This is a genomic window from Rubrobacter taiwanensis (assembly GCF_004337705.1).
GTDB lineage: Bacteria > Actinomycetota > Rubrobacteria > Rubrobacterales > Rubrobacteraceae > Rubrobacter_C > Rubrobacter_C taiwanensis.
Map to the genome: position 1 here is coordinate 1 of NZ_SKBU01000016.1, position 56,781 is coordinate 56,781.

51 protein-coding genes, 1 tRNA gene and 1 CRISPR repeat array (1 of these 53 only partly in view) are annotated in these 56,781 nt (G+C 68.0%); of the genes, 26 read left to right on the forward strand and 26 right to left on the reverse strand.

Annotated features, from left to right (window positions below; translation table 11 throughout):
- Positions 1-40: 40 nt before the first annotated feature.
- A CRISPR array of direct repeats spans positions 41-1,181; the repeat unit is 37 nt; unit sequence GTTGCAGACACCACTCCGCTACATAGGAGACTGAAAG.
- A gap of 41 nt (positions 1,182-1,222) precedes the next feature.
- Entirely contained in the window at positions 1,223-2,155 is a 933-nt protein-coding gene (locus tag E0L93_RS09700) for a hypothetical protein (RefSeq protein ID WP_132691377.1), read from the forward strand.
- Entirely contained in the window at positions 2,149-2,460 is a 312-nt protein-coding gene (locus E0L93_RS09705; RefSeq protein ID WP_132691379.1) for a hypothetical protein, read from the forward strand. The genes E0L93_RS09700 and E0L93_RS09705 overlap by 7 nt, the downstream gene beginning before the upstream one ends.
- Here E0L93_RS09705 and E0L93_RS09710 read toward each other — a convergent pair.
- Positions 2,457-2,639, reverse strand: coding sequence for a helix-turn-helix domain-containing protein (locus E0L93_RS09710; protein ID WP_132691381.1), 183 nt, complete (start codon positions 2,637-2,639; stop codon positions 2,457-2,459). The two genes, E0L93_RS09705 and E0L93_RS09710, sit on opposite strands and share 4 nt — an antisense overlap.
- A 26-nt stretch (positions 2,640-2,665) precedes the next feature.
- Positions 2,666-3,439, reverse strand: coding sequence for an inositol monophosphatase family protein (locus tag E0L93_RS09715; protein ID WP_132691383.1), 774 nt, complete (start codon positions 3,437-3,439; stop codon positions 2,666-2,668).
- Positions 3,440-3,638: 199 nt separating this feature from the next.
- Between E0L93_RS09715 and E0L93_RS09720 the strand changes: the two genes are divergently transcribed.
- Entirely contained in the window at positions 3,639-4,640 is a 1,002-nt protein-coding gene (locus tag E0L93_RS09720; protein WP_132691385.1) for a glucosyl-3-phosphoglycerate synthase, read from the forward strand.
- Positions 4,641-4,679: 39 nt separating this feature from the next.
- Here E0L93_RS09720 and fusA read toward each other — a convergent pair whose 3' ends face one another.
- The 5 genes from fusA to rdgB all read right to left on the reverse strand — a co-directional run bounded on the left by fusA (position 4,680) and on the right by rdgB (position 10,863).
- Entirely contained in the window at positions 4,680-6,761 is a 2,082-nt protein-coding gene (gene fusA, locus E0L93_RS09725) for an elongation factor G (RefSeq protein ID WP_132691387.1), read from the reverse strand.
- A gap of 142 nt (positions 6,762-6,903) precedes the next feature.
- Positions 6,904-8,175 carry a dihydrolipoamide acetyltransferase family protein gene (locus E0L93_RS09730; protein WP_207890414.1) on the reverse strand — a complete coding sequence of 424 codons (1,272 nt, stop codon included), beginning with the start codon at positions 8,173-8,175 and terminating at the stop codon, positions 6,904-6,906.
- Between the two features lie 2 nt (positions 8,176-8,177).
- Positions 8,178-9,161 (reverse strand): alpha-ketoacid dehydrogenase subunit beta, encoded by a 984-nt coding sequence (locus E0L93_RS09735; RefSeq protein WP_132691389.1) that lies wholly within the window; start codon positions 9,159-9,161, stop codon positions 8,178-8,180.
- A 3-nt stretch (positions 9,162-9,164) separates the two neighbouring features.
- Positions 9,165-10,196 (reverse strand): thiamine pyrophosphate-dependent dehydrogenase E1 component subunit alpha, encoded by a 1,032-nt coding sequence (locus tag E0L93_RS09740; protein ID WP_132691391.1) that lies wholly within the window; start codon positions 10,194-10,196, stop codon positions 9,165-9,167.
- Between the two features lie 115 nt (positions 10,197-10,311).
- The gene (gene rdgB / locus E0L93_RS09745; RefSeq protein ID WP_132691393.1) at positions 10,312-10,863 is read right to left on the reverse strand and encodes an RdgB/HAM1 family non-canonical purine NTP pyrophosphatase; all 552 of its coding nucleotides are present in this window, start codon (positions 10,861-10,863) and stop codon (positions 10,312-10,314) included.
- Positions 10,864-11,088: 225 nt separating this feature from the next.
- Here rdgB and E0L93_RS09750 point away from each other — a divergent pair, with 225 nt between their 5' ends.
- Positions 11,089-12,381, forward strand: a complete 1,293-nt coding sequence (locus tag E0L93_RS09750) for an aminotransferase-like domain-containing protein (protein ID WP_132691395.1) — start codon at positions 11,089-11,091, stop codon at positions 12,379-12,381.
- Positions 12,381-13,337, forward strand: coding sequence for a D-alanine--D-alanine ligase family protein (locus E0L93_RS09755; protein WP_132691397.1), 957 nt, complete (start codon positions 12,381-12,383; stop codon positions 13,335-13,337). The genes E0L93_RS09750 and E0L93_RS09755 overlap by 1 nt, the downstream gene beginning before the upstream one ends.
- 36 nt (positions 13,338-13,373) lie before the next feature.
- Here the strand turns inward: E0L93_RS09755 and trmFO are convergent, their stop codons facing one another.
- The 6 genes from trmFO to E0L93_RS09785 all read right to left on the reverse strand — a co-directional run bounded on the left by trmFO (position 13,374) and on the right by E0L93_RS09785 (position 19,518).
- Positions 13,374-14,702: a methylenetetrahydrofolate--tRNA-(uracil(54)-C(5))-methyltransferase (FADH(2)-oxidizing) TrmFO gene (gene trmFO / locus E0L93_RS09760; protein ID WP_132691399.1), complete on the reverse strand. Its 1,329-nt coding sequence runs from the start codon at positions 14,700-14,702 to the stop codon at positions 13,374-13,376.
- A gap of 93 nt (positions 14,703-14,795) precedes the next feature.
- The gene (locus E0L93_RS09765; protein ID WP_132691401.1) at positions 14,796-15,329 is read right to left on the reverse strand and encodes a cysteine dioxygenase; all 534 of its coding nucleotides are present in this window, start codon (positions 15,327-15,329) and stop codon (positions 14,796-14,798) included.
- 92 nt (positions 15,330-15,421) lie between these two features.
- Positions 15,422-15,790, reverse strand: a complete 369-nt coding sequence (locus E0L93_RS09770; RefSeq protein ID WP_132691403.1) for a nuclear transport factor 2 family protein — start codon at positions 15,788-15,790, stop codon at positions 15,422-15,424.
- A gap of 97 nt (positions 15,791-15,887) precedes the next feature.
- The gene (locus tag E0L93_RS09775) at positions 15,888-16,799 is read right to left on the reverse strand and encodes an ABC transporter permease (RefSeq protein WP_132691405.1); all 912 of its coding nucleotides are present in this window, start codon (positions 16,797-16,799) and stop codon (positions 15,888-15,890) included.
- A 1-nt stretch (position 16,800) separates the two neighbouring features.
- Positions 16,801-17,796, reverse strand: coding sequence for an ABC transporter permease (locus E0L93_RS09780; protein WP_132691407.1), 996 nt, complete (start codon positions 17,794-17,796; stop codon positions 16,801-16,803).
- A 30-nt stretch (positions 17,797-17,826) separates the two neighbouring features.
- Complete coding sequence (locus E0L93_RS09785) at positions 17,827-19,518, reverse strand: ABC transporter substrate-binding protein (RefSeq protein WP_243638182.1); 1,692 nt, start codon at positions 19,516-19,518, stop codon at positions 17,827-17,829.
- Between the two features lie 694 nt (positions 19,519-20,212).
- Between E0L93_RS09785 and ileS the strand changes: the two genes are divergently transcribed.
- Complete coding sequence (gene ileS, locus E0L93_RS09790) at positions 20,213-23,365, forward strand: isoleucine--tRNA ligase (RefSeq protein WP_132691411.1); 3,153 nt, start codon at positions 20,213-20,215, stop codon at positions 23,363-23,365.
- Between the two features lie 127 nt (positions 23,366-23,492).
- Entirely contained in the window at positions 23,493-23,903 is a 411-nt protein-coding gene (locus E0L93_RS09795) for a hypothetical protein (protein ID WP_132691413.1), read from the forward strand.
- Here the strand turns inward: E0L93_RS09795 and E0L93_RS09800 are convergent.
- Complete coding sequence (locus tag E0L93_RS09800; protein WP_132691415.1) at positions 23,882-24,292, reverse strand: hypothetical protein; 411 nt, start codon at positions 24,290-24,292, stop codon at positions 23,882-23,884. The genes E0L93_RS09795 and E0L93_RS09800 overlap by 22 nt on opposite strands.
- Before the next feature lie 37 nt (positions 24,293-24,329).
- On the opposite strand from E0L93_RS09800, the gene E0L93_RS09805 reads away from it, so the two are divergent.
- On the forward strand, positions 24,330-24,878 hold the full coding sequence (locus E0L93_RS09805; RefSeq protein ID WP_132691417.1) for an HlyD family secretion protein: 549 nt from the start codon (positions 24,330-24,332) through the stop codon (positions 24,876-24,878).
- A gap of 4 nt (positions 24,879-24,882) precedes the next feature.
- On the opposite strand, the gene E0L93_RS09810 is transcribed toward E0L93_RS09805, so the two are convergent.
- The 5 genes from E0L93_RS09810 to E0L93_RS09830 form a co-directional block, all read right to left on the reverse strand.
- Positions 24,883-26,406: a DUF2079 domain-containing protein gene (locus E0L93_RS09810; RefSeq protein WP_132691419.1), complete on the reverse strand. Its 1,524-nt coding sequence runs from the start codon at positions 26,404-26,406 to the stop codon at positions 24,883-24,885.
- Positions 26,396-27,625, reverse strand: a complete 1,230-nt coding sequence (locus tag E0L93_RS09815) for a hypothetical protein (RefSeq protein WP_132691421.1) — start codon at positions 27,623-27,625, stop codon at positions 26,396-26,398. Before E0L93_RS09815 ends, E0L93_RS09810 begins: the two co-directional genes overlap by 11 nt.
- Before the next feature lie 34 nt (positions 27,626-27,659).
- Entirely contained in the window at positions 27,660-28,481 is an 822-nt protein-coding gene (gene mutM, locus E0L93_RS09820) for a bifunctional DNA-formamidopyrimidine glycosylase/DNA-(apurinic or apyrimidinic site) lyase (RefSeq protein ID WP_132691423.1), read from the reverse strand.
- Positions 28,481-29,320 carry a Cof-type HAD-IIB family hydrolase gene (locus E0L93_RS09825; protein WP_165874286.1) on the reverse strand — a complete coding sequence of 280 codons (840 nt, stop codon included), beginning with the start codon at positions 29,318-29,320 and terminating at the stop codon, positions 28,481-28,483. The genes mutM and E0L93_RS09825 overlap by 1 nt, the downstream gene beginning before the upstream one ends.
- A gap of 72 nt (positions 29,321-29,392) precedes the next feature.
- On the reverse strand, positions 29,393-29,641 hold the full coding sequence (locus E0L93_RS09830) for a heavy-metal-associated domain-containing protein (RefSeq protein ID WP_132691427.1): 249 nt from the start codon (positions 29,639-29,641) through the stop codon (positions 29,393-29,395).
- 129 nt (positions 29,642-29,770) lie between these two features.
- Here E0L93_RS09830 and E0L93_RS09835 point away from each other — a divergent pair, with 129 nt between their 5' ends.
- On the forward strand, positions 29,771-30,196 hold the full coding sequence (locus E0L93_RS09835) for a hypothetical protein (protein WP_132691429.1): 426 nt from the start codon (positions 29,771-29,773) through the stop codon (positions 30,194-30,196).
- Positions 30,197-30,213: 17 nt separating this feature from the next.
- Here E0L93_RS09835 and E0L93_RS09840 read toward each other — a convergent pair whose 3' ends face one another.
- Positions 30,214-31,053: an SDR family oxidoreductase gene (locus E0L93_RS09840; protein ID WP_132691431.1), complete on the reverse strand. Its 840-nt coding sequence runs from the start codon at positions 31,051-31,053 to the stop codon at positions 30,214-30,216.
- Complete coding sequence (locus E0L93_RS09845; protein ID WP_132691433.1) at positions 31,050-31,733, reverse strand: hypothetical protein; 684 nt, start codon at positions 31,731-31,733, stop codon at positions 31,050-31,052. Before E0L93_RS09845 ends, E0L93_RS09840 begins: the two co-directional genes overlap by 4 nt.
- Before the next feature lie 591 nt (positions 31,734-32,324).
- Here E0L93_RS09845 and E0L93_RS09850 point away from each other — a divergent pair.
- From E0L93_RS09850 to E0L93_RS16320, 7 genes are all read left to right on the forward strand, one after another.
- A complete protein-coding gene (locus E0L93_RS09850; protein WP_132691435.1) occupies positions 32,325-33,092 on the forward strand; it encodes a glucose 1-dehydrogenase in 768 nt (255 codons plus the stop codon).
- 15 nt (positions 33,093-33,107) lie between these two features.
- Entirely contained in the window at positions 33,108-33,344 is a 237-nt protein-coding gene (locus tag E0L93_RS16625; protein WP_132691570.1) for a PLD nuclease N-terminal domain-containing protein, read from the forward strand.
- Between the two features lie 146 nt (positions 33,345-33,490).
- Positions 33,491-34,912 carry a glycosyltransferase gene (locus tag E0L93_RS09860; protein WP_132691437.1) on the forward strand — a complete coding sequence of 474 codons (1,422 nt, stop codon included), beginning with the start codon at positions 33,491-33,493 and terminating at the stop codon, positions 34,910-34,912.
- Positions 34,913-35,015: 103 nt separating this feature from the next.
- The gene (ppsA, locus tag E0L93_RS09865) at positions 35,016-37,427 is read left to right on the forward strand and encodes a phosphoenolpyruvate synthase (protein WP_132691572.1); all 2,412 of its coding nucleotides are present in this window, start codon (positions 35,016-35,018) and stop codon (positions 37,425-37,427) included.
- Positions 37,428-37,458: 31 nt separating this feature from the next.
- A complete protein-coding gene (locus E0L93_RS09870; RefSeq protein WP_132691439.1) occupies positions 37,459-37,926 on the forward strand; it encodes a universal stress protein in 468 nt (155 codons plus the stop codon).
- Positions 37,927-37,928: 2 nt separating this feature from the next.
- Positions 37,929-38,822 carry a universal stress protein gene (locus E0L93_RS16315; protein ID WP_243638184.1) on the forward strand — a complete coding sequence of 298 codons (894 nt, stop codon included), beginning with the start codon at positions 37,929-37,931 and terminating at the stop codon, positions 38,820-38,822.
- 43 nt (positions 38,823-38,865) lie between these two features.
- Positions 38,866-39,072, forward strand: coding sequence for a tyrosine-type recombinase/integrase (locus E0L93_RS16320; RefSeq protein WP_279387482.1), 207 nt, complete (start codon positions 38,866-38,868; stop codon positions 39,070-39,072).
- A 75-nt stretch (positions 39,073-39,147) separates the two neighbouring features.
- Here E0L93_RS16320 and E0L93_RS09885 read toward each other — a convergent pair.
- A tRNA-Ala gene (locus E0L93_RS09885) sits at positions 39,148-39,221 on the reverse strand.
- Positions 39,222-39,548: 327 nt separating this feature from the next.
- Between E0L93_RS09885 and E0L93_RS09890 the strand changes: the two genes are divergently transcribed.
- The 7 genes from E0L93_RS09890 to E0L93_RS09915 all read left to right on the forward strand — a co-directional run bounded on the left by E0L93_RS09890 (position 39,549) and on the right by E0L93_RS09915 (position 45,272).
- On the forward strand, positions 39,549-40,895 hold the full coding sequence (locus E0L93_RS09890) for a dihydrolipoyl dehydrogenase family protein (RefSeq protein ID WP_132691441.1): 1,347 nt from the start codon (positions 39,549-39,551) through the stop codon (positions 40,893-40,895).
- 194 nt (positions 40,896-41,089) lie between these two features.
- Positions 41,090-42,664, forward strand: coding sequence for a mercury(II) reductase (gene merA / locus E0L93_RS09895; RefSeq protein WP_243638185.1), 1,575 nt, complete (start codon positions 41,090-41,092; stop codon positions 42,662-42,664).
- A 15-nt stretch (positions 42,665-42,679) separates the two neighbouring features.
- Positions 42,680-43,057 (forward strand): ArsR/SmtB family transcription factor, encoded by a 378-nt coding sequence (locus tag E0L93_RS09900; RefSeq protein WP_132691445.1) that lies wholly within the window; start codon positions 42,680-42,682, stop codon positions 43,055-43,057.
- A gap of 61 nt (positions 43,058-43,118) precedes the next feature.
- Complete coding sequence (locus E0L93_RS09905) at positions 43,119-43,436, forward strand: hypothetical protein (RefSeq protein WP_132691447.1); 318 nt, start codon at positions 43,119-43,121, stop codon at positions 43,434-43,436.
- Positions 43,433-44,005, forward strand: a complete 573-nt coding sequence (locus tag E0L93_RS15835) for a peroxiredoxin family protein (RefSeq protein WP_165874287.1) — start codon at positions 43,433-43,435, stop codon at positions 44,003-44,005. Before E0L93_RS09905 ends, E0L93_RS15835 begins: the two co-directional genes overlap by 4 nt.
- Positions 44,002-44,763, forward strand: coding sequence for a cytochrome c biogenesis CcdA family protein (locus E0L93_RS09910; RefSeq protein ID WP_132691449.1), 762 nt, complete (start codon positions 44,002-44,004; stop codon positions 44,761-44,763). The genes E0L93_RS15835 and E0L93_RS09910 overlap by 4 nt, the downstream gene beginning before the upstream one ends.
- Before the next feature lie 53 nt (positions 44,764-44,816).
- Positions 44,817-45,272 carry a peroxiredoxin gene (locus tag E0L93_RS09915; RefSeq protein ID WP_165874290.1) on the forward strand — a complete coding sequence of 152 codons (456 nt, stop codon included), beginning with the start codon at positions 44,817-44,819 and terminating at the stop codon, positions 45,270-45,272.
- Here the strand turns inward: E0L93_RS09915 and E0L93_RS09920 are convergent.
- The 4 genes from E0L93_RS09920 to E0L93_RS09935 all read right to left on the reverse strand — a co-directional run bounded on the left by E0L93_RS09920 (position 45,194) and on the right by E0L93_RS09935 (position 52,565).
- Positions 45,194-45,718, reverse strand: coding sequence for a PIN domain-containing protein (locus tag E0L93_RS09920; RefSeq protein WP_132691453.1), 525 nt, complete (start codon positions 45,716-45,718; stop codon positions 45,194-45,196). The genes E0L93_RS09915 and E0L93_RS09920 overlap by 79 nt on opposite strands.
- On the reverse strand, positions 45,715-45,975 hold the full coding sequence (locus tag E0L93_RS09925; protein ID WP_132691455.1) for a ribbon-helix-helix protein, CopG family: 261 nt from the start codon (positions 45,973-45,975) through the stop codon (positions 45,715-45,717). The genes E0L93_RS09920 and E0L93_RS09925 overlap by 4 nt, the downstream gene beginning before the upstream one ends.
- 208 nt (positions 45,976-46,183) lie before the next feature.
- Positions 46,184-50,467, reverse strand: a complete 4,284-nt coding sequence (locus E0L93_RS09930; protein WP_132691457.1) for a bifunctional RecB family nuclease/DEAD/DEAH box helicase — start codon at positions 50,465-50,467, stop codon at positions 46,184-46,186.
- Positions 50,451-52,565 carry a DUF1156 domain-containing protein gene (locus tag E0L93_RS09935; RefSeq protein WP_132691459.1) on the reverse strand — a complete coding sequence of 705 codons (2,115 nt, stop codon included), beginning with the start codon at positions 52,563-52,565 and terminating at the stop codon, positions 50,451-50,453. Before E0L93_RS09935 ends, E0L93_RS09930 begins: the two co-directional genes overlap by 17 nt.
- 131 nt (positions 52,566-52,696) lie before the next feature.
- On the opposite strand from E0L93_RS09935, the gene E0L93_RS09940 reads away from it, so the two are divergent.
- The 3 genes from E0L93_RS09940 to E0L93_RS09950 all read left to right on the forward strand — a co-directional run.
- Positions 52,697-52,933, forward strand: coding sequence for an FmdB family zinc ribbon protein (locus tag E0L93_RS09940; RefSeq protein ID WP_132691461.1), 237 nt, complete (start codon positions 52,697-52,699; stop codon positions 52,931-52,933).
- A 52-nt stretch (positions 52,934-52,985) separates the two neighbouring features.
- The gene (locus E0L93_RS16330; protein WP_279387483.1) at positions 52,986-53,330 is read left to right on the forward strand and encodes a DUF309 domain-containing protein; all 345 of its coding nucleotides are present in this window, start codon (positions 52,986-52,988) and stop codon (positions 53,328-53,330) included.
- 170 nt (positions 53,331-53,500) lie between these two features.
- A protein-coding gene (locus E0L93_RS09950) for a PAS domain S-box protein (protein ID WP_132691465.1) crosses the window boundary here: on the forward strand, positions 53,501-56,781 show its 5' portion. 1,519 nt of this gene lie beyond the right edge of the window; the window shows 3,281 of its 4,800 coding nt (coding positions 1-3,281); it begins with the start codon at positions 53,501-53,503; the stop codon falls past the right edge of the window.

Sequence of the window (56,781 nt, forward strand, 5' to 3'; positions counted from 1 at the left end):
AAGGATGGCACAATTAGGACGAGGCAATATCCGCCTGGCAGTTGCAGACACCACTCCGCTACATAGGAGACTGAAAGGCGTGGGCCTGCTGGGACCTCATGCGTGCCGATTGGGTTGCAGACACCACTCCGCTACATAGGAGACTGAAAGTCCTCATAGCGGCAGCCGCCATAGCCGCCATAGCCGGTTGCAGACACCACTCCGCTACATAGGAGACTGAAAGGCGTAGAGCACGAACCTCTTTCCGTGCTGCTCAATGAGGGTTGCAGACACCACTCCGCTACATAGGAGACTGAAAGAGGCCGCATCGGCGACGCGCAGGTTGAGCCAGTCCATGTTGCAGACACCACTCCGCTACATAGGAGACTGAAAGAGGGTGACGATTTGGACTGGCCGGATAAGGAACAAGGTTGCAGACACCACTCCGCTACATAGGAGACTGAAAGCCAAGGTAGGGGGTGGGGTATCGGGGTGGGGCTATGCGTTGCAGACACCACTCCGCTACATAGGAGACTGAAAGAGTTTTCCTTCGCCACCATCCCCGCGGGCCGGGGAGGTTGCAGACACCACTCCGCTACATAGGAGACTGAAAGGGCGTGCCAGCGCGCCTTCTCCAGATCATTGAGTAGGTTGCAGACACCACTCCGCTACATAGGAGACTGAAAGATCTCCTCAAGTCGGCCCAGAACCTGAAGCTGGGAGATGTTGCAGACACCACTCCGCTACATAGGAGACTGAAAGCGGATGCGGGATCGGCTATGATGCCAGCTACGTGAGGTTGCAGACACCACTCCGCTACATAGGAGACTGAAAGTGGTCCACAACTGTGACCCGCCGTACCTGCTCGACTCGTTGCAGACACCACTCCGCTACATAGGAGACTGAAAGGCAGCGGCGGGTCGGGGATGCGCTCGATAGCAACCGGTTGCAGACACCACTCCGCTACATAGGAGACTGAAAGAATCCGGCTTCTCCTTGCCCTCGGCCTGCGCGCGGGGGTTGCAGACACCACTCCGCTACATAGGAGACTGAAAGACGATCGAGCGGATCCGGCTCGACCAGGCGATCCCAGTTGCAGACACCACTCCGCTACATAGGAGACTGAAAGGCGCATACCCCACTGCGAAAACGAGCGCCGAGAGGAGTTGCAGACACCACTCCGCTACATAGGAGACTGAAAGTCGACCTCCGCAGGCTCGGCATCGAAGCGTCCGAACGCGAGATGGCCGAGCGGGCCACCCGGGAGCTCATCTCACAGCTCGACCGGGAGGTCGGCTACAAGATCGACCCACTCCCGCGCAAGCTCTACCGGGCTATGGATCTTCTCAGGAGTAGCAGGTCCTTGAGACCGCTGGCCAGAAAGCTCGCTCGTTCTCTGGCCAAAGCCGCCTCAACCTACGCCGAGGTTCGCGGAGAGCTTGCGGCCAACGAGGAGCAGGGCACGGGATGGTGGGAGTGGGTAAACCGCGACGACGAGCGGGTGCGCCGCTCGCACCAGAACCACCCCATCGGAGTGGGCCGGACGGTGCGGCGGGTAGGTACGCTGTTTGCCAACGGCTGCCGGTATCCCAGAGATCCTTTGGGACCCGTCGGCGAGGTGGTGGAGTGCCGCTGCCGTACACGCCCGGTCCTGCCTCCTACGGGCGGGCCTGGAGAGGGCGGAGAGGGGGGTGGGTCCGGAGGCGGTGGTGGTTCTGCCGGAGACGGCCCAGGCGGCGACGATGACCGTTGGAGGCGGGAGCTCAGGGCAGAGCGTGCTTCGCAGCTCAGGGTAGTCGGTGAAGCAGGCGTACGCGACCAGCTCCGCCGCATCAGAAGCCAGACGCCTCCGCGTGGATGGGCTCCCTACCACAGGAGAAGACACGGGGGTAGGCTGGGGGCGGAGACGGACGAAGAATACCTTCGTCTGGTTATGCAACACAAGCGCAGACCAAACTTGCGCTACTTTACTTTCTTGCGGGCCAGGGACCGGGCCAGGATGTGGTACGTGGCGGATGAGGAAACCGGCAACGTGCTGCAGTATAATGAAAGCCAGAAACGTGACTGGAGCTTCTTCCGCCCGCGCGATCTGAACTCGTTTCTGGGCTCGGGTCGAGGTTGGTGGATAGAGATCAAGAAGAGAGGCCCGCGATGGGAGTTCGACGAGGAATGGTAGAAGACCTCTCGGTAACCCTTAACAGCTACGAGACTCATGTCACCGAAGGTCTCGACGATGACGATCACTACGATACCGAAGCGCTGCTGGCACTCGTGGATCGCGACGGCATTCACGAGCGCTACGACAAACTCACGCCCGAGGAGCGGCGTCTGCTTGAGCGTCTGGACGCGATTCTCATCTCAAAGCGCCTCCGTGTTTCGGAGGTCCTGCCTGCTCCGCAATCGGGGGACCCTGATCGGTGGTGGTGGGACCTGCACAAAGGGACTCCCTCTAAGGTTTCTGCCTCCCGGAGGGCCGGTTAGTCTTCTTCCCCGAAGAAGTAGCTGACCTCCACCCCCAAAGCCTCGGCCAGACACCGCAGCGTGGAGCCCCTGGGGTTTCGCCGGCCGTCCTCTATGAGGCCGATGCTCTTCCTTGAGACGCCGCTTAGCTTCGCCAGCTCAGCCTGGGAGCAACCGCGCCGGCGTCTGAGGTTCTGCAAGCTGCAGACACCACTCCGCTATAGCGCTAACCTGAGAGGAGCCTCAGCACTTCCGGCAGCAGCCGCTGCGTGGTGCTCATCGCCTCTCCGCCGTGGATCGTCTCGTTTCCGGACCAGTCCCCGAAGTATCCCCCGGCTTCGCGCAGGATCACGGGGAACGGCCCGCAGTCCCAGGGGTTCATGACCGGATCGAGCATCAGCTCCAGCCGCCCGGTGGCTACCAGCGCGTGACCGTAGGCGTCCGGCCACCCCGCCTGATAGCGCGTGGAGCGGAGCACCCGTGCCCACTCTTCCGAGCGGGCATGCCTGCCGAAGCTGGAAGGGTTGGTGAAGGAGACGATGCTCTCGCTCAACCGCTCCGTCTCGCGGACGCGCACCCGGCGGCCGTTGAGGCGGCAACCGAGACGGGTCGCGGCCGTGAGCGTCTCGTCCAGGGCGGGGAAGCAGGCGGCTCCGACCTCGATCCGCCCCTCTATCTCCAACCCTATGAGTACGGCGTAGAGCGGAACACCCCGGATGAAGGAGACGGTCCCGTCTATGGGGTCCACAAACCAGCGGTGCGTGGCCCCGGGTCTCCCCTCCTCCCCGAACTCCTCGCCGATGATGGCGTGTCCGGGATACCGCCTCTCTATACGGGACCGGATCAGCTCCTCCGCCCTCCGGTCCGCCGCCGTCACGGGCGACTCGTCCTCCTTGAGATCGGCCCGCACCCCGGTCCGGAAGTAGCCCAGCGTGAGCCTCCCGGCCAGCCAGGCCGTCTCCGACGCGAAATCCAGATAATCCCGCAGAGCCTCGCTCAAACCTCGCCTCCCGTCAGAGAGAGAATCGCCGCAACCCCGCTCAGGGTAACAGAACTCCGGAGGCTCCGGGAATGAGGGTCCACCACCCGATAAAACCCCTGCAAACGGCCGTCATCTAGAGGGAGCAGGGGGGTTGTTACGGAAATTTAACGGGATTTCCGTTGCCGATTCCCCTCTGAGGCGTTAGCATGTTCCGGCTATGCGAATTCACGAGAGAGAATACACCCCGGTAAACGTAGCGGAGTGGTTCGAGCGCCGCTCTTACCACCACGCGCAGTTTCAGGATGTAGAGGCTCTGGCCCGCCGCAAGCGGGAGGTGGACGTCTCGGTGAGCGTCGTCCTGCCCGGCCGCAACGTGGCCGACACGATCGGCGGGATAATAGACCAGATCCACGAGCTCAACGAGCGGGCTCCGCTGGTGGACCAGATCCTGGTCGTGGATGCGGACTCCTCCGACGGCACCTCCGAGACGGCCCGCAAGCACGGAGCCGAGGTGTACTCGGAGAACGAGCTCCTGCCGCAGTACGGACCGGCGATCGGCAAGGGGGACGCGATGTGGCGCTCGCTGACGGTCGCCCGCGGAGATCTCGTGGCGTACGCGGACTCGGACACGAGAGATTTCGAGCCCCAGTTCGTCTACGGGATACTGGGCCCGATCCTGACCGATCCCGGGATCCGGTTCGTCAAGGCGGCCTACCGGCGGCCTTTCAGGAAGGGGGAAGAGATAACGCTGGACGGTGGCGGCCGGGTCACGGAGCTCTCCACCAAACCGCTCTTCAACCTCTTCTATCCGCAGCTGACCGGCTTCGTGCAGCCGCTGGCCGGAGAGTTTGTGGCCCCGAAGGAGCTGTTCGGCTCCATCCCGTTCTTTACGGGCTACGCCGTGGAGACCGGCATGATGATAGACGTGCTGCGTACCGTGGGCCTCGGCGCGATGGCGCAGGTGGACCTTGGGACGCGCCAGAACCGGCACCAGCCGCTCTTCGAGCTCGGGAAGATGGCGTACTCGGTCGTGCGGGCGGTGGCCCGCCGGCTGCATCAGGAGGGCCGGCTGGGGCAGCTGGTCGAGCCGCACCTCTCCGAGTCGCTCTACCAGCTCGACAGCTACGTGCACGCCGCGGCCTCTCCCGAGGGACTGCAGCTGCAGGAGCACGTCGTGGATATCGTGGAGCGGCCGCCGCTGAACGAGGTACTGAGGTAACCGTCCGTCCGGGGCGTCCGGGAGGACGCCCCGGAAGCTCTACCCCCCGTTCTCCTCTTCGGGATCCCTGTTGGCCGCCAGGACTTTCTCCACGAGGTTCGGCGGCACCTCTTCGTAGTGTGAGAACTCCGTCTGGAAGTTGGCCCGGCCGCCGGTGATGGCGCGCAGGTCGCGGGCGTAGGTGAGCATCTCCACCTGGGGCACCTCGGCCTCCACCAGTTGGCGCTGCCCGTCGCCGAGCTGGTCTATGCCCATCGGGCGGCCCCGGCGGCCGGAGAGGTCGCCCATGACGTCGCCCACGAGCTCCTGCGGCACGGTGACGCGAACCTTCAGATAGGGCTCCAGCAGCACGGGGCGGGCCTTCTCCACGGCGTTCTTGAATGCCAGCGATCCGGCCACCTTGAAGGCCATCTCCGAGGAGTCGACGGAGTGGTGGCTGCCGTCGTAGAGCCTCACCTTCACGTCCACTACGGGGTAGCCTGCGATCGGGCCCTCTCTCATGGCCTCCACGATGCCCTTCTCGACCGCCGGGATGAACTGCCGGGGGATGACACCGCCGGTGATCGCGTCCTCGAACTCGAATCCGCCGCCCCGGGGCAGAGGCTCCAGCTCGATCCAGCAGTCACCGTACTGGCCCCGGCCGCCGGTCTGCTTCTTGTAGCGGCCCTGGGCCTTGGATGAGGCGGCTATGGTCTCCTTGAAGGGGACTTTGGGCGGCCGGGCGTCCACCTCGACCCCGTAGCGGCGGTGGACGCGCTCCAGAGCGAGCTCGACATGCAGCTGGGAGAGCCCGGCGAGAATGTCCTCGCCCGTCGCCTCCGAGCGTTCCAGCTTGAGCGAGGGGTCTTCGCTCACCACCCGCCGGATGGCGTCGAAGACCTTCTCTTCTTCGCCCCGGGTCCTGGCTCTCACGGCGAAGGCGGTGGAGGCGTCCGGCAGCGGGACCGCCTCGTAGACTACGGGAGCGGCGGCCGTGCAGAGGGTGTCGAAGGTGGCGGTATCCCGGAGCTTGGCCACCGCGATGATGTCTCCGGGAGAGGCCTCATCCACGGAGACGCGCTCCCTGCCGCGCAGGTGAGAGATGCCTCCCAGACGCTCGCCGGAGCCGGTGCGGGGGTTGATGAGAGCCTCGTCCGAGCGGCAGGTCCCGCTCACAACCCGCATCACGCTCAGCTTACCGGCGTAGGGGTCCATGTACGTCTTGAACACGTAGGCACTGAAGGGCTCATCCGGCGAGCAGTGGTAGCTGACCTCGCCCCCGCCCTCCGGATCGCGCCCGGTCCAGGCGGGGCGGTCCACCGGGCTCGGCGCGCTGCCGGCTATGGTATCCAGCAACCGGTCCACCCCGATCAGGCGCGCGGCGCTGGTCGCAACGACGGGGATGATCACGCCGTCGGCGATCCCCTTGCGCAGCCCCTCGAACGTCTCCTCGGTCGAGAGCTCCTCGCCCTCCAGGTACTTCTCCAGCAGCGTGTCGTCGCTCTCGGCGATGGTCTCAAAGAGCCGGATGCGGGAGGCTTCCACCACCTCCTCCATCCCGGCCGGGATCTCAGAGGTCTGCTCGCCGTCCACGAACGCCAGTCCGCTCACCAGCCCGTAGACGCCCCGGATCTCCCCCTCCCTCCCGATGGGGAGGTTCAGCGGCACCACGGACATGCCGAAGCGCTCCCGCAGCCGCTCCACCGCCGCTCCGAAGTCGGTGCGCTCCCGGTCCAGGTGGTTGACGACGATGAAGTGGGGGATCTGCTCGCGCTCTCCCCGCCGCCAGACGCGCTCGGTTACGACCTGGATCGGGTCCTGGGCGTGCACCACCAGAACGGCGCAGTCCGCTACGCGCTGGGCGATGAACGCGTCGCCTATGAAGCCGCCGTCGCCCGGGGTGTCCAGGATGTTGATCTGACGTCCCTTCCACTCCAGGCTCAGGACGCCCATGCCGAGCGTCATCTCCCGCTCGCGCTCCTCGTCTGAGCAGTCGAGGACGTGGCCGGCCCGGAACGCTTCCCCGGGCTTAGCCCCCTTGCGTGAGGCCACCTGGAGCATGCCCTCGGCGAGCGTGGTCTTGCCGCTGCCCCGGTGCCCGATCATGCACACGTTGCGAATCATCTCCGGCTGGATAGCCAACGTCGCCTCCTTCCCGCGAAAACACCGCGTCCGCCCACCGCGGACGGTACACCTCAGCTTACCCTCTTACCAGGCTCCGTGCAGCAGGGCAGAAGACGAAAAAGCGCCCCCGGGGCTCCCGGGGGCGCAGGCCCGGCGGCATCTACACCAGCAGCATCACCGGGTTCTCCAGCAGGCGCTTGACCTCGGCCAGATACAACGCGCCCTCGGCGCCGTTGGCGACGCGGTGGTCGGCCGAGAGCGTGAGCTTCATAAGCTGCGCCGGAACCACGCTGCCCTCCTCGTCAAAGACCGGCCGCCGGACGATGCTCGAGACCGCCACTATGGCTACCTGCGGCGGGTTTATGATCGCCGTGAAGTCCTCCACCCCGAACATGCCCATGTTCGAGACCGTGAACGTGCCGCCCTGGTACTCGTCGGGCTTGAGCTTGCCCTCCCGCGCCCGCGTTGCCAAGTCCTTGGCCTCGGCCGAGATCTTCGAGAGGGTCTTTCCGGCGCAGTCGCGGATCACGGGGGTTATGAGGCCGGATTCCAGCGCCACGGCCATCGCCATGTCGACCGACTCGTGCAGCTCTATGCCCTCGCTGGTGTACAGCGCGTTCAGGTTGCGGAACTTGCCGAGAGCGAGCGCGCACGCCTTCATCACGAAGTCGTTGACGGAGAGCTTCACCCCCTCTTCGGCGAGCTGCTCGTTGAGCTCTCCGCGCAGCCGCATCAGCTCGTCCATGCGCACCTCGACGGTGGCGTAGAAGTGCGGGATCTGCTGCTTGGCCTGCGTCATGCGCTCGCCGATGATGCGCTGCATGCGGCTCGGCTCCACGAGCTCGGTGCCCGGAGCGCCGGTCGGCGGCGGCAGCTCGGCGGCCCGCGGCGCGGCAGCGGGTGCGGCCGGACGTTCCTCGCGCTCCTCGGGCGCCCGCTCCAGATATGCCCGGATGTCGCGCTCCACGATGCGCCCGTGCGGCCCGGAACCCTCTATCTGCGAGAGGTCTACGTCGTGCTCGCGCGCCAGACGCCGCACGAGAGGAGAGGCCCGCACGTGACCGTCGGCCTCCGGTGCCCGCTCGCGCGGCCGGGCCTCCCGCTCCTCGGTGGCGGCCGGAGCCCCGGCGCCCTCCTCCTCTTCGGCGGCTCCGGCCGCCGCCTCGCGGGGCTTTCCGCGCTCGGGGACCTCCTCGCCCTCGCCCTGGATGAAGGCGATGGGCCGGCCGACGGGGACGCTCTCCCCCTCTCCGGCGATGATCTCGGCCAGCTTGCCGGAAGCCTCGGCCTCCATCTCCAGGTTGACCTTGTCGGTCTCTATCTCGGCGAGAACGTCGCCCTCCTCCACCTCATCGCCCTCCTGCTTGAGCCAGCGGAGGATCGTCCCCTCCTCCATCGCATCGCCCATCTTGGGCATGATGACTTCCGGCACCTCTAGACCTCCTGGTAGAGAACTCGGCGGGCGACCTCCACGACCTGCTCTTCGCTCGGGAAGCACATCAGCTCCAGGTTGCGGGCGTAGGGCGCCGGGACCTCGGCCCCGCTCACCCGCTCGACCGGGGCGTCCAGGTAGTCGAAGGCCTTCTCCTGGATTATGGCGGCTATCTCCGAGCTGACCCCGTAGTAGCGCCACTGCTCCTGCACCGAGACCGCCCGGTGGGTCTTCCTGACGGACTCGATCACGGTCTCCTCGTCCAGCGGCCGGATGGAGCGCAGGTCTATCACCTCGGCCTCTATGCCGTCCTCGGCCAGCCTTTCAGCAGCCCGCTCGCACAGAAGCACCTGCCGCCCGTAGGCCACGAGCGTCACATCGCTCCCCTCGCGCGCTACCCGCGCCTTGCCGAACGGAACGGTGTGCTCGCCCTCGGGCACCTCGCCCCGGGTGCCGTAGAGCGCACCGGCCTCCAGGAAGATTACCGGGTTGGGGTCGCGGATGGAGGAGATCATCATCCCCTTCACGTCCGCCGGCGTGACCGGAGCGACCACCTTCAAACCCGGGAAGTGACCGTAGAAGCTCTCCAGACTGTGGGTGTGCTGGGCGGAGAGCTGCACGCCGCCTCCGTTGGGACCGCGGATCACGAGCGGAACCTGCACCTGCCCGCCGGAGAAATACCGCACCTTGGCCGCGTTCTGGATTATCTGATCCGCCGCGATGAACGAGAAGTTCCAGGTCATCATCTCCACCACCGGACGGAGCCCCATCATCGCCATGCCGATGGCCGCACCGGTAAAACCGGCCTCGGAGATGGGGGTGTCGATGACGCGCTTCTTGCCGAACATGTCCAGAAGCCCGTCGGTGATGAGGTGCGTGCCGCCGTAGACCCCGATGTCCTCGCCCAGCAGCAGGACGCTCTCATCCCGCTCCATCTCCTCGGTCATGGCCTCCTTGAGAGCCTCGCGGTAGGTCTTCTCCGCCAACTCCTACTCCTTCCCCAGGTACTCGTCCTCGCCGGCATACACGTCGGTGTAGAGCTCCTCGGGCGGCGGCTCCTCGCTCTCGTCGGCGAACCGGACGGCCTCCTCGATGGTCCTTTTGGCCTCGTCCTTGATCTCCTGTAGCTTCTCCTCGTCGACGGCGTCTAGGTCCAGAAGGCGCTGCTCCAGCAGCCCGATCGGGTCCTTCTGGCGCCACTCCCGAACCTCCTCCTTGGTGCGATACTTCTCGAAGAAGTCCGCCGCCCCGTGCGGCGCGATGCGGTAGGTTATGGCCTCTATGGCGTACGCCTTGCCGCTCTCACGCACCTCCTCAAAGACCCGGCCGCCGGCCTCCAGCACGGCCTCCAGACTCATCCCGTCCACCTTCTCGCTCTCGATGCCGTAGGCTTCGAACTTGCCGGCGAAGTCCGGGTTGGCCGTGGAACGCTCGACGCTGGTGCCCATCGCGTACTGGTTGTTCTCCACGATGAAGACAACGGGACACATCCCGTCCCGCCCCCACAGCCCGGCCAGGTTGGCCGCCTCGTGGAAGGCCCCGGTCTGCACCGCCCCATCGCCCAGATAGAGCTGGCAGATCCCGTCGCTCCCCCTGTAACGCAGCGCGTAGGCGATCCCGACACCTAAGGGCACGTGCCCGCCGACGATGCCGTAGCCACCCATCAGCCCCCGGTCCACGTCGAACAGGTGCATCGAGCCGCCCTTGCCCTTGACCATCCCGGTCCGCTTGCCGAAGAGCTCGGCCATGGCCTCCTTGGGATCCGCCCCCAGCATCAGAGCGTGAGCGTGGTCGCGGTAGGCGGTGATGACCTTGTCCTCCTCCTTCTTCTGGCTTAGAAAACCGGCCGCCACAGCCTCCTGCCCGGTGTAGACGTGCAGGTAACCCCCGATCTTGCCCTGCCGGAAGCTCCGCTGCGACGCCTCCTCAAACTCCCGGACCAGCACCATCTCCCGGTAGAGCCTCACAAGACGTTCGGGATCTACCGCCGCCGATACCTCCGTCTGCTTCTCGTCTGCCACCACTAACCCCCTTGCAATGCTCCGAAAACGCAGGTCCGCTCACAGGATAACACTCCCCCATTAACGGGATCTATGATCCACATAAAATATATCTTTTTCCGGCAATCGGAATGGGTCAGGGGCTTCCGAGCCACTCGCGGACGGCGCGGAGGGCGCGGGCGCGGTGGGAGAGTTCGTTCTTGAGCTCCCCGAGTTCGGCGTAGGTGCGGCTCTGTCCGGCGGGGATGAAGACGGGGTCGTAACCGAAGCCTCCGCTGCCGCGGGGTTCGGGGGCTATCTCGCCCTCCACCTCGCCCCAGAAGGTATGTATCGAGCCTTCGTGCGCGACGGCGACTACGCAGAGGGCGCGGGCCGAGCGGTCTTCGTAGCCGGAGAGCATCCGGAGGAGACCTTCGTTACCGACGCTCTGCATGAGCCATCTGGTCAGGGCGCCGGGGAAGCCGTTCCAGGCGTTAACGGCGAGGCCCGAATCTTCGGCGAGCACGGGGAGGTCCGGGTCGCCGAGCGCTTCGCAGGCGGCGCGGACCTTGGCCCGGGCGACCGCTTCGAGGTCGAGGGATTGTATCTCCGGCACGTCGAGCGGGACGGGCTCTACGTTCAGGCCGAGGATGCGTCCGGCCTCGCGGGCCTTGTTGCGGTTGGAGGTTACGAATATGATCCGCTCCATGCCGGAAGTCTACATTCACCCGGGGAGTTGTGGTAGAGTCAGGGGCCATGCGGCGCATCGAGATTGAGGGCCTGAGGGGGGCCGAGCGCGGCGGTCCGGCGAGTACGGGAGCGGCCTTCCCTGCCGTGACGGTCGGCTGTATATTTACGCCCGTGGAACGGGCTTACGTCATTGGGGCCGGGCGGGGTACGCTCGGGAGGCACGTTGCGGGAGGGGGTTCTTAAGATGCCGGTGGTAGATCTCGACCGCTTCGACTTTCTCTACGCCCGGCGGGTTCGGGGGCTCAGGAGCTCCGCCGCGCGGGACCTGATGGCGATGCTCTCCCGGCCCGGCATCATCTCGCTGGCCGGGGGCTTCCCGGACACCTCGGCGTTCGGCAGCGAGGCGCTCAAGCGGATAGCGGCCGCCGTTGCCGACGACTCCGCCCGGGCCCTGCAGTACGGGCCGACCGGCGGGCTGGAGGAGATCAAGGACATCATCATGGACGTGATGGCCGCCGAGGGGACCCCCGCCCGGCAGGAGGACGTGTTCCTGACCACCGGTGCGCAGCAGGGGCTGGACCTGATCGGCCGGGTCTTCCTGGACGAGGGGGATGCCGTGATCTGCGAGGCTCCCACCTACGTGGGCGCGCTGAACGCCTTCTCCTCCTACCGGCCGCGCATCCTGCACGTACCCATGGACCGCCACGGGATGGACGTCGCGGCCGCCGCGGAGGCCATTCAGCGGGCGCGCCGGCAGAAGGTGGCAGTCAAGTTCATCTACACCGTCCCGAACTTCCAGAACCCGGCCGGGGTCACGCTCTCCGGCGAGCGGCGGCGGCAGCTTCTGGAGCTCGCCCGGGAGCACGACCTCATCATAGTGGAGGACAACCCCTATGGCGTGCTGCGTTTCGACGGCGAGGCCCCGCCGACCATCTCCTCGCTGGAGCAAGCCTCCGGGGAGCTGGAGCGGGTGGTGTACCTGGGGACGTTTTCCAAGATCTTCGCTCCCGGCGTCAGGCTCGGGTGGGTGCACGCCCAGCAGGGCATTTTGCACAAGGTGAACGTGGGCAAGCAGGCGGCGGATCTGTGCTCCTCCAACCTCTCGCAGATGCTCATCGTGGCGTACTTCAGGAGCGGCGAGTGGCGCGGGTACATAAGGCGGCTCCTGAAGGTCTACCGTGAGCGCCGCGACGCGATGCTAGACGCGCTGGCCGAGTTCATGCCCGAGGAGGTCTACTGGACCCACCCGGACGGGGGGTTCTTCGTGTGGGTGACGCTGCCCGAGTATCTGGACGCGACCGCGATGCTGCCGCAGGCGATTCAGCGCAACATCGCCTACGTGCCGGGCGAGGGCTTCTACGCCGATGGCGCGGGCAAGAACTGCATGCGGCTGAACTTCTCGTTCGTGGAGCCGGAGAAGATAAGGCGCGGCATCGAGCTGCTCTCGGAGGTCATCAAGGAGCGGATGGAGTTCCGGGATAAGCTGGAGCGGGGCTCGCGCGCCCGGGCCCGCAGGAAGGAGCGGACGCAGCGGTAATGGCCCGCATCGCGGTCCTCAAGGGCGGAACCTCGATGGAGCGGGACGTCTCGCTCCTGACCGGCGGCCGGGTGCAGCACGCGCTGGAGCGTCTGGGGCACACCGTCTACCCGCTGGACATAGAGGAGTCTACGACGCGGCGGCTGGTGGAGCTGGAGCCGGATGCGGCCTTCGTCTGCCTGCACGGCATCGGCGGTGAGGACGGCACGGTTCAGGCCCTGCTGGAGACCCTGAACATCCCCTACACGGGGAGCGGCCCGCTCGCCAGCAACCGGTGCATGGACGGAGATCAGGCCAAGCGCGTCCTACGGGCCAGCGGCATCCCCACGCCGCCGTTCCGCACCTTCTGGCGACGGGCGATGAACGAGATGGGGGCTTCGGCGGCGCTGGATCTGGCCGCCGAGGAGGTGGGGTATCCCCTGGCCGTCAAGCCCGCCCGGCAGGGGTCGGCGCTGGGGCTCTCCCGGCTGGAGGACGGCGAGCGCCTGCTGGACGCCGTCTACGAGGCCTTCGGCTACGACACGAAGGTGCTCCTGGAGCGGTGGGTCGAGGGGCAGGAGATCCTGGCCCCCATACTCCAGCCGCCCGGGGAGGAGCCGCGCGTGCTGACGCTCGTGGAGGTGCGCCCCCAAGAGGGCATGTACAACTTCGAGGCCAAGTACACCCCCGGCATGACGGACTTCGCCATCCCGGCCGAGGTTCCGGCCGCGGCGGTCTCGCGGCTGGAGGAGGCCGCGCTCAGCGCCTACCGTGCTTTAGGCTGCTCGGGGTTCGCCCGGGTGGACATGATCCTGGAGGGCGGGACCCCGTGGGTGCTGGACGCCAATACCATCCCGGGCTTCACCGAGACCTCCACCTTCCCGCTCGCCGCCGAGGCCGCCGGGATCTCCTTCGAGGAGCTCGTCGAGACCATCCTGGAGGGCGCGCTCCGGCCCGGGGCTCCGGCGAAGCTCTGAGGGGCCGGCGGCCGCTGCGGGGGCGGTCCGGAACTCCTAACCCACGGGCTGGGCGTTCAGAACTTCCCGCCTGAACTCCTCCAGCGCGGCGAGCGCCGCCCGCGCCTGCCTCTCGCGGCGCTCCTGCTTGGAGAGCCGCCGGCCGTTCTCCTTGCGGGGCGCGGCGGGGAGGAGCCCCCAGTTGGAGTTGATGGGCTGGAGCGTCCCGTCCTTGACGGTGATGTAGTCGGCGAGCGCCCCGATCATGGTAGTGCGCGGGAACGTGATGGGCTCCCCGCCCCGGGCCACGCGCGCGGCGTTGAGCCCCGCGATGTACCCCATAGCGGCGCTCTCCACGTAGCCCTCGACGCCGGTGAGCTGCCCGGCGAAGAAGAGCGGACCGCCGCTGCGGAGGCGCATGGTCGCCTCCAGCACCCGGTTGGAGTGCAGGTAGGTGTTGCGGTGCATTACGCCCATGCGGGCGAACTCGGCGTTCTCCAGGCCCGGGATCATGCGGAAGACCCGCCTCTGCTCGCCCCACTTCAGGCGCGTCTGGAAGCCGACCATGTTGTACAGCTGGCCCTCGGCGTCGTCCTGCCGCAGCTGCACCACGGCGAACGGCTCCCGGCCGGTGCGGGGGTCCGGGAGTCCCACGGGCTTCATCGGCCCGAAGCGTAAAGTGTCGGGTCCGCGGCGCGCGATCACCTCCACCGGCAGGCACCCCTCGAAGTACATGCCTTCCTCGAAGTCCTTGATGGGGGCGAGCTCGGCCCGGCACAGCTCCTCGACGAAGGCGTAGTACTGCGCTTCGTTCATCGGGCAGTTCAGGTACGCCGCCTCGCCCTTGCCGTAGCGGGAGGCGCGGTAGATGATCCCGTCGTCCAGCGTCTCCCGGTAGAGGATCGGGGAGGCCGCATCGTAGAAGAACGGGGTCTCGCCGCAGATCTCCGTTATCTTCTCCGCCAGCGCGTCCGAGGTGAGCGGCCCCGTGGCGATCACGGCCGGCCCGTCCGGGATCTCCGTCGCCTCCTTGCGCACCAGCTCGATGTTCGGGTGCGAGGAGACGGCCTCCGTCACGGCGCGGGAGAAGTCCTCCCGCGCCAGCCCCAGAGCACCGCCCGCCGGCACCGCGTTGGCGTCCGCGCAGCGCAGGATCACCGACCCCAGCCGCCGCAGCTCCTCTTTTAGCAGCCCGGAGGCCGTAGATAGCGAGCGGTTGCCCAGAGAGTTGGAGCAGACCAGCTCGGCTAGAGACTCCGTGTGGTGGGCCGGGGTCATCCTCACCGGCCGCATCTCCCACAGCTCCACCGAGCAGCCGGCCTCCGCCGCCCGCCAGGCGGCCTCGCTCCCGGCCAGCCCGCCGCCTACTACCGTCACGTCCGCCAAGCTCCACCTCCGGCGCGGTCGCTCCGATGGCCTTCCGGCCCCTTATTCTACGACGCGCGGCCGAAAATTCAGGCGGAGCCGTCCGCAGCGCCCCTACCGGCGGTCGCAGACGTAGTCGCGGGCGGGGTCGTAGTCCCGGCCGTCCACGTCTCCCGCCCGGGGCCCGTAGAGGTGGATGCTGACCGCCGCCCTCCCGCCGGCGTTCCCCACCCGGTGGATGCCCCGCTCGTAGGGCAGGACGGTTGAGACACCGTCCCGCCGGCCCCACACCCGCCGCCAGAGCACCCTCAGCCGGGCGTATTCCGGCCGGGAGCCGTCGTCGAGGCGCTCGTAGCGCTCCTCCAGAACGGCTCCCGCCGCGCAACAGAAAGCTCCCCAGGAGGAGTGGTCGTGGATGCGGGTCGAGCTGCCCGGAGGCCAGACGAAGATCTGAAACGACACACCATCCGGAGTATCGTGGCGATGCGCCACGTACCAGCTCTCCGACCCCGCCGCCTCCCCGAGCAGCGGGAGAACCCGGGCGGCGAGGAAGGTGCGATCGCTCGCCAGGCGGGTCAGGAAGGTTGCCGCCCGCAAGGTCAGCCGCGGCGGCAGCTCCGATCGCTCCGCGTTCGTAGCGAACGTCATCTCTCTTCCTCCTGCTCTACCCCTCCGGGCCGCCCGCTACCGTTCCTTGTTGCGGCAACCACACCCGGCGTTCCCCGGGCAGGGAGCCGCTCCTACTCGTCCCAGGCCTCCACGGTGAGCTGGCGCGAGATCCTGCCGTTCCACACCTCCAGCGTTGTTGCCGCCAGCACCTTCATCCCGCCGGGGTACTCGCACGCCTCGGTGAACGCCGCGCGGTCCTCCCCGATCACCGCGTTCTCCACGCGATGGGTCATCTCCCGCCCGCAGACGTCCCGGAGATAACCGGCGATCTCCTCCTTGCCACGCAGAATCCGGGGCGAGTTTGGAGTGGTGTTCTTGTTCACTATCTTCATCTCGGCACCGCCGGCGTACAGGCCGATGAGCGCTTCGGCATCGCACTCCTCGATGGCGCGGCGCATCTCCTCGAAATCCAGCCCGCTCGCGGTCTTCCGCTCGGTCATGGTGGCATCCTTTCCTCGGGCGCCTCTGGCCTGAATCTAGTAACTCCAGTAGCAGAGAGCAATACATCGAATGAGGTATTTCCGGGGACGGTTCGCTCTAGCGCCGCTGCCGGGGGTCCAGGGCGTCGCGCAGGCCGTCTCCGATAAAGTTCACCGAGAGGACGGAGAGGGCGATGGCGACGCCGGGGAAGATGATGGCGTGCTGGCCCGTAACGAAGACGCCGAAGCCCGAGCGGAAGGCGTCGGTGAGCATAGCGCCCCACTCCGGCGTCGGCGGGCGGGCGCCGAGGCCCAGGAAAGAGAGCGCCGCGATATCCAGGATGGCCGTCGCCAGCGTGAGCGTGGCCTGCACGATAAGCGGCGCCAGGCTGTTCGGCAGGATGGCCGTGCGCACGATCTGGAGGTTGCCCGCTCCCAGTGCCCGTTCGGCCTCCACGTAGTCCCGCTCGCGGACGGTTATTACCGCCGAGCGGACCACGCGCGCCAGCTGCGGCACGTTCACGATCCCGACCGCCAGCATGGCGTTCGTCAGGCTGGGGCCGAGGATGGTCACGATCACGATGGCCAGCAGGATGGTCGGGAAGGCCAGGATCACGTCCATCAGCCGCATCAGGACCGAGTCCACCCAGCGGCCCACGTACCCGGCGGTCACCCCGATCACCGTGCCTACTACCGTGGCGAAGGCGACTGCGGCCAGCCCGGCCGTGAGCGAGACGCGCGCGCCGTAGATGAGGCGCGAGAGGATGTCGCGTCCGAGTTCGTCCTGCCCCAGCCAGTGCTGGGAGGTCGGAGGAGCGAACTTGGCGGTAAGATCCTGCTCGTAGGGGTCGTAGGGCGCTATGATCGGGGCGAAGAGGGCGCAGAAGATGAAGAGGGCCATCACGGCGGTGCCGGTAAGCGCCAGGCGGTTGCCGAAGAAGACCCGCCGGAAGTCCCTCCAGCGTCCCCGCGACTCCACCCGCCCGCCGACTACGTCGGTCTGCGCTCCGGCCTGCGCCTGCTCGGTCATCCTAGTACCTCACCCGCGGGTCGAGGATGGCGTAGAGCACGTCCACCAGGAGGTTGATCAGCACGAAGAACGTCGCGCCGTAGAGCACGACGGCCTGGATCATGGCGTAGTCCCGCCGGTTGATGGACTCGTAGGCGATCTGGCCTATCCCGGACCAGGCGAAGATGGTCTCCGTGATCACGGCCCCGCCCATCAAGAGCCCGAACTGCAGCCCGATGACCGTGACGGTCGGCAGCATGGCGTTGCGCAGGGCGTGCTTGAAGATCACGCGCCGCGGCATCAGGCCCTTGGCGTGCGCGGTGCGGATGTAGTCCTCGTTCATCACCTCCAGCATGCTGCTGCGGGTCATGCGCGTGATGATCGCCATCGGGATCGTTCCCAGGGCCACGGCGGGCATGATCAGGTGCAAGAGCGCGCTGCGGAAGCCCTCGAAGTTGAGCGTGAGCAGCGAGTCCACCAGCGCCAGCCCGGTGATGCTCGAGATCGGGACGCTCGTGCGGCCCGGGAACGGCAAGAGCTGCAGCTGGACGGTGAAGATCACGATGAGGATCATGGCCAGCCAGAAGATGGGCATGCTTATCCCCGTCAGAGCCAAAACTGAGGTGACCTTGTCCAGGACCGAGTACTGCCGCACGGCCGCAATAACCCCGACCGGGATCCCCACCGCCACGGCGAGCAGCATGGCCGCGAGCGTGAGCTCCAGCGTGGCCGGGAAGCGGGCCAGCAGCTCCTCGGTCACCGGCCGGCCCGTCACGATGGAGTCCCCCAGATCCCCCGTCACCGCCCCGCGGACGAAGAGCAGGTACTGGACCGGCAGCGGCCGGTCCAGACCCATCTGAGCCCGCAGCTCCTGCACCCGCTCCTGGGAGGCCGTCTGCCCGAGCAGGATCTGGGCCGGGTCCCCCGGGATGAGGCGCACCATGAAGAAGACCAGGACCGAGACCCCGATGAGCACCGGGATGAGCTGCAGGACCCTCCGGCCTATGTACTCAACCAGCGCCCTTACCTCCCGGCGTCCGGCGGCGTCCTACCCGGAGAGGTAGACCGAGTTGAAGGATTCGCCGCCCGTCGGGCTGGGCAGATAGCCCTGCACCCGGTTCTGGAAGCCGAGCGGCGGCCGGGTGTAGGCTATCGTCACCCACGGCGCATCCTCCATGATAATCTCCTGCACCCTCATGTATGCCTCTTCGCGCTCGCCCTCGTCTATCGTGCTCGCACCCCGGTTGAGCAGCTCGTCCACCTCGTCGTTCTCGTAGTAGGCGATGTTGAGCGCGTTCTCCTCGGTGGCGTTGGCGCTGTTGAAGTGTATGTTCAGGAAGTTGTCCGGGTCGCCGTTGTCCCCGGTCCACCCGAGCAGCGCCATCGGATGCTCGCCCCGGCCCGTGCGCTCGATGTACGTGCCCCACTCGAAGGTGACGAGCTCGCAGTTTATCCCCACCTCCTGCAGATCTGAGGCTATCGCCTGCGCGATGCCCCGCCCGTCCGGCATGTACGGCCGCGGGATGGGCATGAACCACAGCTCGGTGTCGAAGCCGTCCTCGTACCCGGCCTCGGCCAGCAGCTCCCGCGCCCGGTCCGGATCGTAGGGATAGCGCTCGACGCCCTCGTTGAAGAAGGGCACCGTCGGCGGCATCGGGTTGGTCGCCACCTCCCCCGTCTCGCCGAAGAAGGCCTGCACGATGGCCTCCATGTCTATGGCATGGTTGATGGCCCGCCGCACGTTGACGTCGTTGAAGGGCTCCTTCTGCGTGTGCATCGCCAGATACCCCACGTTCAGCGGCGGGCGGAAGATCACCTTCAGGTTCGGGTCCTGCTCGATGGTCGGCACGTCGTCCGGCGTGAGCCCGTCGGCCCCGGAGAGCTGCCCGCCGGCCAGCGCCGCCACGCGCGAGGTGTTGTCGTCGATGGACTGGAAGACCACCTCGTCCACGAACGGACCGCCACCGCCCTCCTCCACGGGCACGTCCGTCCCCCACCACTCCTCGTTCTTCTCCAGGCGCACCGTCGACCCCTGGTTCCACTCCACGAACCGGAACGGCCCGGTCCCGACCGGGTTGCGCCAGAACTCCTCCACGTCCTCCTGAATAGCCGCCGGAGATGCGATGCCAAACGGGCTCATCGCAATGTTCCTGAGGAAGGGTCCCTGCGGCTCCCGCAGCCTGAAACGCACCGTGTACTCGTCCACGGCCTCCACGCTCTCGATGATGCTCTCCTCGTCGAAGCCGCCGAACATCCCCGAGTAGTAGGAGAAGTCGGAGGCCTGCGGCCCCCCGCCGGCGTGGTACTCATTCCCGCTGTTCATCCACCGCTCGAAGTTGAAGACCACGGCCTCGGCATTGAACGGCGTCCCGTCGTGGAAGGTCACACCCTCCCGCAGAGGGAAGGTGTAGACGAGCCCGTCCTCCTCCGGCTCGGGCACCTCCACCGCCAGCGCAGGCACCAGATCGGTGGTCTCAGGCTCGAAGTCCAGCAGACCGTCGAAGATCTGCCGGCAGACTATGAGCGACTCCCCGTCGGTGGCGTGGATGGGATCCAGCGTGACCGAGTCGGAGCCGCGCCCGAAGGTGAAGGTACCGCCCTCCTGCGGCTGCCCGTCGCCTCCTCCCTCCTCCTCGCCTCCAATGGTCTCGCCCCCGCCGCAGCCGGCCACGACCAGCCCGGCCCCCGTCATCCCGGAGACGGCCAGAAACTCCCGGCGGGATAGCTCCCTGATCTTCATCCCGAAAATCCCTCCTCTCTAAAGACCGCTCCCGCGGCCCGAAGTCCCCTTCTTGCCCCGCAACGGACATACCTCAAAAAAGGCGCCCTGCGCGGACGAATGTATATGCTGCCCTTCGGTGGCGCCCAAGATAACACCCTCCCACCACCCGCGCTACCGGCACAGAAAAACCCGACCGACGGGGGGTCTGGAGGGGGGATGTGATACCCATCGGTCGGGGCTCGATCACTAGGGAATATACCCGATCCCGGTTACGCAGGTATTTCCGGGCTGTTACGATTCTGTTAATAGAAGGACAATCTTCGATTACAGGCCGCAACCTTGCGAACCCGCAGCCGCAAGGTTACCATAAACGCCGAAAGGCGTTGACGGGAACGAGTAGGTCCGGGGCGCCCCGCTACAGCGAGCCGGGGACGGTGGGAGCCCGGCGCGGGGTTCGGGCCGAAGATCCTCCCCGAGCCGCCGGCCGAAAGCGAAGGGGCCTTGCGGGTCTCAGGCGCCAAGTAGGACCGGCCGGGTTCGCCCGTTACAGCGAGAGGGTGTCTTCTTGGCACCCGGTGAGGGGTCTGGGACCGCGAGGTCCCGGGCAAGCGGGGTGGTACCGCGAGGGCCTTCCGGCTCCCGTCCCCGCGGCGGATAAGAGGAGAGGCCGCCGTGAGGGCGGGCGTTTGCATCTTCAGGAGGCTTTAGAGGGATGGCGTTCGAGAAGGTGACACCCCGGGTGAACTTCCCCGAGCTGGAGCGCGAGGTCCTGGAGTTCTGGCAGGGGAGCGGCGCGTTCCGGAAGTCCGTGGAGAGCCGACCGGAGGAGAGGCCCTACGTGTTCTACGAGGGTCCGCCGACGGCCAACGGACGCCCGGGCTTCCACCACGTACTGGCGCGGGCGTTCAAGGATCTCATCCCCCGTTACAAGACCATGCGCGGCTACCGCGTGGAGCGCAAGGGCGGCTGGGACTGCCACGGCCTGCCGGTGGAGCTGGAGGTGGAGAAGGAGCTCGGGCTCTCCGGCAAGCGGGACGTAGAGGAGTACGGGGTCGAGGAGTTCAACAGGCTGTGCCGCGAGTCGGTCTTCCGCTACGTGGACGACTGGAAGCGCATGAGCGACCGCATGGGCTTCTGGGCGAACATGGAGGACGCCTACTGGACACTGGACAACACCTACATAGAGAGTGTGTGGTGGGCGCTCAAGGAGCTCTATGGGCGTGACCTGCTCTACGAGGGGTACAAGGTCACCGCCCACTGCCCGCGCGACCAGACCTCGCTCTCCTCGGCGGAGGTTGCCATGGGCTACGAGGACGTGGTGGACCCCAGCGTCTACGTGAAGCTGCCGCTGGAAGATGAAGAGAACACCAGCCTGCTGGTGTGGACGACGACGCCCTGGACGCTCGTCTCCAACGCTGCCGTCGCCGCTCACCCGGAGGTGGAGTACGCGACCGTCGAGCTGGACGGCGAGCGGCTGGTGCTGGCCGAAGAGCTGCTGCAGAGGGTGCTCGGAGAGGGTGGCTACCGGGTGGTGGAGAGGCGGCGGGGCACGGAGCTGGAGGGTCTCAGGTACCGGCGCCCCTTCGACTACGTGCCCGTAGAAGAAACGGAGAATCTCTGGACCGTGGTGCTCGGCGACTATGTGACGACCTCCGAGGGGACCGGACTGGTGCACACCGCCCCGGCCTACGGCGAGGACGACCAGCGTACCGGGCGGCGCTACGGGCTGCCGACCATCCACCCGGTCAGGCCCGACGGCACCTTCGACGAGCGGGTGGGGCCGTTCGCCGGGCAGTTCGTCAAGGAGGCGGACGCCGGGCTCGTCGAGGAGCTGCGGGAGAGGGGGCTGCTCTTCCGGGCCGGGGAGTACGAGCACGCCTACCCGCACTGCTGGCGGTGCGGCACGCCGCTGCTCTACTACGCCAAGCGGGCCTGGTACGCCCGCACCACGGCGGTGCTGGACGAGTTGTTGCGCGAGAACGAGCGCATAAACTGGCTGCCGGAGCACATAAAGTGGGGCCGCTTCGGCGACTGGCTCAGAAACAACGTGGACTGGGCGCTCAGCCGCGAGCGCTACTGGGGCACGCCGCTGCCCATCTGGAGGACCGCCTCCGGCGAGACGGTGGTCGTCGGCAGCGTTGAGGAGCTGCGCGAGCTGGCAATAGACCCCGTCCCGGACGATCTGCACCGGCCGTACATAGACCGGGTGCGCATAAGGCATCCCGAGACCGGCGAGGAGGCCCGCCGGGTGCCGGAGGTGCTGGACGCCTGGTTCGATTCCGGCAGCATGCCGTTCGCGCAGTGGGGCTACCCGCACCGGGGCCGGGAGCGCTTTGAGCGCCAGTTTCCGGCGGACTACATCTGCGAGGCGGTCGACCAGACGCGGGGCTGGTTCTACTCGCTGCTGGCGGTCTCCACGCTGCTCTTCGGGCGCAGCTCGTACAAGACCTGCCTCGTCCTGGGCCACGTGCTGGACGCCGAGGGGAAGAAGATGAGCAAGAGCCGGGGGAACGTAGTGGACCCCTGGGAGGTCTTCGAGAATCAGGGGGCTGACGCGCTGCGGTGGGCGCTCTACACGGCCACCAGCCCCGGCAACCCGCGGCGCTTCTCGCTGGAGCAGGTCGACGAAGCCGTCCGCAAGTACCTGCTTACGCTCTGGAACACCTACGCTTTCTTCGTCACCTACGCCCGGATAGACGGCTTCGATCCCGGTACGGACTCCGTGCCGCTGGAAGAGCGGGGCCTGCTGGACCGCTGGGTGCTCAGCGAGCTGAACCTCACGGTAAAGACCGTAACGGAGCGGATGGACGCCTACGATGTGACGGCCGCCGGGCGTGCTCTGGGCGAGTTCGTGGACGAGCTCTCCAACTGGTACGTGCGCCGCAGCCGCCGCCGGTTCTGGAAGAGCGAGGACGACGTGGACAAGAGAGCCGCGCACTCCACGCTCTACGAGTGTCTGGCTATCACCGCCCGGCTTACCGCGCCGTTCACCCCGTTCGTGGCCGAGAAGATGTACCGGAACCTGGTCGTAAACGCGGAACCGGGAGCGCCGGAGAGCGTGCATCTGGCCGACTGGCCGCGGGCGGACGAGGCCCTCATAGACCATACCCTCTCCGGGGACATGGCGGCGGCGCGGAAGGCCGTGACTCTGGGGCGTGCGGCCCGGAACGCGGCGGGCATAAAGACCCGCCAGCCGCTCGGAGAGGTCGTGATCGCGGCTCCGGAGGAGGCTGCGGCGGGCATCCGGAGGCTGCGGGAGATAGTCCTGGACGAGCTGAACGTCAAGGAGTTGCGCTTCGGGTCTCCGGAGGATGTGGTGAGCTACACCCTGAAGCCCAACCTCAAGGTCGTGGGGCCGAAGTACGGGCGGCTGGTACCGCAGATAAGGCGGGCGCTGGAGGAGGCCGGACCCGACGCCGGGGCGCGGGCCGCCGCCGGCGAGCCCGTCACGCTGAGTGTGGACGGCCGGGAGGTGACGCTCGCCCCTGCGGAGCTGCTCGTCGAGGCCGGGGAGCGCGAGGGATATGCGGTCGAGCGCGAGCGGGACTTCGCCGTAGCGCTGAAAACGGAGCTCACCCCCGGGCTCCGCGAGGAGGGGCTGGTACGGGAGCTCGTGCACCGGGTCCAGAACCTGCGGCGCGAGCAGGGGCTGGAGATAGAGGACACAATCGCCGTCAGCCTCGGCGGCAGCGAGCGCGTGCGGGATCTGCTGCGCGGTGGCTGGGGCGAGTACTTCCGGTCGGAGGTGCTGGCGCGGGAGCTCGTCCTGGACGGCGAGCCGCCCGACGGTTCGCCCGAGCTGGAGGTCGAGGGCGAGCGCGTGCGGATCTTCCTGCGGCGGGTCGGCAGGGTTGGGGCGGCATAGGGCCACCCTCCAGCGGGTATATGCTTTAGCGGTCCCGCGAGCCCCTGCGCGGGCGTTTGGGTTATATTACGGGGCGTAGAGAAAGAGGGAGGTTCAGGTGTTCGGAAGGAAGTCCAGGGCAGAGAGGATGAAGGAGAGGGCCGGCATACTGGCGGGAGCGGCCGCGGCGGCCGAGGGAGCGCGGCCGTTCGCCGAGCGGCTGCTCTACGACGACGAGTTGCAGGAGAACATCCGCACCTTTCTGGAGTCGGCGCGCAAGATCTACGAGGAGCTCTCCGGTGACAGCCCGGACAGGATTGCCGCCCGTCTCTGGGACGACGACAAGCTGCGCCGGCGGGTCGAGGAGGCCGTGCACGCGGCTCAGGAGGGCTCCCTGAGGCTCCGGGGTGAGAGGGTCCGCAAAGGCGGGGGCAAGCTGAGGAAGCTGGTCTTCGTGCTGGCCGTAGTAGTGGCCTTCCTCATGCTAAACCCCAAGACCGGTCCTGAGGCCCGGCAGACGGCCCGCAACATCTACCACTACGTGACCTCCGGGGAGTAGGGCTGCCGCCCGTCGTCCGGGAGATCTGGGAGCAGCCTCCGGACGATCCGGTCGAAGACCTCGGGGCTGCCGCCTTCCGCCTCGAACGCGGCGCGCAGAGAGCGGAGCTCCTCCGAGACCTCGGCCAGAGCCCGGGCGGCCCGATTGCAGGCGCTCTCGCTCGGCGTTCCCTCCCGGTTCAGGCGCTCGGCGCGGGCGGCCAGCCGCCGGGCCCGCTCGAAGGTGGCGGGCTCCTCCTGCAGGCGCCGGCGCAGGATCTCGGCGGCCCGGCTCTCGCCGGGAGGGGTGTGTTCCGGCCTCCGCCGGTGGCGGTTCAGCAGGCGTCTGGCGGTCTTCATGGGCTCTAGCTTCCGGAAGATCCCGAGGAGGTTCAGACTGCTCGCATTCATGCCGGACATTCTATTGCACAGGGTACTCTGCGTCGCCGTGATAGCTCTCGCATTCCTCTCCTCGGGGGCATGCGGGCCCTTCGGTGAGGACCCGCGCGCGGAGGCCAACGCGGCCATCGTGGAGGCGAACGAGAAGATCCGGGAGCACAACCGGCTCTTCGACCGGGCCCGCGCCACCTACGAGCGCACCAGGGAGGCCGTGGAGTCCGGGGAGGACGCCGAAGGCCAGGTGGAGAACATACTCGGGGCGCGCCGCGATCTGGAGGAGGCCCGGGCGAGGCTGGAGGAGGCGCGGGAGATCCTGGCCGGGATTCCGGAGCTGGAGGTGGAGGAGGAGATAAAGGAGTACGCCCGGCTCCTGATCCGGGCGCTTGAGGCCCAGATCGCGGCCGAGAGCAGGGAGATAGCGTTCTACGAGCTGCTGGAGGAGGACCCGGCGCTGGAGGAGAGCCGCGAGGAGGCGCGGGAGATCCTGGCCGAGGCCGAGGAGGCGTACGCCGAAGCCGGGGAGGCGTATGCCGAGGCCCAAAGCTTCGCCGACGAGAACCCGGAGCTGCTGGCGCGCGAGGCGCCGGAGGCGGGGTAGAGGATCACGGCCTCCGCTCGAAGACCAGGACCCCGTTCTCAGAGTAGATGAGCTCGTAGGAGTCGTCCTCGCGCAGGTTCCGGACGGACTGGAGGGCCACAACCGGCTCCACGAACGTGTCGTAGCCCGGCTTGCGTTCATCCACCACCACGTAGTCTGCGTCTTTTATCAGGGGGAAGAGGTAGAGGTAGTCCCGGTGGGCGAGGTGCGGCCCGATCCAGTTCGAGGCCGAGACGCTGGCCTCCGGCGGGATCCTGGCCACGGCCCCGTCCAGGGCTTCGAGGTGCTCCGGCGCGGGCGGGTCTATGACGGAGGAGTGGTTCTCCGGCGAGTGGAACCACGGCAGCGGACCGATCTCGTAGTTCATCTGCACGTTCATCAGCAAGATGAACAGCGCTACGAGCAGCGGCACGCGCTCGACCAGTAGCTCCCGGGAGATCAGCCGGCGCATCCGGGGGCCGGGGAACCGGTTCCGGGCGCGGAGCCAGAGCGCGAAGCGGAGGACGTTGTAGAGTCCGGCGGCGGTGGCCAGATAGACGAACGGTATTATGGGGGCCGAGTAGTGGTAGCGGATGCTCACCATCTGAGGCCGCTGGCTCAGGACGTTAATGGCCAGCTCCGGCAGCGGGATGGCCAGTACGAGGGGCGAGAAGACGGCGAACCCGCCCGCCAGCCCCAGCAGCTGCAGTATGTACTGCAGCCGCGCGCCGGAGAGCGCGTAGCCCAGCATGAAGAAGGGATCGGTGAGCGCCGTGCGCAGCACACCGGTTATGGAGCCGCCGAAGGCCTCGTAGCGGACTCCGACCAGCTCGCTCGTGTCCCCGTCCGGGTTGAAGGCGGGGATCAGGACCTTCATGACGAAGAGGAAGTAGGCCGTGCCGGCGAGGAAGATGGGTATCCCCCACTTCGGGCGCTTCAGGGGCCAGACGGCATAGAGGCCCATCATGGCCACGAGCAGGACTATCTCCTCCTTGGCCAGAGCGGCCAGCACCGCGAAGAGCAGGAAGAGCTTCAGCCGCCGCTCCAGCAGGTAGTGGAAGGCGAAGAGCAGGAGCGTGCCGGCCATCATCTGGGCGTGGAAGTCGAAGAGGTTGGCGGCCTGAAGCCCGGGGTTGAAGAGGTAGGCGACCGCGATGAAAGCCGCCGGCCACTGCCGTCCGAGAAACCGCAGGCAGAGCCAGTAGAGCGGGATGGCCCCGAGCCCCACGGTGATGGCCTGCACGATCAGGAGCCAGTACGGGCTCTCGTAGATCCAGTAGAACGGGACGAAGGCCAGAAGCAGGAAGTCCGCGTGGTTCTTGAGGCGGCTGGAGATCTCCCCCGTCTCGTCGGTGGCCTCCAGGATGTCGCCGCGGGCGGAGTTCCAGACGGCCTGATCCATATTCCCCAGATCGAACCGGGAGGAGGCGTAGATCTCGTGTTTGTAGATCGAGAGGAAGACGAAGAGCACGGAGTACAGAAGGGCGAAGAAGAGCACGAACGCCCCCGGCTTGGGGTAGGCGAGCCTTCGCAAGGCCTTACGGCTCAACCTGGCCGTCCCTCAGAGCCCGCCAGCCGAAGTTGGCCTGCGTGAACCACTCCGCCTCGGGCGGCACCCGCAGCCCGTGCTCCTTCATCTTGTTCATGGTGGTGCCCAGGCGCTGCAGTCCCTCCACCCGCGCCACCTCCCGGCCGGTCGCAAGCTCCTGGATCAAGAGCCGGGTCCCGTCCGGGCCGGTGGTGGCCACGTAGTCGCCGTTGCGGCTGATCTGGGGGTTGCGGCTGCCGGCGGGCACCCGCACATCCGTCCTGCGGAACTCGCGTGTCTCGGGGTCGAGGAGCCCTATCCCCCACTCCTCTCCGTCCGTCCAGATCACGGCCATCTCCCCGTCCAGCGCGGGGGTCGGCGGCGAGGGGTCATAGACCCCGGTCCCCTCCTCGATGCCGGAGATGGGCAGGAAGTCCGTGCCCACGAGCAGCCGGAGTCGGGACTCCGCGAGCGGCGCGCCCCGGGGCCGCTCGGCGAAGACGAGGGCGTTGGAGTCCCGGTGGTAGGCCGGGTAGCCGACCTCGTTCCGGGTCTCGTAGACGGTGGCCTGCCGCCGCTCCGCGAAGTTGTACGCCTTGAGGACCATCCGGCCGGACTCCCCGGCGCTCCAGGAGAAGAGGGCGTTCTCCGAGATCCAGACCGGCCCCAGCAGCGCCGGGCGGCCGGGGAGGTTGGGCTCGAGGAAGATCCCCCCGTAGCCGATGGACTGCACGGTGAAGGTGTTCGGCGGTGCGGTCCTGCTGTAGTGGGTGGCCGAGACCCCACCGGTCCCGAAGGAGAAGTCCGGCGAGGCGAAGACCTCACCGGGGGCCGCGTTGGTGATCCGGGCGCGCGCCTCGCGGTTCATGTCCACGGTGTAGATATCCCCCCGGAGCGTCCCCCCGCTCTCCTTGAGCACCGTAAACGCCAGGTTGCGCGATCCGCCGGTGCGGGTGAGCCCGGTCGCATAGGCTCCGTCTCCGGCCTCGTAGATGACGGAAGAGGCGCCGCTGTCCGGGTCGAGCATCACCACGTCCCCGCCCTCGGAGACGTAGAGGATCTGCTGGCTGCGCCCCACCTTCGTGAAGGAGGCCACCAGCGTTATGACGAGGGCGAGCGCCACGAAGGTGACCCAGCCGTAGCGCGCGAAGCCCCGCGTGAAGCGCCGGTGCCGCAGCAGCCGGCGGTCCAGCCGCGCGTCGAGGTCGTTGGCCGCCCGGTTCAGCAGAGAGAATCGCATGGCTTCAGAGAGGGAGTATATCTAACGGGGAGGGTCAGTTTAGAGGCTGGCACCGGGGGCAGACGTGGGTGCCGCGCCCGGCGACCCTCATCTTGACCACCTCCGATCCGCACTCCGGGCACGCCAGCCCGGCGCGGGCGAAGACCTTCAGCTCCTCCTGGAAGCGCCCCCGCTCCCCGAAGGCGTCGTGGTAGGAGTCGAAGGTGGTCCCCCGCAGCTCCGTGGCCCGCCGCAGGATGCGCCGCGTGGCGGCGTGTATGCGCTCTATCTCCCCGGCCGAGAGGGTGCCGGCCCGGCGCATCGGGTGCACCCCGGCGGCGAAGAGCACCTCGTCCACGTAGATGTTGCCGAGCCCGGCCACGAGGCTCTGGTCCAGCAGCAGCCCCTTGACGCTCGCCCGACGCCCGCCGAAGGCCTCTGCCAGGTAGGCGGCGGAGAACTCCTCCGAGAAGGGATCGGGTCCGAGGCGGGAGATCAGGCGGTGGTTCTCCACCTCACCCGGCGGGTACAGCTCGAAGTACCCGAGCCAGAGCCGGGTGAAGGCCAGCACCGCTCCCCCCTCGAACTCCAGCACGGCGGAGTGGATGCGGTCCGGCTCGCGCCACCCTTCGAGACGCAGCACGCGGCCGGAGATGACGAGATGGACTATGCCCACTACGCTCCCGAAGTCCAGCAGGATCGCCTTCCCCCGCCGCCCGGTCCCCCGCAGCGTCTCCCCTTCGAGGCGCCGGGCGAACTCGCCGGGCGCCACGTTGGAGACGCTCTCATCGAAGGCCGCAGCCCGCACCACCCTCCGGCCGCCCGCCAGAGCGGCCACGTCCCGGGCGATAGTGGTGGCCTCCGGCAGCTCGGGCATCAGCCGGCCCCCAGCAGGCGCTCGATGTACCGCGCCACCCCGTCCTCGTCTATGGGCGGCGCGACATCGTCCGCCACGGCCCGCACGTGCGGGCGGGCGTTGCCCATCGCGACCCCGCACCCGGCGAACTCCAGCAGATCCATGTCGTTCTCGGCATCCCCGAACGCCAGAGTGCGAGCCGGATCTACACCCCAGAGGCCACACATGAACTCCAGCGCCAGCGACTTGCGCCCCTCCAGCCCGCCGATCTCCACGTAGTGCGGCAGGCTGCGGGTCACGAAGAGCCGCCCGGCGAAGGCCTCCCGGGCCTCCGGCAGCCACCCCTCGATCTCGTCCGGGTAGTCCACGAGCACGAGCTTGGTGGGGTCCTCGGCCTCTTTGGAGCAAAGCCAGGAGAGGTTGTCCCTGACGACGACGTCCGGCTCGTAGAAGGTTCTGAGGTGCGCCAGCGCGGCCGGCGTCTCGGGGGAGGCGATCACCCGCCCGTCCGCGAAGATGCGGGAGTGTATCCCCCGCTCCCGCGCCCACTCCACCACCTCAGCGGAGAGGTCCCGGGGCACGGTCCTGTGCAGCAGCGTCTCGCCGCTCAGGCGGCGTATCATGGCCCCGCCGAAGCAGATGATGGGGTCTTCCTCCCGGAAGCCCAGGCGCTCCACGTACTCGACGGCCCCCTCGAAGCGCCTCCCGGTCGCCACGATGACCCTCATCCCCCGCTCGCGCAGGGCTTCCAGCGCCTCCACCGAAGCCCGGCTCAACCTGAGATCGCGGCTCAGGAGCGTGCCGTCCAGATCGAAGGCCGCAACGTCGAAGTCCTCTATCGAAGCTCTCTTTCCGGCCAAAAATCCGCCCTCTTCAAGGAACCCCGGAGCGGGAGAGATATTACCGCAGAAGCGCCCGGGTGTTCAAAGGGGCTATTCGCCGGGCACGTCGCTCCTGCCCGAGAGCCGCGAGACCTCGTACCCGGCCTCCCGGACGGTGCGCTCGATCTCCTCCCGCTCCGCCCGGCCGCCCTCGAAGGTCACGGCCAGCACGTTCCCCGGCGAGTCCACGCTGACCCCGGAGACGTGCTCCAGCCGCCTCAGCGCCTCCGCGAGCTCCTCCAGCGTTCCACCGCCCTCCCTGTCCGGCGGCCTGTTGACGTAGACGTGCACGTCCGCCACTTCCGACCTCCTCTCTGGATACTGCGCTTCCCAGCAGGGTTTATATACCCGCGGGGACCGGCCCGCGCGACCGATCCGGTAGGATATATGGTCGCCGGCAGGTAAGCGAACGGCGAGGAGAGCTGAACGATGGCGTTCGAAGTCAGGGCTGCCATTCCGCCCGCAAGCCCAAGCACAGCGGAGCTGCGCATCGGGGTCTTTACCGACGCGGACTGGCGGAAGCTGCTCGCGCTGGCCCGGGAGCACGGGTTCGATCCCCGCGGCGAGTACGAAGACCTCCTGCAACCGGAACGGGGCGAGACCCGGGAGCTGCCGCTCGTGGCGGCTCAGGAGCTGGCCGTCGCCCTGAGCGAGGCGCTCCGGGAGGAGACCTCTCCGCGGGCCGAGGACGATGAGGGCTGGGTCTACGACCCGGAGCGCGGCTGGCACCGGGAGACCATGATCCGGGTGGGTCCCCCCGGGCTGCAGGTGGGCTGGGCGCACGTCCGGCAGCTCGGACAGCTGGCCGAGACGGGTCCGGTGACCATAGCTCGGGCGGACGAACCGGAGACCTGAGGCACCCCTCGGGAGCGCTACCGCCGGGGGGCGAGGGGTTCGAGCAGCGGCCCGCAGAGCTGCTCGCTCAGGCGCCACAGCCTCTTCCGGGCCTCCCCGTCGTACGCCTGCCGGTGCGCCCGTGCCTCGCGCCGTCCCTCGTAGTAGCGGCCGGTGACACCCTCCAGCTCCGGCGCGGCGGCGAGGCGCACGACCGCCTCCGCCCCCTCCCGCACCGGGCTCATGGCGCGTCCGAAGGTCTCCCGCACCATCTTCGTGTCCATCAGGGAGGCCGGGTGCAGGGCGTTCACGGTTATGCCGGTGCTCCGGAGGCGTCCGGCCAGCTCGAAGGTGAACATGATCTGCGCCAGCTTGCTCCGCGCGTAAGCCTCCATACCGCCGTAGCCGAACTCCAGCATCACGTCGCCGAAGTCCACGGGCCTCTGAGCCGCCGAGGCCACGTTGACGATGCGGGCGGGAGCGGAGTCGCGCAGCAGCGGCAGGAGCAATCTCGTGAGCAGGAAGTGGGCCAGGTAGTTTACGGCGAAGGTCAGCTCTATGCCGTCCTCGCTCTCCCTCCGCTCCCGGACGATGACGCCCGCGTTGTTGATGAGCCCGTCGAGGCGGTCGTGGTGCGAGAGCACCTGCCCGGCCATCTCCCGCACCGTGCCGAGCGAGGCGAAGTCGGCCAGATAACAGCCCAGCCGGTCGTTGCCCGTCTTGCGCCGGATCTCCTCCAGCGCGGCCCGGCAGCGGCCGGGGTTCCGCCCGTGCAGGAGCACCCCCGCCCCCGTCCCGGCGAGCTCCAGAGCCACGCGCCGCCCCAGACCGTCGGTAGCTCCCGTCACCAGAAAGGTCTTCCCGCTCAGACTTCTCATCTGCCCCCCGGAACGTACGACCGCAGATACTCCAGCAGCGCGTAGACGAAGACTATGATACCCGCCATCTCCAGGAACTCTTCCAGGCTCTGCAGCACGACGTAGGTGAGGTTCAAACGCCCGGTGGGCGAGCGGGCCTCCCACAGGGCCCCGGCCAGCTCCATCCCCAGCGCCCCGGTGCAGTAGACGATGCCGGCCAGTATGAAGAGGTTCCGGATCGAGCGGGGGAGCGAGAGAAAGAATCTGGCGTAGATGGCGACTACCACGAGGACGGCCAGGCCCCCCAGCACCACCCAGGAGGCGTAGTTGAAGTAATCGCGGCTCTCTATGCCGAAGAGAGCCAGAGTGTGGCGGACCACGGGACCGGTGCGCTCGTGCAGCCGCGCAGCCTCATCCAGGGAGAGATAGGCGAAGATCGCCGCCAGACCGAACCACATCCGGGAGGCCCGGCGGTCCAGATACCGCAGGCTGAGCGCGATGGTGGCCAGCAGATAAGCCCCCAGCAGCAGCATCCCGGCCGAGAACCACGCCGGGATGTTGTTCTCCTGCCCCACGTCGAAGAGCTGGTAGAGATCCCAGGGAACCCGTCCTGGATTGGCGAGCGAGATCACGTTCACCGTCAGGCTCACGAAGACCAGCACCTCGGCCGCGATCAGGAGGCTCAGAGCGAACCGGCTCACCGTTTTCCTGGTCAGAATCGGTGCCTCACCCACCCCCGTGCCCCCCCGATTGCTAATCTTACTTATCAGCCCCCCTTCGATGTAAAGGCGCTTTTCACGCCGCAAGGTACGGAACACCGCTTCAGATCCCGTAAACCTAAGCCATTTCGCCCGCCTTTACAAGGCAGATTAGAAAGCTCTAATGCGCGGGTGCCGAAGGGCAGGAGGACGAAGATTCGAGGCAGATATCGGAGACCAGGAAGAAGGGAACCGTCTGAGCCCCGCATTGATTGAATTTGATCAGCAGAAGTATCAATTTCGATCATGTGGAGCTTGCTCCTCCGGTGCATGATAGAGGCGAAGAGTTCGAGAGAGGAGGTGTGAGGCGATGAGAGCGGCGACGGAAAGCATCAAGGGGCATTACGCTCAAGAAGGCTCCGTGGGCCGCCGGATACGCGTGGGTCCCGGGCGAGGAAGAGCTGGAGGAGCTTCTCCATCCCTGGCGTGCGGCCTATGCGGAATGGACGAGAGAGGAGCGGGCCAACCCCGAAGAACAGTACCGCAGAGAGCTGGAGGAGCTCTTCTAATCCTACGAGCGGCAGGGAGGTATTTATGTCGGATCGGTTGAGTGGCAAGACGGTCCTGGTAACCGGGGCCGGCTCGGGCATCGGGCGCGCTACGGCCCTGCTCGCCGCACGCGAGGGAGCCCGGGTGGTGGTCTCGGACATCGCGGCCGAGGGAGGTGAGGAGACCGTGGGCCTGATCCGGACTTCCGGAGGGGAGGCTCTCTTCGCTCAAGCTGACGTCTCTGAGGCCGCGGAGGTCGAGGCGCTCATGGAGCGGACCGTCGAGGCCTACGGCCGGCTGGACTGCGCGGTGAACAACGCCGGGATCGAGGGCGCGCTGGCCCCCACGGCCGAGTATCCGGACGAGATCTGGGAGAAGGTGCTGAGGACCAACCTGACGGGCGTTTACCTGTGCATGAAGCACGAGATCCCCCGGATGCTCGAGAACGGCGGGTCCATCGTGAACGTCGCCTCCATCCTGGGGCTGGTGGGCTTCGCCAATGCCCCCGCCTACACCGCCGCCAAGCACGGCGTGGTCGGGCTGACGAAGGTCGCCGCCCTCGAGTACTCGGCGCGGGGTGTCCGGGTGAACGCGCTGTGCCCGGCCTTCATAGAGACGCCCATGGTCCTCGAGCGCGGCGTAGAGGCGGGGACTCACCCGGAGGTGCGCCGGCAGCTCGAAGAGCTGCACCCCATAGGCCGTATGGGCCGCCCGGAGGAGGTCGCTGAGGCCGCCGTCTGGCTGTGCTCGGATGCGGCCTCTTTCGTAACCGGCCACGCCATGACCGCAGACGGAGGGTACGTCGCCCGGTAGGCCTCCCATTGTAGGATCAAGGAGAGAGCACAGAAGAAGGTCGTCGCGCTCGGCGGCGCGGTCCAGTTCGGGCTTCTCGCCGCGGCGTTGGCAGACATCTACCAGCGGCCTGCGGAGCAGATCCGGGGCGGCAAGCTGCCGTGGACCCTTGCGTCCTTCGCCAACTTCGTAGGCCCCCTCTCCTACTTCTTCTTCGGCCGCAAGCGGGTCTCTCCTCGCCACCAACACCCGGGCCGGCATAGAGCTGGTTGAGAGGCTCTCGGGCATAACGGTCCTGAACGTCCTCGACCGGGGATCGTTCCCGCGGCTGCGCACGGTGTTGGAGCGCGCCCTCGGCGGCCGCCCGCGGGAGCGGGCGCTATACTGAACCGGCAGTCGCGGCGCGGGAGGCCAAAGCCATGCTTCAGACGGTCGACGTAGGGGAACGCTCTCTGGAGACCTACCGGGGGGTGGCGCCGGGAGAGATACTGGATGAGATCCTGCGCCACGCCGAGGATCTGCGCGGGGCGCGCGTGCTGCACCTGAACGCCACCCCTTACGGCGGAGGGGTCTCGGAGCTCCTGCGCTCGCTGGTCCCCCTGCTGAACGATCTGGGCGTGGCCGCCGACTGGAAGGTCATAAGCGGCGATGACGCCTTCTTCCACGTCACCAAGACCATGCACAATGCTCTGCAGGGCGCTGCGAGGACGCTCGGCGAAGAAGAGAAGCACACCTACCTGAAGAACTCCCGGCAGAACGCTGCGAACCTGGAGGAGGAGTACGACTTCGTCTTCGTCCACGATCCTCAGCCGGCGGCCATCCTGCCGATGCGCGGCAGAGGCGAGGCCCGCTGGATCTGGCGCTGCCACATAGACACCTCCTCCCCCGAGAGAGGCGTGTGGGAGTTCCTGCGCGGCTACCTCGGAGATTACGACGCTGCCGTCTTCACGATGCAGGAGTTCGTCCCCCCAGATCTCCCGGTCGGGCGGGTGGAGATCATACCGCCGGCCATAGACCCTCTAAGCCCCAAGAACCTCCCGCTCGCCGAGAGCATCGCCCGGCAGGTACTGGACTGGATCGGGGTGCGCCTGAGCCAACCATTCATAACCCAGGTCTCGCGTTTCGATCCCTGGAAGGACCCGCTGGGCGTCATAGAGGCGTACCGGCTGGTGCGCGAGGAGGTTCCCGGCCTTCAGCTCGCTCTGGTCGGCTCGATGGCCCTCGACGACCCGGAGGGGTGGGAGATCTACCGCCAGATACAGGAAGCCGCCACGAACGATCCCCTGGTGCACGTCTTCACCAACCTCACGGGCGTGGGCAACATCGAGGTGAACGCCTTCCAGCGCCTCTCGGAGGTGATGGTGCAGAAGTCCATCCGGGAGGGGTTCGGGCTGGTCGTCTCCGAGGCGCTGTGGAAGGGGACCCCGGTGGTGGCCGGGAGGGCCGGCGGCATACCGCTGCAGATGGCCGACGGGGTCGGGGGCATCCTCATTGAGAGCGTCGAGGAGTGTGCCGAGGCCATCCTCCAGCTCCTCCGGGATCCCCGGCGCGCCGGAGAGCTGGGGGCGCGGGGCCGGGAGCGCGTGCGGGAGCACTTCCTCCTGCCGCGCCTGCTTTTGAACGAGCTCTCGCTCATGGAGGAGCTGGCGCGGGAACGACCGCTACGGCGCGTGCCGGCGGTCTCCGCCTCCCGGCGCGATCCGGTCTGCGGCATGGTGGTGGGCAACGCACACCCCGAGCTCACCGCCACCCTAAACGGCCGCATCTACCACTTCTGCTCCGCGGCCTGCCGCGCCCGGTTTCTGGCGTGGCCGGAGCGGTACGTGCCCCCCTCTGGTTAATTCTGACCAGCACAATGAGCCATCTTGCTCAAGCCCTCTGCGCCCTCCCCCGGTAGAGTGCCGGTGGAAGGCCGGAGATACGAGACCACAGGGGTTGCCGAACATGACACGGAGACGCTGGATCCGCTGGTATTCGGAGTTGAGCGCGGAGGACGTTCCTCTGGTCGGCGGGAAGAACGCTTCTCTGGGCGAGATGATAAGGGAGCTCTCCCCGCTGGGCGTGAGGGTGCCCGACGGGTTCGCCATCACCGCCGAAGCCTACCGCTACTTTCTTGAGGAGAACGGTCTCGCAGCTCCATTGAGGGATGAGATCTCGACCCTCGAGCGCGGCGGTACGGAGAGGCTCGTCCCGGTGAGCCACCGGGTGCGGGACATGATCCTGGGCGGGGACTTGCCGCCGGATCTCGCACGCGAGATAACCGACTCCTACCGTGAGCTCTCCGTGCGCTACGGCCAGCCCGACACCGACGTCGCCGTCCGCTCGTCCGCGACCGCCGAGGATCTGCCCGCTGCCAGCTTCGCCGGTCAGCAGGAGAGCTTCCTGAACGTCCACGGCGAGGCGCAGCTCCTGGAGTCGGTCAGGAAGTGCTTCGCCAGCCTCTTTACCCCACGGGCCATCAGCTACCGGGAGGACCTGGGCTTCGACCACTTCGAGGTGGCCCTCTCGGTGGGGGTGCAGAAGATGGTGCGCGCGGATCTGGCCAGCTCCGGCGTGATCTTCACCCTCGACCCCGATTCGGGCTTCGAGGACGTGATCCTGGTGACCTCCTCCTGGGGCCTCGGCGAGAGCATCGTACAGGGACGCGTCGTCCCCGACCAGTTCTACGTGCACAAGCCCACCCTGAAGCAGGGCTATGCCCCGCTCATCCGCCGGCAGGTGGGGAGCAAGGAGACCAAGCTCGTCTACGATGAGACGGGACACCGTTCGGTCAAGACCGTCCCGGTCGCGCCGGAAGACCGGCGCTCCCTCTCCGTCTCCGATAAGGACGTTCTCACGCTCGCCCGGTGGGCGCTGCTCATCGAGGAGCACTACAGCGGCCGGCGCGGCCGGCCCACCCCCATGGACATAGAGTGGGCCAGAGACGGCACAAGCGGGGAGCTCTTCATCGTTCAGGCGCGGCCCGAGACCGTGCACAGCCGCCGGGAAAGCCCGGCCCTGCGGCTCTACGAGCTGAAAGAGCGCGGCCCCGTGCTGGCGGAAGGGCTGGCCATCGGGAGCGCCATCTCTGCGGGCAGGGCCCGCCTGCTGCGAAACCCGGCCGCGATCGAGCGCTTCCGGCCCAAAGAGGTGCTCGTCACGGAGATAACCGATCCCGACTGGGAACCGATCATGAAGAGCGCCTCCGCCATCGTGACCGAGCGGGGAGGCCGTACCTCACACGCGGCCATCGTGGCCCGCGAGCTGGGAATACCGGCGGTGGTGGGGGCGGCTGGCGCCACCGGGAAGATCGAGGACGGCCAGAGCGTCACCGTGTGCTGCGCCGAGGGAGAAGCGGGAAGGGTCTACGCCGGCATCCTGCCCTACGAGACGAAGCGGTTAGATCCCGCCGAACTCCCCCGGCCCCGGACGCGGATCATGATGAACGTCGGCGATCCCGAGCGCGCCTTCGAGCTCGCCCGGATCCCGAACGACGGGGTGGGCCTCGCGCGCATGGAGTTCATCTTCGCCGGCTGGGTCGGAATACATCCTCTGGCTCTGACCCGCTACGAGAGCCTCCCGCCGAAGATCCGGGCCGAGGTGGCGAGACGCACCGCCGGCTACGAGGATCGAACCCGCTTCTTCGTGGACCGGCTGGCGCAGGGCATAGGAACGCTGGCCGCCGCCTTCTGGCCCCGGGAGGTGATCCTGCGCTTCTCGGACTTCAAGACCAACGAGTACGCACGCCTTCTAGGCGGCGAGCTCTTCGAGCCCGGTGAGGAGAACCCCATGCTCGGCTGGCGCGGCGCGAGCCGCTACTACCACCCCGACTACAGGGAGGGCTTCCTGCTGGAGGTCGAAGCCGTAAGGCGTGTGCGAAAGACCTTCGGCCTCAAGAACCTCAAGGTGATGGTTCCCTTCTGCCGCACTCCGGAGGAAGGCCGGCGGGTGCTGGCCGCAATGGAGGAGGGCGGCCTTATCCGGGGCGAGGACGGACTGGAGGTCTACGTGATGGCCGAGATACCCTCGAACATTATTCTGGCCCGGGAGTTCGCGCAGATCTTCGATGGCTTCTCCATCGGCTCCAACGACCTCACACAGCTCGTACTCGGCGTGGACCGCGACTCCGAACGGGTGGCGAACCTCTTCGACGAGAACAACGAGGCCGTCCGGTGGGCGTGCGCCCAGCTCATAGAGCAGGCGCACGCCGCAGGGAAGAAGGTCGGTATCTGCGGGCAGGCCCCCTCGGACTACCCGGAGTTCGCCGCCTTCTTGGCCGGGCGGGGCATCGACTCGATCAGCCTCAGCCCGGACGCCGTGATGACCACGGCCCTCAGGGTGCTCGAAGCCGAGGGAGAGCGGACACCGGCGGCGTAGATTCCGCCCGGCAGAGGAGGAGAACGGGAGGATGCAAGAGCGTATAGAGAAGATCCTGGTGGCCACTGACGGATCGCGGGACTCCGAGCTGGCCGCCCGGAAGGCCACCGCGCTGGCGCAGGAGTTGGGAGCGGAGCTGCACGTGGTGCACGTCGTTCCCGTCGCGCCGCCGTACTACCTCCCGGGCTATGATTCCGGAAGCCCCGGTTTCTACGAGGAAGACTTCCGGAAAGCCCGGGATCTGCTGGAAGAGCAAGTGCATAAGTTACGCGAAGCGGGCGTCGAGCCGGCCGGAAGCCACCTGAGGACGGGCGAACCGGACTCGGAAGTGGTCGAGCTGGCCGAGGAGATAGGGGCGGATCTCATCGTGGTGGGCAGCCGCGGCGCGAGCCCTCTGGTGCGCCCCCTGATCGGGAGCGTCTCGAGCAGCATCGTGACTCACGCCCACTGCCCAGTCCTGGTCGTTCGCGCAGAGGAAACGGCTTTGAGAAGGGAGTAGATATGTTGCCCGAGAAGATACTGCTGGCGACCGACGGCTCGCAGGAAGCCGCCCGGGCAGCGCAGACGGCGGCTGAGCTGGCAGAGAAGACCGGAGCAGAGCTGCACGTAGTGCACGTGGGACACATGCCCGACGTCTTCTACGAAGCTCCGGGAGGCTGGATGCTGGACTGGGAGCTCGTGGAGAAGATGCGGGAGAACGCCAGAGAAGAGGCCGCAAAGAGGCTCGAAGAATGGGTCCGGGAGGTCGCAGGACCTGGCAGGACGGCCGTGCAAACCCACGCTAAGGTAGGCAGGCCCGAGGCCGAGATCGTGCAGCTGGCCGAGGAGCTGGATGCCGACTTAGTGGTGGTGGGAAGCCGCGGCCTCGGGCGCCTCCGGCGGGCTCTGATGGGGAGCGTCTCAGAGAGCGTGCTGCACTACGCCCACTGCTCCGTTCTGGTCGCCCGGGGCACGCCCCTCAGCTTCCCCGTGAAGATCCTGATCGCCGTGGACGGTTCGCAGGAGGCCGCCCGGGCGGCGCAGACAGCGGCTGAGCTGGCAGAGAAGACCGGATCGGAGCTGCACGTGGTGCACGTGGGTGTGCTGGAACCCGTCTACCATCCTGAGAGACACGGATATCCGGCATACCGCGAGAGGATCGAGGAAGAGGTCCTGAGGCTGCTCGAAGAGCAGGTCGAACGGCTAAAGAAGACCGGAAAGGAGGTCGTCAGGTCTCACCCCCGGCTGGGCCGTGCGGACGAGGAGATCCTCGCCGTGGCCGGAGAGATCGGAGCGGAGCTCATCGTCACCGGCAACCGGGGCCTCAGCCCCTTGAAGCGCGTCCTCATGGGCAGCGTCTCGGACAGCGTCGTCCGGCACGCCCGCTGCCCGGTCCTGGTAGTGCGCGGCCGGTGATGGACTTCTATAACCCCTGTCCTCCACACTCGCCAGAGCACCGCTGAGACGCGCCGGGACACCTCAAACACGCTTCCACGACCTCCGGCACACGGCGGCGCCGCTGCTTCTCTCAAAGGGCGCTCACCCCAAGTACGTTCAGGAGCTACTGGGACACGCCAACATCTCCATAACCCTGGATACCTACTCCCACGTGCTGCCCAACATGCAGGACGGCGCGGTCCGGGCCCTCGAAGACACCCTCTCCTGACGGGTTGCTGCACAAAGCCCCCGGCCCGAAAACCGGGGGCTTTCGTTTCCCCACCATTTGCAGGGATTTCAGGAGTGGAGCCGAGGGGATTCGAACCCCTGACCTCCGCCGTGCAAAGGCGGCGCTCTCCCTATCTGAGCTACGGCCCCACGGGTACCGGGATATTCTACCGCGTTCTGAGCCGTCCGTTTTGGGACTAGACCATGGTCAGCAGGGCTTGATCCGCCCGGGTGCGCGAGCGGGACCCGGCGAGCAGGGTCTTACTCCGGTGACCGGGCGTGCAATACGGCGCCACCGGGGTTTCGTGAAGAGCCTTCAACTTAGTGTTCCCCCGGCCTTCTCCGGCTCCTTCTACCTCTGCGCCGCCCTCGTGGCCTCCGCCCTCCTCCTGGTCTACCCGGACCGCCGCAAGACGCCCCCCGGCAGCCTTGGTGTATAGTCGGCAGACACGCGGACGAGACGCGAGGAGGAGCGATATGGCGGACAGATACGACGCGGTGGTACTGGGGATGGGCCCCGGCGGGGAGGTTGCGGCGAGCCGCCTGATAAGCGGGGGCCTGAGGGTAGCGGTGGTGGAGCGGGAGCTCATCGGCGGGGAGTGCGCCTACTGGGCGTGCATCCCGTCGAAGACGCTGCTGAGGCCGCCGGAGGTCAGGAGCGAGGCGCAGCGGGCCTTCGGGACCGGGATTCCGGAGCTGGACCGGGGCGGCCTCTTCGACTACCGGGACTGGATGATCCGGAACCTCGACGACTCGGCGCAGGTGGAGGGCTACGAGCAGCGGGGAGCCACGGTCATAAAGGGGGAGGGTAGGATCTCCGGCCCCGGCCGGGTCGAGGTGGGCGGGGAGATCCTGGAGGCGGAGCACATCGTCGTCGCCACCGGCTCGGCCCCGAACGTGCCTCCGGTGGAGGGCCTCGAAGGGGTGACCGTGTGGACCAACCGGGAGGCCACCACCAGCCGCGAGGTGCCGGACAGAACGCTCATCATCGGCGGGGGGCCAAACGGGATAGAGGCGGCCCAGTGGCTCTCGCGCCTGGGCTCCCGGGTCACCGTGGTCCAGTCGGCGGACAGGCTCATAGACCGCGAGGACCCGGAGGTCGGGAGGCTCATAGAGGAGGCCCTGGAGGAGGAGGGCGTAACGGTCCTCACCGGCCGGCAGGCGGTGAGGGCGCGCAAAGAGGACGGGCGGACCGTGATAGAGCTGGACGACGGCTCGGAGGCGGAGACCGACGTGGTACTGATCGCTGCCGGGCGCAGGCCCCGGACGCAGGGGCTTGGGCTGGAGACGGTCGGCGTGGAAGCGGAGGGCGGCGCCGTTCCCGTGGACGAGCGCTGCCGGGCCGCCGACGGGGTGTGGGCCATCGGCGACGTGACGGGGGTGGCGCTCTTCACCCACGTGGCCAAGTACCAGGGCCGGGTCGCCGCCGACAACATCCTCGGCAAAGAGCAGCGTGCCGACTACCGCGGCATCCCCCGGGTGGTCTTCTCCGACCCGGAGATCGCCGCCTGCGGCCTCACCGCAGAGCAGGCGAGAGAGCAGGGGATCGACGCCGCCGTCGCCACCGTAAAGCTCCCCGAGGTGCTCGCCAGACCCTGGACCTACGAGGAGAGCCCGCGGGGGCACCTGGGCCTGATCGCCGACCGGAAGCAGGGGGTGCTCGTCGGGGCGTGGGCCGTCGCCCCGCAGGCCGGGGAGTGGATCCACCAAGCCTCCCTGGCCATCCGGGCGGGAATCCCCATAGAGCGCCTGCTCGACACGGTGGCCCAGTTCCCTACCTACTCCGAAGGCTACCTGAACGCGCTGGAGGAGCTGGACCTCTAGACAGCGGCAAGAAAACGGGAAGAGTAGCCACCACCAAGGCGCTGCGCCGGCCGGGCGCAAACGCATCGGCCGGCGCTACCCACATCCCGCCTCCCAACCGTTGACAAATTCTGATTGGCAAATATTATTTGCATAAACGAATGTATGGAGGTGCGGCTTTGGGTGGCGGGAGGATAAGGATACGGATCGGGGCCATGACGCGCCCCCGCTGCGAGGAGGCGGTGAGCCGGGCGCTGGAGGGTGCCGGGGCGCGCGGCGTCCGTGCGGACTTCCGGCGGGGCGAGGCCGTCTTTGAGGCACCGGAGGGCGTGGACGGGGAGGGGCTGAGGGAGGCCGCAGGCGTGGAGGGTTCTCTGGGGCGGACCGGCGGGGGAAGTGTGGACTACGACCTGGCGATCATCGGCTCGGGCAGCGCGGCGTTTGCGGCGGCGATCCGGGCCTCTGGAGAGGGGGCGCGGGTCGCCGTGATCGAGCGCGGGACGGTCGGGGGAACGTGCGTGAACGCGGGGTGCATCCCCTCGAAGAACCTGCTCGCGGCGGCGGAGGCATACCACCGGGCCGCGGGCCACCCCTTCCGGGGCATCGAGACGAAGGCCGGGGCAGTGGACTTTGGGGCGCTCGTCGGGATGAAGGCGGAGGTCGTCTTAAAGCTGCGCCGGGAGAAGTACGAGGAGCTCGCGGAGGAGTACGGGTTCGGGATAATCCGGGGGGAGGCCGCCTTCGTCTCGCCCGAGGCCATCGAGGCCGGGGGCAGGAGGATCACGGCGCAGAGGTTCCTGATCGCGACGGGGGCTGCGCCGTGGGTCCCGCCCGTAGCGGGGCTCGAGGAGGCGGGCTACCTCACCTCCACGAGCGCGATGGAGCTCAAGGAGCTGCCGGAGTCGCTCGTCGTCATCGGCGGCAACTACATCGGGCTCGAGATGGGGCAGCTCTTCGCCGATCTGGGGAGCAAGGTAACCATCGTGGAGATGCTCGACCGGCTCGTTCCCGGCGAAGAGCCCGAGGTCTCGCGGTGGATCGAACGCATCCTGCGGGAGCAGGGCGTCGAGGTGATCACCTCCGCCCGGGTCGGCCGCGTTGAAGGAGGCGGGAAGAAGACCGTCGTGGCGGAGGCCGGCAGAAAAGAGCGCAGGATGGAGGCAGAGGAGGTGCTCGTCGCCACCGGCCGCCGCCCGGTCCTCGACGGGCTCGGCCTGGAGAAGGCCGGGATAGAGCGCGACGGGCGCGGCGCCCTGGTGCTGGACGAGACCCTCCGAACGACCAACCCGCGGGTCTTCGCGGCGGGGGATGTCACCGGGGCCCCGCAGTTCGTCTACGTCGCGGCCGCGCAGGGCACCCTCGCCGCCGAGAACGCCCTGCTTGGGGCCGGGCGCAAGGTGGACTACGAGGCGCTGCCGCGGGTGACGTTCACCACGCCGAACATCGCCGCGGCGGGCCTGACCGACGCCCGGGCGCGCGAGCTGGGCTACCGCTGCGAGTGCCGGGTTGTGGGCCTGGAGAACGTCCCCCGGGCCATCGTCAACCTGGACACCCGCGGGATGGTCAAGATCGTCGCCGAGCAGGGGAGCGGGAGGGTCCTCGGGGTGCACGCCGTCGGGGACAGCGCCGGTGAGATCATCCTGGCCGGGGTGTACGCGGTGAAGTTCGGCCTCACCGTGCGGGATCTCGCCGAGACCTGGGCCCCGTACCTGACGATGTCCGAGGGGATAAGGCTCGCCGCCCAGGCCTTCGGGCGCGACGTCTCGAAGCTCTCCTGCTGTGCGGCGTGAGGGAAGGAGGCGCGGATGCCGGAGAAGACGCGGGAGAAGGTGCCGCTCCGGGAAGTTAGGATCGGGAGGGACAGCCCGGACATGAAGGTAATAGCCAGGCTCTTCGACGGGTTCGCCGACCCCACCAGGATGTCCATACTCGCGTACCTGGCGCGGCGGGGCGAGGCCGGGGTCTCCGAGATCGTCGAGGCCGTGGGCGCGACCCAGCCGCGGGTCTCGGTCCACCTGCGGTGTCTCGCCTGGTGCGGCTACGTCCGGGGGAGGCGCGAGGGCAGGCGGGCCTACTACGCGATAGCCGACGAGCGGGTGCTCAGCATGCTCCGGCTGGCGGAGGAGCTCCTGGCGGACAACCGGGAGCACGTCGAGGCCTGCGAGGTCACCGGCGAATGCTAGAGCTCCGGACACCGCTTCCGGCCACAAGAGGCCGGAAGCGCCGGCGCGAGGGGGCAAGAAGTTGAGAAGGATCGCGGGTTATCTGCTGGTGGTGACGGCGCTGCTCGCCTGCCCCTGCCACCTGGCACTGCTGCTGCCGGTGGCTCTGGGCCTGTTCGGGGGCACGGCGGCCGCCGCGGCCCTCGGGGCGAACATCGGGTGGGTGCTTGCCGGGGCGACCGTCTACTTCGTCGGCGCGCTCGCTGGCGGGCTCTACCTGCTGAGCCGGCGGGCCAGGAGAGGCGTGCGCGCGACCGAAGAAACGCAGGACTGCTGCCCCCCGCCCTCCGACGACCGCAAGGCCGGGCGCAGGAAGCCCGTCGGAGGGAGGCGGCATTGACTACGGCGAAGAAGAGAGCGGCCGCCGTGGCGGTCCTGCTCGCGGCCGCGCTCGTTGCGGGCGCCTGCGGCGGCTTCGGGTCCGGGAAAGGAGCATCCGGGGGTCGCGGGGAGACGGTACAGGCGACGACCGCCGCGACCGAGGGGACCGGCGGCGCGGTAGCCACGGCCCCGAGCATCGAGACCCTCGCCGGCGAGAGATTCGACCTCTCGGACGAGCGGGGGAAGGTGGTCGCCCTCTACTTCATGGCCGGCTGGTGCGGAAGCTGCATCCCCGAGGCCCGGAGCTGGTCGGAGCTCTACCCGAGCTACAGGGATGAAGGGCTGGAGGTGCTCGTCGTCTCCGCCGACCCGAACGACAGCCCCCAGACCATCGAGCGGTTCCGGCGTGCCGGCGGGATAGGGGATCTCCCGTGGGCCATCGACAGGACGGGCAGGTTCACCCGGGCGCTCGGCGTGCGGGCGCTCGACACCACCATAATCCTGGACCGGCGGGGGCGCGTGGCCTACAGGGATGCGGTACCCACGCCCGAGAAAAAGCTCAGAGAGGAGCTGGAGGAGGTTCTGTGAGCGAGATACAGCAGCTGGTGGCCCAGTGGATCTCCACCCTCTCCGGGATGCTGCCCTTCGGCGTCGCCTTCGGCGCCGGGATGGTCGCCGCCGTTAACCCCTGCGGCTTCGCCATGCTCCCGGCCTACCTCTCGCTCTACCTGGGCGCCGAGGAGGAGGGCTTTGGGAAGCGTCCGGTGGCCGCCCGCCTGCTGCGGGCGCTCCTCGTCGGCGTGACCGTCTCGCTGGGCTTCGTGCTCCTGTTCTCCGTGGTCGGGCTCGCCGTCTCCTCCGGCGGGGTGGCGCTGCTTTCGGCGATGCCGTGGGTGGGCGTCCTGATCGGGGTGGCGCTCGTAGTGCTCGGGGTCTGGATGCTCGCCGGACGCACCGTCCACGCGGGGGCCTTCGGGCGGCTTGGGGCGAGGATAGGCAACCCCGCCGACGTGAGCCTGAGGGGCTTCTTCCTCTTCGGGCTCGCCTACGGGGTCGGCTCCCTGAGCTGCACCCTGCCGGTCTTCCTGGTGGTGGTAGGCACCGGCCTCGCCTCGGGCGGCCTGCTCGCGGGCATCGGGCAGTTTCTCGCCTTCGGGCTCGGGATGGCCTCGGTGCTCGTTGCCCTCACCCTGGCGCTGGGACTCTTCAAGCAGGGCCTGGTGAAGCGGCTGCGGAGGGCGATGCCCTACGTGCGGCTCGCCTCCGCGGCCCTGCTCGTCGTGGCCGGCGTCTACGTGGTCCATTACTGGGTCTCCTCGCAGACCGGAGGCGCCCTGCCGGGTTAGACTTAACCCTGCTCTGCAAGAGGCGAGAAGAGAGGAGGCGGAGCGTGGCCGGGATGCCGCAGGAAGGGGAGCGCTTCCCCGAGCTCTGGTTCGTGACCGAGGAGGGTGAGAGGGTCTCCACCGGGGACCTTCTCGGGCAGACGACCGTCCTCTACTTCTATCCCAAGGACCAGACCCCGGGCTGTACCAAAGAGGCCTGCGCCTTCAGGGACCGGATGCCCGACTACGAGCGAGCAGGGATAAAGGTCTACGGGGTGTCGCTAGATCCCCCCGAATCCCACCGGCGCTTCCGGGAGCGGAACGGGCTCAACTTCCCCCTGCTCACCGACGAGGACGGTCAGGCCGCAAAAAGCCTCGGCATCCTCTCCGAGAAGGGCTACGCCCGGCGGGTCACCTTCCTGCTAGACCCGGAGGGGACCGTGGTCCGGGTCTACCCCGAGGTCTCCCCCGAGACCCACGCCGGAGAGGTGCTCGCCGCCGCTAGTAGCGCCGGCCCCTCTGCCGGCTGATATCGAAGCGGGCGGAGGAGGAGACGGCCATCACCCCGCCCCGCGCCGCACCGGGTCATCAGCGAGAGCACGACGAGGATCGCGGGTTCACCCTCCCTCCGGCCGTCCTCGGCGAAGGGCGCAGCCTCCACCACGAGCGCGTCCCAGAAGGAGAGGGACATGCTCCTGCTGCGCTCGATGGCGGCGAGGATCATAGCCCCGTCCACACGCACCAGCGGCAACAGCAAGAAGTCTCTCACTCTCGCGGCGGCCCTCTCCTGAGAGAGCGGCCTGGCTAGCTTGCGGGTCGCATTGACGTAGAACTCCTGCAGCACCTGGGTGCTCAGGACCACCCGGTTCTCCTCGACGGCCCTCTCAAACGCCTCGATGGCCCCGGCCTTCTTCTGCGGCTCGTCATCATCGTACATGTAGAGCAGGACGTTGGTGTCGAAGAAGGAGCGGCTCACTTCTTGGGATACCGTCCGAGCCTCTCCTCGTAGGCGTCCTCCCGCTTCCACTTGCGTCCGCCGGGACCCGAGCCGGCGCCTCCCCGGCGCGCGTCCTCGATGATCCTGCGCGCCGCCTCTCTCCGCTCCCGCCTCTGCCCGGCGTACTCCTCGAGGTACTCCCGCAAGACCGCGTTGACCGAGGTGTCCTCCTCGAGCGCCCGCATCCTCGCCCGCTTCAACGTATCCTCGTCCACCGTGATCGTCAGGTTCGCCATGCTGCCTCCCGTCTACACGGGATCAGTGTAGCACGGAAATTAGAGGTCGAGGGTGTTGAAGAGCTTCTGAAGCTCCGCGTAGGCGTCCCTCTGGTCGCCCTCGGAACGGATCCCGACGTAGACGACCTCCGCGGCCGCCTCTCTTCCAGAGTGAGCAGCCTCCAGATCCTTCCCCGCCGGGCAGAGGCAAGTACTCTCGGCATGCTCTCTACGCCTGCCGCCACCTCAGCGTCCCCAGAACCTCCCTGTGCTCCCCGTGCTCTAAGAAGCCCAGCTTAGCGGGGCGCATCCCATCGCAGAAAGAGTCCACGAAGACCTTCAGCAGGCGCGAGCCGCGCAGGACGTCGAGGTCATCGGAGAGGTGGTCGACCACCTCGCGAGAGACGAAGACGATGAGCTTCGCCCGCGGCCGGGAGGCCATGACGTTGAAGCGGTTTAGGCTCATGAGGAACTCGTCCTCGTCGGCTATGGCGTCGGGGTCGCCGAGGGCGTAGGAGGCGATGATCACGTCCCGTTCCTGGCCCTGGAAGCGCTCGACGGTGTCCACGGCATCCCGGATGAGCCCAGGATCTTCACCCGGGAAGATGCGCTGGAGCCGGCTCACGATAAGCCCCTGTTGCGCCCGGTGGGGGGTCACGACGCCGACCGCCTTCTTCCAGAACTCCCCGGTAGAGTACGGTTCTCCCCGCGCCGGCAGAACCCCCCCGCCCGCGGGGTCGCGCTCGCCGAGGAGCCCCGCCGCCCGGCCGTGAAGCAGCGCGATGAGGGCGGCCACGGCGTCGGCCTCGAAACGGTTCCACTGGCTGCTGCGGCCTTCGGGGTAGACGAAGCAGGAGGCGGGGTGGGACGGGTCCAGCAACGCCGACCACTCGGGCGTCCAGTAGAGGGAGGCGGGCCAGCCTCCGGGCCGAGTGACCGGAAGAGGTTTGGCGAGGTTCAGCCGGAGGTCGGGGGAGTAGCTGCGAAGCGTGCGTTCGTAGCCGGCCTCGAGCGAGAACTCCACCAGGGTGGCGTTGGAGCGGTAGTTCACGTCCAGCATGACGGGCCCTATGCCGTGGATGTCCTCGCAGAAGGCGTAGACGGAGCCGACCATACCTTCGAGGCCCAAAGGCGGCTCGGCCTGCCGGATGGGGGGCAGCTGCTTGGGGTCTCCGGCGAGGACGACGCTGCCTCCCTTCGCCAGAGAGCAGAGGGCGAGTATGGAGAGGGCGACGTCCATCTGCGAGGCCTCGTCTATGAGGATGAGGTCGAAGAGCTCGCCCCGGGCCTCGCCGGTGTGAGCTTTGATCAGGTTGTGGACCTGGTTCGGAGTCGTCCCAACCACGGTGATGCCCTTCTGGTCCTCGAGCCGGATCAGAAGTTCCGCCACGCGCTCCGTGATCCGGGAGCGGTTGAGCTCGGTGTCTATCTCTTCGGGGACGCCGGAATCGGGCGGGCGGGTGTAGCTCCGCACCCGGTGCAGCCGGAAGGCGTCCTCGGGGAGCAGGATCTTGAGCTTCTCGTAGACGCCGAGGAGCACGACATCCATGGCGTTGTAGTTCTGGGCGCAGACGAGGATCCTGAGCGGCTTGCTTCGCCGGTACGCTTCCAGGGCGGCGCCCAGGATCACCGCGCGCGCCGTGCGGCTCTTGCCGGTCCCCGGCGGCCCCCAGATGAGGGAGAGGCGGCGGGTCAGGGCCTCCTCCCAGGCCCGCCACTGGGTGGGGTTGAGGCCGTGGCTCTCGAGTGCTTTGCGCACCGGCTCCAGCTCCCGGCCGACGCGGGCTTCGTGCATGGCCCTGGCGCCCCACAGGAAGTCCGCCGGAGGGGTGTGGGCGGTGGGACGGGAGCCGCGGGCGGTGATCTGGCCGAGAGCCCGGCGCACCAGGGGGTCGTCGCGGGCGGCGGGCGGGTTGCCGATGGCCTGAAGCGCGGCGAGGAGCTTCTTGGTGAAGTAGTCGGTAAAGACCCTGTCGAGGACCACATTCGAGCCGAAGTCCGCTATACCGGCCGCTTCGAGGTCCTCGAGACTGGGGTATCCCGAAAGGGTACGGGGGTCCAGCGCGATCAGGCACCGGTCCCGGTCGAGGGCCGCGATGGTTACCCTCGTGATCTCCCCCATCCGCCGCTGGTACTCGGAGGCGTACATCTCTTCGAGAGAGGTCCCCTCCGTCATGCTCTTGAGGCTGCGGTCCAGGAAGTCCGGGCGGTCCTCGGGCGCGAGCGCGAGCTCGAAGTCGCCCTTCTCGAACTTCACCTCCCGGCTCCCCATCGCGAGCCGGTAGACCCTGCGCCCGGAGCGGGGTTTCAGGCCGAGGGCTCTGAGAGCCCCGGCTTCGGCGTCTCCGGAGAGACGTTCGGGCAATCGGGCGCACTCGAACTTCGCCTCCCGGGCGTGCGGGGGCAGGGCGTGCAGCTGCTGCACCTCCAGCTGCTGCATGCCGGCGTCGAGGCGGGCGAAGGCGTACCAGAGCTGGCCGTCGTAGCTGAGGCGGGACTCGCGCTGCGGCGGTCTTATAGCCTGTATGCGCGGGGCGGCCTGGTTGGGAAGGCGCGGGCGCAGATCGCTCTCCAGCCGCCGGACGACGGCCTCGAGGGCGGTAAGCCGCAGCGCCACCGTGCGGCGCAGGGTTCCGATCTGGACGCTCCAGTGCCGGGGGCTCGCGGATCGCGACCATATCTCGTGCGCCCGCTCGGAGGGGATCTGGTCGCTCAGGGCGTCCTCGAAGAGCGGGTGGACGTCGAACTTCTTCAGGTTCTCGGGGAGGTTGTCGGGGTGGTAGCAGCGGGCCGTCTGGAGCAGGCTGTAGTAGTGCGGGACGGGAGCGGCGAGGACGGATCTCACGACATCCCGCACCGTGGTGATGGGCGACTGGCGCGTAGAGAGCCTGGGGTTCTGCAGCAGTTCCTCCGGCGGGAAGAGCCAGGCCAGCTTCCAGAGGCTCTCCGAGTCGAGGATGGCACTCAGATGCCGCCCCACCACCCGCGAGAGGTGCTCGAACTGCAGCGCGTCCCAGAGATAGAACTGCACCGTGGCGCGGCTATCCAGCTGTTGAGCCTCTTCGAGTATCTCCGAGATCCTGCCCAGAAACGCCAGAAGCTCCCGCCGCTCGGATTCGAGATCCTTGAGGTCCACGACGAACACCCCGGCCTCCCACCTCCGGTGCCGGCGAGGGGTGGTACTGTCCGAACCGAACGGGCGGGGCTCGATCCAGAGAGCCTTGATGCCGAAGGCGAGGGTGATGGCGCTGCCCACGTCGAAGTCCGCGGAGAGGAAGACGCGGAGATCGGTCCACTTCGGCATCACCGCCGAGGTGCCGCTGTCTTTCGGGATGGCCGCAACACCGCTCCTTAGCGCCTCCGCCCGCCTGGAGACCACCGTGCGGGCCGCCTTGAGAACGTGGTGCACATCGAAGATGGAATCTTCGGGCGGGCGACCGGCCAGAACTTCCACGTCCCTCACCCCTCTCTCCTGCAGGGCTGTGCTCGCCCCCTGGGAGATGAAGGCCACCCGGCTGAGGTGCTTCTTCCTTTCGGCCTCGGGCATGCAGTGGTCGGGGTGATCCGTCCTCTCCCCCCGGCTCACCCACGGGTAGCCGAGGTAGTCGCAGCCCTTGCAGCGGTTGTCCACGTGCCAGGGCAGCTCCCGCCACGGCGTCGAGAGAACCTCCGGCAGTTCCTCCGCAAAGAAGCGCCGGAGGCGGAAGGCGAAGACCTCGAAGGGGACCGGTTCCAGATCCCGCTCCAGCGCCGCGCGCAACCGGCCGTCGGCCGGAGGCTCGCCCCGCCGCCCCATCTCCCGGTGAGCAACGACGAGCTCGGCGGCCTCGTGCGAGCCGGGCCACACCGCCCCCTCGGGCACGGCGACGAAGCGGCGATCCAGGCCCCTGTCCGCGAGCCATCCGGCCAGCGCCATCGTGTAGTAGGCGACCTCGGCGAAATATCCGGGTGAGGGCTCGGCGGTGAGCTTTATGTCTATGACGCGCAGCTGTAGGCGCCGGTCGTCCGCGTCGAGGGGATACGTATCTCCGGAGGGTTCCGCCGCCCGGGGAAAGTGGCGCGGCGGGAGCACCTGAACGATATCCGGGCGCACCCCGGCGTACTCCAGGCCGTATTCGTCGCGCAGGCTCGCGATGCCGAGCGCACGCTCGAAGGCGTGTCCCACCCCGTACTCAGCTTCGGCGAGGAACCGTCCGGGCCGGACGCCGGAGAGGGCCTCTTCCAGCGGCATGCTGCGATACTGCGTCCGTCCCGAATCGTCGGTGTAGGCCTCCCCCACCACGGACTCTTCGCCGAACGCCCCGGCGAGATCGCCCAGCTTCTGAGCCTGCCACTCCTCGCCGAGCCGGGCGATCTGCTCGAGCCCGGGCCGGGGTCTCTGGCGGGGAGGCATGCCCTGCTCCTCTCTCTCCGGACGGAACCTCTGCGTATCCGGGGAGAGGTTCAGGCGCAGCTGGCGTTTGCATCCGGTGCGGAAGTACTGGGAGATGACCCGCTTAGCGAGCTGCGGCATCCGCTTCCTTCCCCTTCTCTAGATCAAACAATCCGGGAACCTGTTCTAGCGCCGCACCGAGCGGCATGCTGTGACCACCTTCAGGAGCCGGAAAGCACCCGAGGGCGCCCGCCACCAGGCAGGCGCGCAGGAAGTTGCGCCGGTCCGCCTCGCGGAACTCGCCCGTCCCGGAGAGGCGCTCCGTCCAGCGGGCGCAGTGCTCCCGGGCACGCTCCAGCTGCGCGCTGGAGAGAACCGGCGGGAGAGCGGGAGGTCCACCCTCGCCCCTCACGGCCACGAAGACCGCATCCCATCTGCTCGCTCCCGCGTGGTTGTGCGGGCCACGGTCTCCGTTCCCGAGCAGGGGGAAGACCTGTAGGGGGCGCAGAGAAGCCGCAGCCATGGCGCAGGCGAGGGCATGCCAGGCACCGGCGGTGCGGTGCTGGTAGGTAAAGACCAGCCGGCCGTTCCTCTTCAGAACGCGGGAGATCTCGCGGAAGCTCTCCGCAAGCGAGCGCCCGTACTCCTCGACCGCGCGCGGGCAGCGGCCCGCCGCGGAGAGGTCGTGTTCGAAGCCGGTGGGGCCATCGCCGGCGGGGGTGAGCCCCAGAAGCTGCATCCAGGGCAGGAAGAAGTCCGAGAGCTCGGAGTAGGCCACGTTATCCAGGTAGGGCGGATCGGTGAGTACCAGATCGACGCTCTCTCCGGGGAGGACGCTCAGATCGCGGGAGTCGGCGTGCAAGATCCTGGCGGGAGCGGCAGAGGGGCGGTCGCGCACCTTCCGGAAGCCCCCTTCAAGAAGCGGCTCTTTGGGCTGGCGGGCGAACTCGATAGCCCGCTGCACCTGCCGCACGGCGTTGGGGAAGGTGCCGCGCCCCGTGCCGTCGAGCCACGGGTTGATCTCGACGGGCCGCGTGACGTGCCGGAAGGCGCGTACGGAGAACAGCGGGGCGAGGCGGCGCCACCCGAAGGCGTAGTGGGCCATCATGCAGCTGGTCGTCAGGTGATCGCTGAAGGCGAGGGCGAGGCCTTCGCGTTCGGGACCCCGAATCCCGCCGATCGCCTCGGCCAGAAGCGAGAGGTGCAAAAGCTGGCGGGCGTTGAAGAGCTCCGAGTACCGCTCATATCCGTACCGCAGCAGGCGGTCGTCCGCCCTCCCCGCGCGCGGGATGCTGCGGGAGGGCACCCATGGGAGGGAGCCGTCCGGCGCGGCGCGCTCCCCAAGCGCACGCCTCGCCGCCGCGAAGCGCCCGTAATCCTCCTCTGTGGCCGTCCGGAAGCGCCGCCTAAAGAGGGGCACGGGCCTTCCGGGTTCGGGATCGGCCTCCAGGGTCTCCAGTGCGAAGAGCCGCCACTGCGGAGGGCGCCCGGTGCGCGCGGCGACGTCGATCAGGCGCTCCCGGTACCCGCAGCCGGGACACCGCACACGCCCGAACCGTACCGGTCCGGCCTCGATAGGCGCCGTGATACCGCAGCCGCCGCAGCGTAGCTCGTCCTCCTCCCGGGGCAGCTCCCGCACGGCGTGGCACGAAGGGCAGAACACCCACTGCCTGCTGCCTTCGGCCTCGTAGGCGAGCCGGTGGTGAGGGTGGGCTTCAAACTCCTCCCCGCAGCCCGCGCAGCGCACCACCTGCACCCAGAAGTAGTGGAGAACCGTCCGCTCCCCCTCCGGCGTCCGGGTCCTGTAGTAGGGGGCGAGTCTGCCCCCTACCTCTCGCGCCAGCATCTCCAGCGCCGGCTCCAGGTCGGGGTGAAGGGCGGCCTGCGTCTCGAAGCGCGTGATGGCGCAGGCCACCGCGTCCACGTCCACCCCGGTCACCTCCGCCCCCAGCCGCCGGGCCTCCACCACCGAGGTGCCGCCGCCGACGAACGGGTCAAGCACGGTCCTGCCCCGCCAGTAGCGGTCCACACCCTCGTAGTAGGCCGTCCAGAAGTCCCCCTCCTCCGGCAGCGCCGCGGCCGTCAGCAGGGCGCGGAAGGCGGAGCCGAACCGGCGGGCGAACCACCGGTGCGCCCCGTAGATCGGCCGCGGACGGCGCCCCTCGCGCGCGGCGATGCGGGCCAGCTCCTCGACCGGCAGCGATCCGGCATCCAGCATGGTCGTCCGCCCGCCGTTCAAGCAGCATCTCCCTTCGCGCGCATCTTTTCATTGTGCCTCTCCGCCCCGGCGCGGGCAAAGGGGTGCGCGCCTAACAGAGACGGTACAATAGTGAGTGCGAGGAAAACGAGCGCTGTGAGGTGTTCCCGAAGATGGCCCTGTACGAGTACAAGTGCCCCGATTGCGAGACCTCTTTCGAGCTGATGCGCTCCATGAGCGCGGCCGACGCTCCGGCCGAGTGTCCGGCCTGCGGCTCGACCGGGGGCCGGCGGCAGCTCTCCACCTTCACCTCCCTGAAGCCGGGCGGCTCCGAGGGCTTCGCCTACACCCCGGCCACGGAGCGCCTGGGCGGAGGCTGTTGCGGAGGCTCCTGCGGCTGCGCCCACTAACGGCGCCATCGCCGCGCGGGACGCAGAGCCGCCCGAGCTCGTCCTGAGGGGCATCGAGGCGTTCAACCGGGGCGAGTTCTACGAGTGCCACGAGTATCTGGAGGATGCCTGGCGGGCAGAGACGCGGCCCATCCGCTACCTCTACCAGGGCATCCTGCAGGTGGGTGTGGCCTTCTACCACCAGAGCAACGGCAACTGGCGCGGAGCCGTGGGCCTGCTGCGCGGCGGCCTGAAGCGCCTGCAGGACTTCGTGCCCGAGGCCCGGGGAATCGACGTGGAGCGGCTGGTGCGGGAGAGCGAGGCCTGCCTGCGGGAGCTGGAGCGGCTGGGTCCGGAGCGGGTCGGGGAGTTCGATACGTCCATGATCCCCCGGGTCCGCCTCACGCGCGAGCGCTAGGCTGCGGCCTCTCCTGCGCGGGAGAGGCCGTGTAGTATACTGCTTTCCGGACCACGGGCGGGCGGAAGGGCGGAAGGTGCGCCGGGGAACAGATTCCCGGCCGTTCCTCCGCCGGCGAACCCTCGAAGAAGATATGCCGCCTTCCTCTCCGGAAGGGCCGGGAGCAGAACATGCGCAGGCTGGGACAGGTTTTAAAGGACATACCCCTCGGGGACGCGGCCTTGATCTCCGTTCTCGGCCTCCTGGCGTTCGCCCTTGTGGTCAGGTTCGAGGCGTTCGAGCGCTTCATGCGGTGGTCGGCGCGCCACGAAGATTGGCAGGTAGACGCCCTCCTCGCGCTCATTCCCATAATCTGTGCCTCCTTCGCCGTCTTCTCGTGGCGCAGGTGGCGGGAGGCCCGGCGCGAGAGCGGGCGGCGCAGAGAGGCCGAGCTGGAGGCGAGGAGGCTCAACGAAGACCTGGAGCGGCTCGTGGAAGAGCGCACCGCCCGGCTTGAGGCCGGCGTCGCCGAGCTGGAGCGGATGCGGGAGAGGCTGCAGGAGACCGCGCGGAGGCACCGGGCACTGCTGGAGCAGATCCCGGCAATCGTCTACCAGGAGGATGCCGCCTCCCACGCCCCCTCCTACGTGAGCCCGCAGCTGGAGGAGATCCTGGGCTACACGCCCGAAGAGTGGATGAACGACCCGGATCTCTGGAGGCGGATCATCCACCCCGAAGACCGGGAGCGCGTGGTGGCCGAGGACGAGCGCACCAACCGGACCGGAGAGCCCTTCCGGGCCGAGTACCGGGCCTTCAGGAAGGACGGCGGGGAGGTGTGGCTCTGGGACGAGGCCGTGCCGGTAGGGGAGACCGGCGGCCGGCCCGGCTACTGGCAGGGTGTCATCTTCGACATCACCCGACGCAAGCGGCAGGAGGAGGAGATCCGGAAGCTGAACGCGGAGCTGGAGCGCCGGGTCGAGGAGCGCACAGGAGAGCTGCGGGAGGCTCTGGAGCGGGAGCGGTCGCTGAAGGAGGCCGCGGCCGCGCTCGTGGCAGCCCCGGACCGGGAGAGCATCTACGCCGCGGCGCTCGAAGCGGTCCTCCCCTTCGCGGACGTGGCTCCCGGAACCCGGGTGAGCATCTGGTCCGGGACGGCCGATCAGGACACCTGCGTGAGAGCGGCGGGCGACCGGGCGGAGGAGATCCGGGGCAAAGAGACCTACATCCGCGAGTTCCCCGACCGGTTCCGCACGCCGCTTCTTGAGGGCCGCTCCGTCGAGATCCCTCCCGGCGAGGTCGTCGGCTTCCGGCACGCCTTCCCCTTCAAGACCAAGCTGGGCGCGCTCTTCATGATCCCCCTCTCCGTCCACGGGGAGCTCCGGGGCAGGATCGTGGTGGCCAGCGACTCCCCGCTGCCCGGGGAGATCAAGCACGCCCTGGAGATCCTCGGCGCTCAGGTCGCGCTGGCGCTGGAGCGCGCGGACCTGATCGAAGATCTGTACCGGCGCCGGAGCGAGGAGCGCTTCGCGGCCCTGATCCGGAACTCCTCGGACGTCATCATCATCCTGGGGGAGGATGGCCGCGTGGACTACGCGAGCCCCTCGGTGGAGAAGGTGCTGGGGTACGCCCCGGCGGACTTCGCCGCGCGTCCTCCCGCGAGCTTCGTGCATCCGGAGGACGGCGAGCGGCTGCAGAGCTTCCTCTCCGGAGCTCTGGCGGCCCCCGGGGCCGCAGCATCCGTCGAATTCCGCGTCCGGCACGCGGACGGCTCCTGGCGGCACATCGAGGCGCGGGCCCACAACATGCTGGAGGAGCCGGCCGTGCGCGGAGTGGTTATCAACTGCCGGGACGTGACGGAGCGCCGGAATGCCGAGGAGCGGCTGCGGGAGAGCGAGGGCCGCCTGCGGGCGCTCACCGACGCCGCCCTGGAGGGGATCGCCATCACCGAGAACGGCTATATCCTGGAGACCAACCGCGCCTTCAACGAGATGTTCGGCTATGAAGCTCCGGAGGTCGTGGGGATGTCGGCCCTGGACTTCATGGCTCCGGAGTCGCGCGCGATGGTGCGCAGGAACATTGTGGCGGACTACCAGAGCTCCTACGAGGCCACCGGGATGAGGAAGGACGGCACGCGCATCGAGCTGGAGATCCACGGCCGGTCCTCGACCTACCGGGGGCGCACCGTTCGCATAACCGCCCTCCGCGACATCACCGAGCGCAAGCGGGCCGAGCGGGAGCTCGCGGAGAGGGAGAAGCGCCTGCAGCAGCTGTTCGAGCAGTCCGCCGATGCCCTGCTGGTGCACGACGCGGACGGCCAGATAGTGGACTGCAACTCGGAGGCCTGCCGCTCGCTGGGCTACACCAAAGAAGAGATGTTGCAGATGAACGTGCGGGATTTCGCCACCAACCTCGTCTCCCTCGCGGAGAGAGACCGGCAGGAACCGACGCTCTGGCAACGGCTCGTCTCCGGCGGGCAGCGGCGGCCCGGCATCCACGTCGGCGAGCACCGGCGCAAGGACGGCACGCGCTTCCCGGTGGAGGTGCGGCTGAGCGCCGTGGACTACGGGGGGCGGCGGATGATCCTCGCCGCCGCCCGCGACATAACCGAGCGGCAGGAGGCCGAGCGCCGGCTGCGCGAGGCGCACCAGAAGCTGCGCTCCCACGTGGAGAACTCCCCGGTCGGCGTCATCGAGTGGGACCGGGAGATGCGCATCCTGCAGTGGTCCAAAGGAGCGGAGCACATCTTCGGCTGGCGGGCGGAGGAGGTTCTGGGGCGCAAGATCGGAGAAGAGGTTCCTCTGATCCACCCGGACGACGCCGGGCCCACCGGAGATGTGGTCTCGTCGCTCCTGACCGGCCGGGAACGGCGGGTCATCTTCGAGAACCGCAACCGCACGAAAGACGGCTCGGTGATCCACTGCGAGTGGTACAACTCCGCCCTGCTGGACGAGGCGGGCGAGCTGGTCTCGGTCATGTCCCTGGCGCTGGACACGACCGGGCACAAACGGGCGGAGGAAGAGCTGAGGAGAGCCGCGCGGGCGGCCGAAGAGGCCAGCCGCGCCAAGAGCGAGTTCCTGGCCAACATGTCGCACGAGATCCGCACCCCCATGAACGGGATTATCGGCATGACCGAGCTCTTGATGCAAACCGATCTCTCAAAAGAGCAGCGCGAGTACGCCGGTACGATCCGCGCCTCGGGCGAGGCCCTGCTCGCCGTCCTGAACGACATTCTGGACTTCTCCAAGATAGAGGCCGGCAGGCTCCACCTCGAGAGCCTGGACTTCGATCTCAGATCCATGGTCGAGGAGGTAACGCAGCTCTTCGCCGCGAGAGCCCACGACAAGCGGCTGGAGCTGGCGAGCTTCGTCGAGCCTGAGCTGCCTTCCCGGGTGCGGGGGGACCCCTTCCGCATAAGGCAGGTCCTCTCGAACCTGGTCGGGAACGCCATCAAGTTCACCGAAGAAGGGGAGGT

Bases quoted from the DNA above. Each gene is read 5' to 3' on its own strand.
- E0L93_RS09930 (WP_132691457.1), bottom strand. From the start codon at position 50,467: ATGCCGCAGCTCGCTAAGCGGGTCATCTCCCAGTACTTCCGCACCGGA.
- E0L93_RS16315 (WP_243638184.1), top strand. From the start codon at position 37,929: ATGTTGCCCGAGAAGATACTGCTGGCGACCGACGGCTCGCAGGAAGCC.
- ppsA (WP_132691572.1), top strand. From the start codon at position 35,016: ATGACACGGAGACGCTGGATCCGCTGGTATTCGGAGTTGAGCGCGGAG.
- E0L93_RS09815 (WP_132691421.1), bottom strand. From the start codon at position 27,625: ATGCGATTCTCTCTGCTGAACCGGGCGGCCAACGACCTCGACGCGCGG.
- E0L93_RS09900 (WP_132691445.1), top strand. From the start codon at position 42,680: ATGCCGGAGAAGACGCGGGAGAAGGTGCCGCTCCGGGAAGTTAGGATC.
- E0L93_RS09835 (WP_132691429.1), top strand. From the start codon at position 29,771: ATGGCGTTCGAAGTCAGGGCTGCCATTCCGCCCGCAAGCCCAAGCACA.
- E0L93_RS09775 (WP_132691405.1), bottom strand. From the start codon at position 16,799: ATGACCGAGCAGGCGCAGGCCGGAGCGCAGACCGACGTAGTCGGCGGG.
- E0L93_RS09795 (WP_132691413.1), top strand. From the start codon at position 23,493: ATGAAGGAGAGGGCCGGCATACTGGCGGGAGCGGCCGCGGCGGCCGAG.
- merA (WP_243638185.1), top strand. From the start codon at position 41,090: ATGACGCGCCCCCGCTGCGAGGAGGCGGTGAGCCGGGCGCTGGAGGGT.
- E0L93_RS09755 (WP_132691397.1), top strand. From the start codon at position 12,381: ATGGCCCGCATCGCGGTCCTCAAGGGCGGAACCTCGATGGAGCGGGAC.
- E0L93_RS09850 (WP_132691435.1), top strand. From the start codon at position 32,325: ATGTCGGATCGGTTGAGTGGCAAGACGGTCCTGGTAACCGGGGCCGGC.
- E0L93_RS09890 (WP_132691441.1), top strand. From the start codon at position 39,549: ATGGCGGACAGATACGACGCGGTGGTACTGGGGATGGGCCCCGGCGGG.
- E0L93_RS09770 (WP_132691403.1), bottom strand. From the start codon at position 15,790: ATGACCGAGCGGAAGACCGCGAGCGGGCTGGATTTCGAGGAGATGCGC.
- E0L93_RS09785 (WP_243638182.1), bottom strand. From the start codon at position 19,518: ATGAAGATCAGGGAGCTATCCCGCCGGGAGTTTCTGGCCGTCTCCGGG.
- rdgB (WP_132691393.1), bottom strand. From the start codon at position 10,863: ATGGAGCGGATCATATTCGTAACCTCCAACCGCAACAAGGCCCGCGAG.
- E0L93_RS09800 (WP_132691415.1), bottom strand. From the start codon at position 24,292: ATGAATGCGAGCAGTCTGAACCTCCTCGGGATCTTCCGGAAGCTAGAG.
- E0L93_RS09925 (WP_132691455.1), bottom strand. From the start codon at position 45,975: ATGGCGAACCTGACGATCACGGTGGACGAGGATACGTTGAAGCGGGCG.
- E0L93_RS09915 (WP_165874290.1), top strand. From the start codon at position 44,817: ATGCCGCAGGAAGGGGAGCGCTTCCCCGAGCTCTGGTTCGTGACCGAG.
- E0L93_RS09720 (WP_132691385.1), top strand. From the start codon at position 3,639: ATGCGAATTCACGAGAGAGAATACACCCCGGTAAACGTAGCGGAGTGG.
- E0L93_RS09765 (WP_132691401.1), bottom strand. From the start codon at position 15,329: ATGACGTTCGCTACGAACGCGGAGCGATCGGAGCTGCCGCCGCGGCTG.
- E0L93_RS09940 (WP_132691461.1), top strand. From the start codon at position 52,697: ATGGCCCTGTACGAGTACAAGTGCCCCGATTGCGAGACCTCTTTCGAG.
- E0L93_RS09750 (WP_132691395.1), top strand. From the start codon at position 11,089: ATGCCGGTGGTAGATCTCGACCGCTTCGACTTTCTCTACGCCCGGCGG.
- E0L93_RS09870 (WP_132691439.1), top strand. From the start codon at position 37,459: ATGCAAGAGCGTATAGAGAAGATCCTGGTGGCCACTGACGGATCGCGG.
- E0L93_RS09860 (WP_132691437.1), top strand. From the start codon at position 33,491: ATGCTTCAGACGGTCGACGTAGGGGAACGCTCTCTGGAGACCTACCGG.
- E0L93_RS09700 (WP_132691377.1), top strand. From the start codon at position 1,223: ATGGCCGAGCGGGCCACCCGGGAGCTCATCTCACAGCTCGACCGGGAG.
- ileS (WP_132691411.1), top strand. From the start codon at position 20,213: ATGGCGTTCGAGAAGGTGACACCCCGGGTGAACTTCCCCGAGCTGGAG.
- E0L93_RS09840 (WP_132691431.1), bottom strand. From the start codon at position 31,053: ATGAGAAGTCTGAGCGGGAAGACCTTTCTGGTGACGGGAGCTACCGAC.
- E0L93_RS09705 (WP_132691379.1), top strand. From the start codon at position 2,149: ATGGTAGAAGACCTCTCGGTAACCCTTAACAGCTACGAGACTCATGTC.
- mutM (WP_132691423.1), bottom strand. From the start codon at position 28,481: ATGCCCGAGCTGCCGGAGGCCACCACTATCGCCCGGGACGTGGCCGCT.